We start from the raw sequence: 57,671 nt of genomic DNA on the forward strand, positions 1-57,671 counted from the left end.
TATCCAATTGAAGACACGCCCTAAAAAAGCCAGCATTAATCGCTGGCTTTTTGCTGTCATAAGCTTTTTGCTTTTATAAATTTATCATAAAGAGTCATCATAAACCGCTGCATTGTCACTGATACGAAATTATAACAACGCATGAGAAATGAGCAGCTATAAAAACAGGCATAAAAAAAGCCCACTCACAAAAAATGTGAATGGGCTTTTTGATGGTACGCTTATTAGTCTTATCAATGCTTTACAGCAAACTTGCTAACAAGTGACGCCAAATAGTGGCGTCCCCAGGGGGATTCGAACCCCCGTTACCGCCGTGAAAGGGCGGTGTCCTAGGCCTCTAGACGATGGGGACTAGTACAACGCTTCAGCTGCTTTCACCTTTATGCTGAAGTGGTGCGTATTCTAATGGCGTCTGCGTTTTCTGTCAAGCCTTTTTCTGCGTCTTTTTAAAATTAAATATCTTTTTTTGAGCGCGCGGCGTGGATGTAGGTCATTACGCTTTAAATGATGCCGAATCCATAACGACGTACAAGTGCTAATGGTTAAAGCGAGCAGCATATAACCGATGATGGTTGCCCATAACTTAAACTGTGGCTCCATAGCAAAGTCCCTTTTGTTAAGCTCAAATAATCCATAGCAGGTTATTAACTATAGATAGCACTATTATTTGCGTTTAACAATGGAGGGCGTGTGCTTTATGTTATTTGGTGTCGCTATCGGTTGCTTGTACGGTAGTGTCTGCGGTGCTATCTTCTGTCACCTCCGAGTTGCTCTGCTCAAGATGCATCGCATTCGATAGCATAGGGTAGCTGTTTAGGATATGACAAAACAGCTCAGCGGTCTTTTGGGTATCATAGAGCGCTGAATGAGCGTCTTTACCGTCAAAATCAATACCAGCAGCCTTACAGGCACGTGCTAATACTGTCTGTCCAAATGCTAAGGCAGACAGGGTCACGGTATCAAAGACTGAAAAATTGTGAAATGGATTATGGTTTTTGCTATTGGTACGCAGCACCGCCGCATTCAAAAAGCCCAAGTCAAAATGCGCATTGTGGCCGATAAGGACGCATTGGCGGCAGTCTTCAGTACGGCGCACTTCCTTTAAACCTTTAAAAATACGGCGTAGGGCAGTTTTTTCATCTTCGGCAATGGCTTTACGTAGTGGGTTTTTAGGGTCAATACCGGTAAAGGCGAGGGCGCTTGGCTCAAGGTTTGCCCCTTCAAAGGGTTCGATATGAGCATTTAAAGCCTCGCCTGGATAAAACACGCCCTGCTCATTTAGCAAAACAGGAATACAGGCAATCTCTAATAAGGCGTCGGTTTGCGCATTAAAACCGGCTGTTTCGACATCGACGACTACAGGCAAGAACTTACGAAAACGCTCTTTCAAGGTCATGGGCGCTTGTTCGTCTGTGTTGCCATCGGTCGTGTTGGTGACATTGCTAGTATTAGTGACATTGCTAGTATTGTTTGCGTTGTTTTCAGGTAGGGCGGCATCGTTTTGAATGGTCATATCAAGTTAAATCGCTTTTATCAGTCGTGCTGTGACATTGAAGTAAAAAATTAAGTTAAAGAATTGAATTAAAAATCGCTAAAAAATAAACATCCTATGATGCGAGTATTGCTTTTGCTAATGGAGTTGCCTTTTAGCAGAAGCACATTGTCTATCATAGGAGATAGCCCTAAATAAAATAAGTACAAATATTATAATACGCTACTGGTATAAATTTTCCTTGCTTGCTGTGCGCTTCGCACTCCAGAGGCTGCGCACAATTTATACCAGTAGGACGATGTTTATTTTATAGAGGATCGAATAGATAATAGAGACGCAGGCAGTTTTACGTCATCACTATTAGGCTTTAATAGACCAAGGCTAGTCTTTAATAGACCAAGGTAATATCTCGCCCGCCATTAACGGCGTTAACGACGAGCCATCAAAGTAAGGGTAGTCGGTTGGTACTTGCATCGGCGTATTTATCAAAATAATGGTGCTTTCGTGGACTGGTAAGCCATAGAATTGAGCACCAAAGCGACTCGCAAACCCTTCAAGCTTATCAATTTTACCGACACTATCAAAAGCGGTGGCATATAGCGGCAAGGCGTTGGCAGCACTATAACAACCGGCACAGCCGCAAGCAGATTCTTTTGCGTTCGTTGCATGAGGCGCAGAATCTGTGCCTAAAAAGAATTTCGGATTGCCACTGGTGGCGACATCTAACAATACTTTTTGATGGCTTTCGCGCTTCAAAATAGGCAAGCAATAAAAATGCGGTTTAATACCACCGACCAGTAAATGATTGCGGTTAAACATCAGATGTTGCGGCGTAATGGTGGCAGCAACTTGGTTACCTTGGGCTAAGACAAAATCAGCGGCATCACTGGTGGTGATATGTTCCATTACAATTTTCATGGTTGGAAATTTGACAATTATTTGTGCCAATACTTCGTCTAAAAAGCGTTTTTCGCGGTCGAAAATATCGACATGGTCGTGAGTCACTTCACCATGTAGCAGTAATGGCAGATTGTATTTTTCTAACGCTTCAAAGATATCGACGCGGGCATTGATATCAGTAACGCCATCAGCAGAGTTGGTGGTTGCGCCAGCAGGGTAGAGCTTGACCGCCTGTACGATACCTGATTTTGCCGCCATTTCGATATCATGGGCGCTGGTGTTATCCGTGAGATACAAGGTCATCCGTGGGTCAAAAGCTGCTTTGCGCTCAGCGCTCAAATTACTTGCTTCTAGCTGCTGCATGATACGCGCACGGTAAGCATGAGCATCATCGACATTTTTAACAGGTGGCACAAGGTTTGGCATGCAGATGACGCGGTTAAAGCTTTGGGCGGCATGCGGAACGGTGGTTGCTAACGCTTTATCATCGCGCAAATGAATATGCCAATCATCTGGCTGCAGGATGGTTAATTCTCTAATCGAATCAGTCATGGTGTCATCGCGCTCTATATCGTCATATACGGGAGTGAAGGGGGGGGAGTCTTGCTGTGCTGCTATCATAACAGATTTGCCTACCTGACTAAATATGCGGAAAAATATCTGTACATAAATGATAAGCGATTTTTACCGGATTAACTTTTGCCAGAGTTTTAAGAACGTTGTTAAAAACGAGGGTTGTTTAATGAGGGTTGTTTACAGCGACTGTTATTTGAAATAACCGGATTTATAGAATTAACCTCAAATATAAGGGAAAACCCAGTGCCTGATGGCAGTGCCACTTTTGCCGTTAGTAAATATGATGTACACTGAGCAGGCAATCTATCTTTTATTGATTTCATCCCATCATTCGCATTTTACGTCCCATTAAATGTATTCGACAATAAATTCTTATATTAGGAGTTCTTCATGGCTCAGCTTGATCCAAAAACTATTAATAAAATCGTCTTGGCATATTCAGGTGGTCTTGACACCTCAATTATCGCCAGATGGCTACAAGAAACCTATGATGCAGAAGTGATTACTTTCACCGCTGATATTGGTCAAGGTGAAGAAGTTGAGCCTGCGCGCGCCAAAGCTGAAGCGATGGGTATCAAGCATATCCATATCGAAGACTTACGTGAAGAATTTGCCCGTGATTATGTATTCCCAATGTTCCGCGCCAATGCCATCTATGAAGGCGAGTATCTGTTAGGGACTTCTATCGCGCGCCCATTAATTGCCAAGCGTTTGGTTGAAATTGCTAAAGAACATAACGCCGATGCTATTAGCCATGGTGCGACCGGTAAAGGTAATGACCAAGTACGTTTTGAGCTTGGCGCCGTTGCTTTGTCTCCTGATGTGGTCACCATTGCGCCATGGCGTGAGTGGGATTTATCGAGCCGTGAAAGCTTGATGAAATATGCTGAAGAACATAATATTTCTATCGATTATGCCGGCAATAAGAAAAAATCTCCGTATTCAATGGACGCCAACTTACTGCATATCTCATATGAAGGCGGCATCTTAGAAGACCCATACGCTGAAGCAGAAGACGATATGTGGCGCTGGTCAGTTAGCCCAGAAGAAGCACCTGACGAAGCACAATATCTAGAATTAGAATACAAACAAGGCGACATCGTTGCTATCGATGGTGAAGCGCTTAAGCCTTATGAAGTGATGATTAAGCTTAATGAGATTGGCGGTAAGCATGGTATCGGTCGTTTAGATATCGTCGAAAACCGTTATGTCGGTATGAAGTCACGCGGCTGCTATGAAACCCCAGCGGGTACTATTATGCTAAAAGCACACCGTGGTATCGAATCATTGACGCTTGACCGTGAAGCGGCGCATCTAAAAGATGAGCTGATGCCACGTTACGCTAAGATTATCTATAACGGTTATTGGTTCAGCCCTGAGCGCATGATGCTACAAGCCTTGATTGACAAATCACAAGAATATGTCAACGGTACAGTACGCGTTAAATTATACAAAGGTGCGGTAAGCGTCGTTGGTCGTAAGTCAGATGATTCATTATTTGATGAAAAAATCGCCACTTTTGAAGACGATGCGGGCGCTTATGATCAAAAAGACGCCGAAGGTTTCATCCGTTTAAATGGTCTACGTTTGGCGATTGAAGCCAGCCGTGGTCGTGATTTATCGAAGTAAGCCAGATTTGCGGTAGTCAATTCGAGACATAGATGATACGTTAATAGTCACGTGCGACTGTTATAAATTTTCCTTGCTTGCTGTTATCACAGAGGCTACGAAAAATTCATTCCAGTCGCACTATATCGATTTTAAAGTCAGTCTACTAGCGACACAACATAAGCAAGAAGAAATAAAAACGGCGCTATTAAGTTAGCGCCTTTTTTTATGGGTTTTTGCAGGTTTGTTCGACTATTTTTTGATGCTTAATAAGTTATGTATTAATTGCTGCCACTTATCATTGTGCTGCTTTTGCTTCTTCAGCACCATCTTCATCATCGTCTACCATGACGATAGCCACATCTTGCTGTTGACGCTCCTTAATAAGGTCTTGTTCTATGACCTCTTCTGTCGCCAGTAACACGCCATCAGATTTTTGGCTTTGATATTTAAGAGCGGCAAGCCCGCCGAGCACCCCGATAACAGCTATAATAATTAAGATAACCGGATTTTTCCAGAGGGGTATAGGCGCGTCGTATTCAATGGGCTTTTCACTGGTGGTGGTCGGCGTATTGTCGTTATTGCTACCGATTAGACCCAAACTGACCAAAGGTGGTTTTGGTGCGCTGGCAGGCTCGGAGGTAATACGTAGGCGATTACGCTGCAAGTATATTTCTGAAATTTTAGCCAATTGCAGCAACCAGCGTTGGTGCGGTAAGCTGATAGCGGTCATTTCCGCAAACATGAGCAAGTCATTATGTTTGCCTTGCTGAGCATTTGCAGATGAGCGCCCGATGACTTTTAAATAATTACCCGTCGCCAGTTGCATGTCTTGCACCGGCTCATGACGTTCAGGTTTAAATGTCGTCAATTCATGCCAGTAAGGATTAAAAACTGGCGGGGTATCAGTGAGCTGCTCTATACTTAATAAGGTACGTTCTGTATTAGAGCTATTCTCGACTTCTGCTTGTATTTCTGCTGCCGAGTCTAAAACGCCTTCTGTCGGCGCAGTTAAATTTTTATCTTCACTAGCTTCATTAGCTTCATTCGATTCGATAGAAGTTGGTTCATTGGCGGCAAAACGAGCAGCTGATAAAAACTGCGGTTGTAAGGCAAACCATTTATCCATCTCGTCGTTATCAAGTTGGCTATATTCGGCTAAAATAGCCAGCTCGCGTAAGACAATCACGCATAGAGACGTGAGCAATATCTGCACTTGCGTCGTCGTCGCGTCAATCTGTCTAGCAATGTCTTCACTGGCTTTAATCACGCGAGCATTATCATAAAATATCGCATCCGCCGCTTCATGGCGATGATATAACGTCGCATTGATGGTCGAAAAATTCATCGAGTTATATTGGCGCAGCTCTTTGACCGCGCCGCGCCCAAACAGCTTTTTGCTCACGGCTTGCCCATCATTATGCTGCTGATAAGCAAGCAAGGCACTGACAATAGCCTGCAAGCTGGCATCCATCGCCAAGCGTGCTTGCGGTAATGAAAGCTTGGCCGCATCTGCCAATAATGACACCATCGGCTTGGTATCTTGATAGAGAAAATCATACATCGACACACGTGTCGGTGAAATAGTCGTCATAATCTGCTAGCATCAAAAAGTGTGCCCCTATATTACGGTGCCAAAAGCCTTGATACAATCCCTTAATAATAGAAAAATTCACTCAACTTACTCATCACGCGGTCAATAATGACATCCATTAGGTGAATGACCGCTGGAATCCCTTTATGACGAATAACGAAAACTTTAACAAAAAATCTGATGTGCATTTAGTGATTAATATTGCTCAGCAAATGCTCACGCTCTATGAATACGATAAAGAAGTGACTCAATATACGGTATCTACTGCTAAAAATGGCATAGGCAGTCAGCAAGATAGCGGCTGTACGCCCCTTGGCAAACATTTTATCGCCAAGAAAATTGGCACAGATGAACCCATAAATGCGGTATTAATTGGCCGTATTCCTACGGGCGAGATATATAGTGCAGAGCTTGGCAAGCGCCATCCTGAGCGCGATTGGATATTAAGCCGTATTCTTTGGTTAAGTGGTTTGGAAGAGGGAATTAATAAGGGCAGCAATAGCCAAGGTGGCTGTGATACCTATCAGCGCTATATTTATATTCATGGTACGCCAGACAGCGAGCCGATGGGCGCGCCACTCTCACATGGCTGCATACGTATGCGTAATGAGGATATTATGGAATTATTCGAGCAGGTTAAAGAAGGTACAGCAGTGACGATTATCGCTAATTAACTGCTATTTATTACTCACTCAAGCTTAAGTAAAACAGAATAACTTTATAGAGTGATTGATAAAATAAACTTTATAGAGTCTAGACGTTACTTAGTATATTGATATAATAGCCTCCTTGTTAATATCAACGTGTCATGCCAAATACGGCACGTTTAACCTACATTCTATTATAGTTATCAGGATAATGATGATGTCTAAAGAAAGTCTAGTCACTTTACAACAAGCCTTTGATGAACGCCGTTCGGTATATGCTTTGGGCAATGAGCTACCAGTAGAGCCACAAGCAATTGTCAATATGGCCGAGCGTGTTTTATTGCATACGCCTTCTGCTTTTAATTCACAATCTTCGCGCTTGGTGGTATTGTTTGGTGCCGAGCATCAGCGGCTATGGGATATCGCCGAAGAGAAACTGCGTGCAGCCGTTGGTGATGGCGACTTTTCTGGCAGTAAGCAAAAGCTAGACGGCTTCCGTGCTGCTGCGGGTACTGTGCTGTTTTATGAAGATAAAAACGTGACTCAATCGCTGCAAGAGCAATTTGCGTTATATGCAGACAGATTCCCAGTTTGGGCTCAGCAAACCTCGGCCATGCATCAATATGCCATGTGGACAGAGCTACGTACCTTGAACGTTGGTGCCAACCTACAGCACTACAATCCGCTTGTTGATGAAGATGCCGCTAAGGCTTTTTCTATCCCAGATAGTTGGGAATTGGTCGCGCAAATGCCGTTCGGTAACATTGTTGAGCCTGCTGGCGAGAAAACCTATCAGCCAGTTAGCGAGCGTATGAAAGTGCTAGGTTTATAAGAGCGCTAAGTTTATAAAAAAGACAGCCCATATATAATGAGCTGTCTTTTTTATGCTAAGATTTTTATTTAAAGCTTTGTTTATTCTAAGCTTGATTCATAATGCTATGAGCATTTTTACCAAAATATTGAGCTGTCTATCACTTTAGCCAAGCGTTTTTCGCTGCGCTTATGGTCTCTTGTTAGCATGGCTGCAAACCAACCAGCGCCATATAGGGCATTGCTATCTGTCTCTGATTTCAACTGATAGCGCTGTTGATACATTATATGATTGCGATAGTGATTCAAAGCTGTTTGCGCTTTGACCAAACGTTTTAGCCAGCGCTTGGTTTTCTTTTTTGACTTTTTCTTCTCTAATAATGGCGCGGCAAATTCACTGATATAAAGTAAGCTTGTTAACTGCTGATGCAGCTTGCTCATTGCTTGCTCTGCATCCTTGTCATCTGTATCACTATTTTCTATATCGTCATTTTCTACATCAAGTTTTTTTGAGTTGATACTTTTTGAATTGACGTTTTCTAAGTCACTATCTTCTGAATCAATACTTTGTAACTCATCATTTTTTAAATCATTATTCTCTACAGTAATGCTATCTGAGTCCGTAGCCTTTTTACTCTGTAGTATTTGCGCCACTTTGCCAAGCTTTGCATACTGTTTAGATAGCGTTTTTGCCAGCTTATCGCTGACGGGTTTATCCGCTTGCGGTTCAAGGCTTGGGTCGCTCATGGTAAAGGCAATCAGCTCAAGTAAGGTCAGCTGAAAATCATTGGCACCGACGGCATCTTTTGGGGTAATCTTGAGCGTATCAATGTCAGCTGTCCAATCGACGATAGGTGCGCCGTGCTGTTGTAACTCAGGCTCTATATCGGAGGCGAGATAGGCAAGCTTTTGGTAGTCATTAATTAAAGCCGCTGTTTGTTTTATTATTGGTAGCCAGTCTGGATTGATTTCGTCAGAATAGCTGGCGAATGCTTGTAGGGCAGCTTGCAAGCGGGCAATGCCAATGTACAGTTGCAGGATATGGTCATCATCTTCGCTGCCCGCGACGATGGCACTGCTATTTGGTAGTATTTGCAACAGACAGTTATGCACTACTGCCCGTATAAATGCAGGCATGCTGCTGTCTTTGTTGATAGTCAGCTGGTCAAGGTCAGCACTGACGCCTGGGCTATGATGTTGCCCTGTAATCAGCAAGCTACCGCGCTCAGCCTTGGTCACCGTAGATAGACAAAGCTTATAGCGTTTACACCACGTTTTGGCCGTGGCAAATAAAAAGTCTATATCGCCTGATACCAGCTCAAACTCAATTTCTTGAATAGCGTCGCGCTGGCTATCATCATTACCGTGGATAATTTCTCCATAATCATATGCCATCTCGACATGGTTATTTGCTTCATCGTCACTCTCATCTACCAGCAATCGTGTGGTGCGCTCGACATCGGTCACGTATAACCGAGTAAGATTTTTGGCCAGTTTTTTTAGTTTAAATTCAGCCAAAGCAGGAGCGACAGAGGTGTTTTTATAAATGCTTAAATCGGGCATAAGCGTATTACTATCGAGCATTGCCTGTACCTGCTCATTATCCAGTGGCGCATTGTGCTCTAAACGTGCCGCAATACCGTCGCCACCCGCTTTGATGGTCTGTACCCATGCATCGCCTTCTTTACGAATACGTAAGCCAATACCCGCCTGTGCAAGCTGTTGGTCAGGGGTATCATAATAATGGGCTGCCAGTTGCGTTACTTCAGATGATTTGACTTGTGCTTGACGCAGCAAGCCTTTTAGTCGTGATTCTGGTACCAAAAACTTTAGCTCTATCTCTTGCATGATGGCTCCCGATTATTTTAATACTATGTAAATTATTATCTAAGTGATTACCATCGTATGAAAGCTATCGGTGAATAACAAGTAAAACTTTTGTTTTGGTTGACTCAAGTAATAGAAGTGCTGAGTAAATGAATGGCAGTTAATGAAACGATTGCTTAAGTAGCACTGTTATCGCAGGAGATGGGGTTATGTATAGCGCATAAAAAAGCCGCCCTACAAGGTAGGACGGCTTTTCTTAAAACTTTTACTTATAAAGTGTACTTATAAGTGGTCGGACATTAGAACTGGTTCATCGTGTTCTTGCCGCCGCCAGCTTTAAGGGCGTTTTCACCAGAGAAGATTTCTTTGTGATCATCGCCAAGGTCAGAACCGGCCATTGCTTGGTGCTTAACACAAGCGATGCCTTCACGGATTTCTTTACGTTGTACGCCAGCTGCATAAGCAAGCATACCGTCATCACCGAAATAGCCTTTAGCAAGTTCATGAACGCTAAGAGCAGTAGTGTGATAAGTAGGTAGCGTGATTAAGTGATGGAATACACCTGCTTCACGTGATGCATCACGTTGGAAGTTTCTAGCCGCTTCGTCAGCTGCTGTATCAAGTTCAGTACCATCGTAATCAGCACTCATCAAGTCATCTTTATTGTATGCAGAGATGTCTTTGCCTTCTTCTTCCCACTGAGCGATGATTTGCTTACGGAAGTTAAGCGTCCAGTTGAATGATGGGCTGTTGTTGTATACAAGCTTGGCTTTAGGCTGTTGCTCTTTGATACGGTCAACCATCATTTTGATGTGTTCTACGTCTGGAGTTGGTGTTTCGATCCATAGTAGATCAGCACCGTTTTCTAGAGCAGTGACACAGTCAAGGACAACGCGGTCGATGTTCGTTTCTTCACGGAACTGATATAGACCGTTTGGCAAGCGAACTGGACGTACTAGTTTGCCGTTGTGCTTAAGCAAGCTGTCGTTTTCTTTTGCATTTTCTAAAGTCACTTCTTCCATTTCGATGAAGTCGATGTATTTAGAAGCAAGGTCGCCTGGCTCATTTGATACTGGGATTTTTTGCGTTAGTGATGCGCCTTCAGAGTCAGTACGAGCAACGATGATGCCGTCTTCAACGCCTAGCTCTAGGAATGCATAACGAATAGCATTTAGTTTAGAGATGAAGTCTTCATGCGGTACCGTTACTTTACCAGCTTGGTGACCACATTGCTTAGCGTCAGATACTTGGTTTTCAACCTGAATAGCACAAGCACCAGCTTCGATCATTTGCTTAGTTAGCAAATAAGTCGCTTCTTCGTTACCGAAACCTGCATCGATATCAGCAATGATTGGCACAACGTGTGAATCAAAGTTTTCGATTTTTTCTAGGATAGCTGAAGTGTCTTGACCGGCTTCTTCTGCAGCGTTTAGCTCACGGAAGTAGTCGTTTAGTACTTTAGCATCAGCTTGACGTAAGAAGGTATAAATTTCTTCGATTAGCTTAGGTACAGAGGTTTTTTCATGCATAGATTGGTCAGGAAGAGGACCAAACTCAGAACGAAGGGCTGCAACCATCCAACCTGATAGGTAGATGTAAGTTTTTGACGTCGTACCAAAGTATTTTTTCTTAGCGTACATAGTTTGCTGGGCAACAAAACCATGCCATGCACCTAAAGACTGCGTGTACTGAGACGTATCATTGTCATAGTCTTCCATATCTTGACGCATGATTTTTGCAGTATATTTTGCGATATCTAAACCGGTTTTAAAACGGTTTTGTGACATCATACGTGCCGCATCAGTCTCGCTAATGTTCTGCCAGTTACCGTGCTTTTGCTTTAATTCACGTACTAAATCGATCGCTGATTTATATGCAGTTGACATCTATAGTCTCCTTGGTGGGGTGTAAAAAACGAAAATTTAATTGTCAAAACAATTAAAGATGGGGCAACTAACTTTTTATCTTACTAAAACCTAAACCTAATTCTTATCGTCACTATATCAAGCTTGTATGACATCAAATATGACAGTTTGCGTGATATAGCCAATTTAATATCGTTAAAACTAGGTTGCCGCTTAATCATCCAGCCTTACTTACCCTAAACAAACCTGCCTATTAATACAAGGCGATTACTGAACTTGTCAGTTACAAATTATTCAGTTAAAAGCTAGTGGGTAAAAATATGTGCTGACTATCAAATGATTATAGTTAAGTGACCGTAGCTAGCTGATAGTGAGTGACGATAGCTAAATGATATCGGTAGTAATTGAAAATTTTCTATGCTTAAAAAGCTTCTATATGATGTTTAAGCAATATAATGTTTAAGCAATTATGGGTTAGCAATATCATATTTGGTGATAAGAGATGTTACAATAATCGATGCTGTCTCTAAGACAGGCGATGACACGATAATTTATGATGGCTCATTGCCCATTTAATCGTATTCTGCTATCACGACTCATCTTCAAAATACTTTTATTATTAAGCGGTTAGACTCACTACATTTAACGCTCAGAGCGGATTTTTGTGGTCTTCACTGTATTTGGTCTACGGCAATCACTATAACTGCCTTACTAAGATTTATCTAATTTATGATTGTTATCTTGGGTATTTTATGTGCTTATAGTATAGATAAAACAATGGCTTATGCTGGTTAAATTGAGTTATAATAAGCATATTCTAGAAAAGTTTAATAAAAAATATAGTTATATTATGCTGTTATGACAGCTTTAGTTAAAATAACAGCGCGAAAAATGCCAAGCTTGCTCAAGCTTATTGTGGTATTTATTCTAAGGCAAAGAGAAAAATATATGAATTTGCAGCGGGTTGATTTGAATTTATTGGTGCATTTAGATGTGCTGCTTCGTGAAAAAAACGTCACACGTGCTGCTGAGCAGCTTGGCATTACCCAGCCTGCGATGAGTAATATTCTAAGGCGCTTACGCAAATTGTTTAATGATCCATTGTTGGTACGTTCATCAGAAGGCATGACGCCAACTGAGCGCGCACTTGAGCTGCAGCCGCGTATTCGTGAGATACTTGCCGATTTGACCCAAGTCCTCGAGCCGCGTACCGAGTTTCGCCCTTATAGTACCTCGCGCGTTTTCCGTATTATGACCTCAGACTATGCTGAGGCGACTTTGGTGCCAAAACTGGTCAAAGCACTGCGTTCTGAAGCGCCCAATGTCATTTTGGATTTCTTGACGCCGTCTGACGTCTCATATCGTGATATGGAGCAGGGTCGGGTTGATTTGGCGATTAACCGCTTTAATGAGATTCCACAAAGCTTCCATCAAGTTTTGGTTTGGCGCGATACCTTTAGCTGTTTATTGTCGTCAGAAAGCCCTTATGCCAACCGCTTTAATCTAAAAAATTATCTAAAAGCGCAGCATGTTTGGGTATCTAAAACGGGTATGGGTGTGGGCTTTGGCGTCAATCCAGAAAAATCTGGCGGACTTGGTTCTATCGATCAGGCGCTACAACGCTTAGGTCAAAAACGCCAAATCAGTGTTTTTACCCGCCATTACCAAATGCCCGCCATGCTTGCAGCCAATAAAGATTTGATTGCGACTTTGCCGACGCGGGTGGCAAAAATGCAAGCCAATAATGACAGTATTAAAATGGAAGAGCCGCCATTTTTTATCCCTGAGTTTGAGCTGACCATGGCGTGGTCGCCCTTATTGCAACATCATCCAGCCCATCGCTGGTTACGCCAACTTATCATGCATGTGGCCCGTCAAATCGTCGATGAAGAAGACAATCCACCGCAAGAAATACCGATTATTAATCATTTGTTTTAATACACTAATAATAAAAATAGCATTTAATAAATGAATAAAACCAGCCCATCTCTTATGTGCTGGTTTTTTTATGCCCATTAGACACTCAGGCTGTATTGATTTGGTTCAAGCTATTTATCTACAGCAAAGTTTGCATGACATTTATCAATGACACACTGTTAACATCTCATCCACACTTCTTCATAACTTGTAAAACTATGGTCAAATCCTTTTGTTATGATAGATGGACATTAAGTAAAAAGACAATTGCCACAAGCATTGTTAAGAAATATGAGCTAATCGTTAGCGCCTTCAACTACATATCTCTTAATACAGCTATCTCAATCAATACAGCTATCTCAATGTGAAGTGGCTTGTTCATCTCTCAATATTGTTATTTATCTAGCATAAAGACTTAAATAGTAGTTATATACAGTAATCATATTGAGTCATTTATTGATAAAAGGTTCTTAAAAAGAACCTTTTATCAATCATTTATTACATAATAATCAAATAAATAAGGATAATTATCATGGCAGATATTACCACTGTGAACCCAGCGACGGGTAAAGACATTAAAAACTATACTTATATGAGCAGCGATGAAGTTAATAAAATTATCGATGCCTCGCATAAAGCCTTTTCAGAATGGCGTTTGGTTAGTGCCGATGAGCGCGCTAAAGTGATTAATTCCATTGGCGAGACGCTGATGAAATATAAAGAAGAGCTTGCGAAGCTGATGACCGAGGAGCGCGGTAAGACCTTGGAGGCGAGCTTAGGTGAAGTAGATCTATGTAAAGCGATTTGTGATTTCACTGCTGGTGAAGGAATTGCCGCTCTAGCGGATGATGAGCGCGATATCGAAGGTATCAAAAAAGGTTTAATCAGCTACAATCCTATCGGTATTATCTATGGTATCCAGCCATGGAACTTTCCCGCGTATCAAGTATTCCGCTATACCATTGCTAACTTAATGGCCGGTAATAGCATCTTGCTTAAGCACGCCTCAAACGTAACAGGCTCAGGTTTGTTGATTGAAAAAATCATGCATGAGTCTGATTTGCCAAATGATTTATTCCGTACCCTCATCATTAGCCATGATCAGTCCGAAAAAGTCATTGAGCACGAAAAAGTACGTGGTGTCACCTTAACGGGTAGTGATGTCGCTGGTCGAGTGGTAGCGCAGCAAGCGGCAAAAGTGCTGAAAAAGACCGTTATGGAACTTGGTTCAAACGATGCCTTTATCGTATTAGAAGACGCCGACTTAGACTTAGCAGCCACTACTTGTGCCCATGCGCGCTTATATAACAATGGTGAGACTTGCATCGCAGCTAAGCGTTTTGTGGTCGTCGATAGCGTTTATGACAAATTCCGTGATTTGGTTATTGAGAAGTTTAAAGGCTATCAAATCGGCGATCCAATGGAAGAATCGACTGACGTAGGTCCGATGTCAAGCAGCAAGCAGCGTGATGAGTTGCATAAACAAGTGCAAGAAAGTGTCAGCAAAGGCGCAACCATTACCTTGGGCGGTGAAGTACCTGATAAGCCGGGTTCTTTTTATCCACCAACGATTCTGGAAAATATCAAGCCAGATCAACCTGCTTATAAAGATGAGTTATTTGGTCCTGTTGCCGCGCTTATTCGTGCCAAAGACCAAGATGATGCGTTCCGAATTGCCAATGACAGTCGTTATGGACTGGGCGGTGCTATCTTCTCAAAAGATGAAGAGAAGGCGATTAATTTAGCGCAGCAGCATTTTGACACGGGTATGGTTTATATCAATGGTTATAACTTAGTCAATCCAGGCTTGCCATTTGGTGGAGTTAAAGACTCAGGTTATGGTCGTGAACATGGTGGCTTTGGTATCAAAGAGTTCGTGAATATCAAAGCTGTACACGTGGTTGGTAAAAAGCCTGTTTAATTATTAGAATGTTTTAAGCTTCGTTTTTTAAATGCTTAGTTTGTTAAAATCCTAGTTTTCTAAATACCTCGTTATTCCGTAACGGGGTATTTTTTTGCTAGCAATTTGCTATAAACACCTTGTTGTTTAAGCACATAAAAAAAGCAGAACCAATTACGGATTCTGCTTTTTTAAAATATATAAATAGACTTCAAGCCTTAGTCATTTAACCATAGCTTTAAAGGTAAAGCTGGTAAGCAAGATAATTCAGCATCATCATCATGCGGATTATTTAAGTCAATAATATCGTTAGCAATGAGTAATATCGTCCACGGTAGCAGTTGATGTTCACTTTTTTGTACGCGTGCTTGCAGGCTATCAGCAGTGTCTTTTTGATTGACTTCAAGCAGCGCTTGGGTCAAAACAGCGCCGGCATCAAGCTCAGCGGTAACCACATGGATACTACAGCCATGATGGCGTTCACCCGCTTGTATGGCGCGCTGATGGGTATCTAGACCCTTATAAGCAGGCAGTAGAGCAGGGTGTAGATTAATCATGGGCGCAGGCGCATTATCGATAAATGAGCTACTTAAAACCCGCATAAATCCTGCTAAGACAATCAAATCAGGCTGCCAAGCGCTCAGCTGCGCGCTGGCATGAGTTTCAAAGGTTTTGATACCCATGCGTTTGCCGCTAGCAACGTGAGATAAGACCGCAACGGGAATAGCGGCGTCATTGGCACGTGTGATGGCATAAGCATCTTCACGGTTACTGATAACACCAACAATCTCAATCGGTAGCGCGCCAGCTTGCATGGCATGAATCAAGACTTGCAGGTTGCTACCACTACCAGATACCAAAACAGTGACGCGTAACGGCTTAGCTGATTTTTTTGCAATACTTTTTAGATTATCGTCTGGCATTAACGGTACACCACGGCGTCCGCTTCACGGCTAACCATTTCACCCAATTTCCAAGCGTTTTCGCCCGCATCATTTAACGTTTTGATAGCAGTTTCTGCTTTATCTTTAGGCACCACGATGACGAAACCAACGCCGCAGTTAAAGGTGCGGTACATCTCACTTTGCTCGATATTACCTTGGGTTTGTAACCAAGTGAATAGCTCTGAGAACTTCCAGCTGCTGGTATCGATGCTAGCAGCCAGATGGTCTGGTAATACACGCGGTAGGTTGTCGGTTAAGCCGCCACCAGTGATATGTGACATCGCATGTAAGGCTGAGCTACCAAGGGTATCTTGCAACGCTTTAATGGCTTTAACATAAATGCGAGTAGGTGCCATCAGCGCATCTTGAATAGGCTGACCGTCTAATTGCTCATCACTAGTAGTCACATCAATACCGCTGACTTCGATGACTTTACGCACCAATGAGTAGCCATTAGAATGCGCGCCACTTGAAGCAAGAGCGATTAATACATCGCCTTCAGCGACGTTTTCGCCAGTGATGACTTCCGCTTCTTCAACCACACCGACGCAGAATCCCGCTAGGTCATAATCGTCGTCTTGATACATGCCTGGCATCTCAGCCGTTTCGCCGCCGATAAGCGCGCAATTTGATAGTTTACAACCTTCGCCAATACTAGTAACAACAGTCGCTGCTACGTCTACATCAAGCTTACCAGTTGCATAATAGTCTAAGAAAAATAATGGCTCCGCACCGCACACCAATAAATCATTGACGCACATGGCGACCAAGTCGATACCGATGGTGTCATGGCGGTTTAGTTGTAATGCCAGTTTAAGCTTGGTGCCGACACCGTCAGTGCCCGAAACCAATAACGGTGAGGTGTAACCAGTCGGAATACGACAAAGCGCCCCAAAACCGCCAAGTCCGCCCACAACCTCAGGACGAGAGGTGGCTTTTGCCACTGATTTAATACGTTGTACCAACGCATCGCCAGCATCAATATCAACGCCAGCATCTTTGTAGCTTAAAGAAGGCTTGTTACTCATGGTCATCTCACAAATTTTATAGGGAATGAAGGTCTGTCAGTAGAAAAGCGGATCGGTCGTGTTAATTTTGCAGATAGTGCGCGCATTATACCCAAAAACGACCCCCTCTCGCAAAGCAACTTACCAATATTTGGCCGATATTTAACGAAGAGTGGTAATAAAGGCTAAATAGAGCGTAATAAAAATTTAAGAAACAAAAAATGACTGATTTTTTGTTGTACTCTGCGATAATAGAACGCCAAAGTTGTCGGCAAAACTTACTGTCATGACAATGATAAATACCATTATAAATATAAAGCTATCGGCTACCTAATTCAGCTAAAAAACCATCATAAGCCAGCATTTTACATTGACTTAATCGTAGGGTTACCCTTCATGATAAACCAACCAATAGACCCTTTTTTTCGACGCCTATTCATCGTCGTTGCTATTGTTGTGGCGGTATTTTTATTGTATTTGATGACGCCGGTCATCGTGCCATTTGTTGTGGCTTTTGTATTGGCTTATCTATTCAATCCGCTGGTTAAGCGCTTATCAAAATATATCAAGCGTTGGATAGCCATTATCATTGTTTATTCGACGATTACGCTTGGCATGGTGCTGCTGCTTTGGTGGTTGATACCGACCTTATGGCATCAGCTGCAAGCAGCGTGGGAGTATTTGCCCAAGGTGCTAAACTGGTATAACCAAGTGGTGCGTGAATGGTTTATTAATAACAGCCGTATTCGTCTGCCAGAACTAGAAGCCAAAGGTTTTTCTGATACCTTGGTCGATTATATGCAGACCAATTATAAGTTCGCTGATGCCAGCAGCATGATGAGCCAAATATTGACGTCTAGTATGAATTTTATCAATAACGCTGGGCTGATTGTATTGGTACCGATTTTGACCTTTTATTTTTTATTTAATTGGGATCAGCGCCTGCAAACTTGGAAGATGGCGATTCCAGCCCCTTATTGCAAAAAAGTAATCGGCATTGCTCAAGAGTGTGATCGGGCGCTGATGGCCTTTATCAAAGGTCAGCTGTTGGTAATGGTGCTACTAGGCGCTATTTATGCAGTACAGTTGCAGCTTATTGGGCTTGAGCTTGGGTTGATTATCGGTATGGTTGCTGGTGTTGCCAGCTTTGTGCCGTATTTGGGCTTTGGTATTGGCTTTATTGCGGCGATCATCGCTTGCCTATTCCAGTTTGGCTTAAACTGGACGTATTTGTCTTTAATCGTTGGTGCTTTCTTAGTCGGGCAGGCCGCTGAAGGCTATATCTTGCAGCCATTATTGTTAGGCGATAAAATTGGTCTGTCACCGTTATGGGTTATCTTTGCGGTATTGGCAGGGGCAAGCTTATTGGGCTTTGTTGGTATGCTTATTGCGCTGCCAGTGTCCGCTGTCCTTAATGTTTTATTTCGTCATCTGTACGCTTATTACCAATCGACGGACTTTTATAAAGGTCGTAAACAATTGGCCTTATTTGATAAAAAGTAAAATGATAAAGAATAGGTTAAAAAATAACTTCGCGAGAAATAAGCATTTTATGGCTCTAGTCACATCAATTGCCTAATAATTTTATAGCGCGATTAGGAGTCGGTATTCACTTATAAAGTGGATAAAGGTGGATTGATTGAGCTTAATGGGTAAAAGACTTGTCAGTCATTTTGCAAATATGTTATATATAGGCGCAGTATTAACGGTATTGACCGTTACTAGGTTGGCTTTGATAAATGTAAAAGTTAGCAAAGCCAGTTTAAAGAATATTAGTCGTTTAGCCTTTTTAGTGATTGCGCTACGCAAACCGAGTTGATGATTCATGGCAGAAGCACAGCTAAGTCTCAATCTAGACATTAAGCATGATGCGAGTCTCAGCGACTTTGCCGGTCCGGGTTGGATGTCTATTATCGATGCAGTGCGGCAGCTACATGTCGGCCTGATTGGCCAGCTGTACCTATTTGGCAGCCCCGAGACGGGCAAGTCGCACTTATTATCCGCCGTTTGTGAGTCGTTTATTGAGATGGATAAATCAGCGATTTGTCTATCATTGAATGAACTGATTCATACCGATGTCAATGTCCTATCCTCTTTAGAGAACTTTTCCCTGATTGCGATTGATGATTTAGAGGTGCTTGAACAAAGCAGCCAATGGCAAGAGGCTCTATTTCATCTGATTAATCGTAGCCGCGAAGGGCAGCGTCAGCTGTTGTTTGCTTCCAATAAACCGGCGACCGAATTGCCGTTTCAGCTAACAGACTTGCTCACCCGTTTGGCACAATCGCCAAGCTTTAAAGTGCCAAATGGTCATGATTTGGCTGACCGTCAAGCTTTGTTGCAGTCTATCCTACGTCGGCGTGGTTGGCAGTTTGATGAGCGTATTATTAATCATCTACTGACCGAAGGGCCGCATCGTATCGGCTCTATGATGGAGGTGCTGAACTACATTCAGCCGATGTTCTCCAATCTTGGCCGCAGTAATATATCCAAGGCGGTCATCAGCGATGCGCTGCGCACGATTGATGAGCAGACGCTTGCTGCAGAGCTTGCTGATATCGCGCAGGAGACGCAAGTAGATAATGAGGTCGCCAACCAAGACCAACATACTATGCCGCTTGATTTTTAACATAAACCGCTATCTTTCTATAGAAATTTTAGAAATTACCTTTACTATTCATGGAATAACTTATGAAAACAACCGCTTCTTTGCTAAAAAAACTGACGATGGGCACATTACTAATCACTGCTAGCTCAGTCTCTATGCTATCGCATGCGGCAGTGACCTTGCTGGTTGATGACCATATCAAAGTAACGGCTATTAACGGGCAGGAAATCCAGCAAAGTGCGTTTCAGCCATTAAAGAAATCCTTTACTTTAGAGCCAGGCCAGCATGCGATTACCGCTAAATATGACCGCTTATACAATTTGCCGCGTGATGAGCACGATTATTTGCGCTCGGGTAATGTGAGTGTGACGGCAGAATTGGTGGACAATCAAACCTATCGTCTTACCATGCCAAATCAGCCCGAAAAATATGCAGCGGCGAAAGAGTATGCTAAGCGTCCAACACTGGCAGTGCAGCAGAACAACACAGTAGTAGCTAGCCAGCAGAGTCTGGGCGGCAATCAAGGTGGTTTGCTATCAGGTTTAGGTAAAGCCTTAGGCGGCGTGTTTGGTGGTGCTGATGATGCCGAACTACAAAACCAACGTGCGATTGCGGCTTTAGATAAGCCTGCTGTCAGCACTCAAAGCAATGTCAGCACAGGCGCAGTTACTACCGTTAAGCAAACGACCAGCGCTGCTTCATCTACCAACACTTTAGATCAGTTTATGCAAATTTGGCTACAAGCGACTCCAGCTGAGCGTGAAAAAATGCGTCAGTGGATTCAGAAGTAAAATGATTGAGCAGTAAGTAGCGATTGGTAAAGAAGCATAAAAAAAGCACCTAATCTAATTAGGTGCTTTTTTCTTACTGACTATTTTAATAATAAACTGTTTTAGGCATAGCTAGTTTAGTGGTGAATTATTCTTCAGTACTTATTAGCCTAAAAAAGCGTTGTACATCCAAATAAGCTTTTCTTGCTGCTGTACATAATCATCTACTAAGTCTGCTGTACCTTGGTCTTCGCTTTCTACTGCCAGTGCTGAAACCTCACGCTGCTCAGCGATAAGCGATTGTAGACCAGTCACCACACCTTTCACGCAAGCATTACCATCTTTCACGTTTTTATCTTCTTGAATGCTGGTATGTTGGCTAAAGTCGCTATATGCATGTAGCGGCGTGCCACCTAAGGTTAAAATACGCTCAGCAATTTCATCAATTTCTACTTGTAAGCTGGTATATAACTCTTCAAATTTTGGATGCAATGTGAAGAAATGCTCACCTTTTACGTTCCAATGATAACCACGCACGTTAATATAAAACATATGATAGCTTGATAGTAGGCTGTTTAGCTTAGCAATCACTTCGCTCATATCTGATTTTTCTAGACCGATTTGGTTGGTCGCATTATTAGTATTACTCATAATATTATCCTTATAGTTTGAGTGTTGATTTAATAGATTGGTTATTGTTATAGACTTAGTATTCGACATACTCATCTGAGTATAGGAGCACTAAGTTAAATATAGAAGCCTAAGAGTGTAGCAAGTCATCTCCTGCATTGCTATGCTCATTATATCTCTGCTATATTTTTATCTCTTCTACACCTTGTCTGTTGATGCTTATTATAATAGCAAAGAAACCATGACAAGTTAAATTCAATTAATCGAAGTCTGTAATTGATTTACCTAAACTACGGTGTCTTTATTATTTAGTCTTTGCTATTCAGTCTATATTATACAATTCAAGCTATCCAATCTATTCTATAAGGTTAATACTTCATGCTAACCACCTAGCAGCTGATTTATACTTTTGCAGGTGGTTGCAAGTTTTCAGGATTTAAGCCCTTAGCAGGAATGACTTCTAATAAATGCTGACGTACCGTATCGATTGGAAACTTCTGTGCTTGTAAGCGCTTCGGAACGATTTGGCTGCCTTGCTGACCTTTCATCTCAAACATCATAAAGATGTAGTCATCGGTCTCATCCCAACTTTTAATCGACGTCCAAGGGATAACTGCTTGCTGAGTGCTACCGGGACGCATTTGCATGCCGCGCATCTGATTGCTATTAAACATATCAGGCTGATTGACTGGCATTGCCATCACAAGACCATGCTTTTGTACGCCCAATTTCATTTGACGCATCTCATCGGGCATTTCTTGGTCAGCAACTTGTTTTTCAAACTCTCTTTTGACATACCATTTAAAGCCAAGGGTACGAACCAATAGATAAATAACCACAGACGCTAGCATGAGCCAAAAAATGATGGTCGAGTAACCGGTCAAAAAAACCAAACCAGCAAGGGCTAAAATGACAACGACTGCCATAATAATCCACTCTTTCATCTTAATGCTCGACAGACCAAAAGACGGGCTGGCACTGGCAAATAGCTCATACTGTGCTTGGTGAAATTCAGCCTCGGTTAAGTTTAAGGCGACAGGTTGTAGCGTGTAGGGGTACAGGGCCATAAAGGTTTCTCAGATACGTATGTTAAAAGCGTGGGATGAAAAGCGCCAAAGCGAAGCTGTAATACTATGCTGGGCTGGGCTTGGCTGGAAGTAGAATAAAGATATGCGCTTATCTTACCGAAAACTGCTCTTAAATGAAACATATAAGCGGCTATGTTGACGGATAGCCCGGTTATTTCTCAGATAGCATCGTTATTTATAATAGCGTCAATGATAGAACTTGATTCATAAGAGAATTATGCGGCTCATATTATTGCTTATTTAATCCGTAAAGCTGGCGCAAAAAAACAGGCTAGATTGTGGCAAAATATAGCCAAAACATGGTCAAATCTGCTGGGTCTTGGTATGATAGTGGCTATCATTTATTCTTATGATTGACATGGCGTCATTGCGAAGCTTTATAACGATATTATAAGGCTTTGCGCGCCATTTTTTGTTTTACCCTATTACTTGGCTACTTAACATAGCTACTTATACTTAACTACTATTTTCTCTTTTCATTTCTTACTCACTTTTAGCGCTACAGGCAACTATTATGATTGACCCAAAACTCTTACGCGGTGATTTAACGGATTTACAACAGCAGCTGGCCACTCGTGGTTATACGCTTGATATGGCGTTTTGGCAAAATATTGAAAACGAACGTAAGTCTTTACAAGTCAAAACTGAAGAGCTGCAATCGCGCCGTAATGCGGGTGCTAAGCAAGTGGGTGCGCTAAAAAAATCGGGCGAAGATGCCAGCGAATTATTGGCTGAGATGCAAAGTGTCAGCGGTGAGATTAAGACCGCTGAAGACGAGCTGCGTACCTTGCAAGAGCGCATTAGCCAAGCGGCCATGCAAATCCCGAATATCCCAGCAGCAGATGTGCCCGTTGGTACGTCAGAAGATGATAACGTTGAAGTGCGCAAATGGGGTACGCCGCGCGCGTTTGATTTTGAAATTCAAGACCATACTTATATTGGCGAAACGCTGGGTATGCTCGACTTTGAAGCCGCTGCAAAATTAACAGGTAGCCGTTTTAATGTGTTAAAAGGTCAGCTTGCGCAAATGCATCGTGCTTTGATTCAGTTTATGCTCAATACCCATACCATCAAGTACGGCTATACTGAAACCTATGTGCCTTATATTGTGAACTCTGAGAGTCTAAAAGGTACGGGTCAATTGCCGAAGTTTGAAGATGATTTGTTTAAATTGACCAATCATACCAATAACGAAGGTACAGATTTTTATCTGATTCCAACGGCTGAAGTACCCATGACCAACTTGGTACGTGGTGAGCGTTTGGATATCAAAGAGTTGCCATTAAAATTCACTGCCCATACACCATGTTTCCGTAGTGAAGCGGGCTCGCACGGTCGTGATACCCGTGGTCTGATTCGTCAGCATCAGTTTGAGAAAGTTGAGATGGTTAATATCGCCACTAGCGAGCAATCAGATGACTTACTTGAGGCAATGACTGGACAAGCTGAGTATATCTTACAGCAGCTTAATCTGCCGTACCGCGTGGTCAAATTATGTACCGGTGATATGGGCTTTGCCGCACAAAAAACTTATGATATCGAAGTCTGGTTACCAAGCCAAGATACCTATCGTGAAATCTCAAGCTGCTCAAACTGCGGTGATTTCCAAGCACGCCGTATGGGCACGCGCGTTAAAGACGGCAAGCAGACGAGCCTGGCGCATACGCTAAATGGTTCAGGTTTGGCCGTTGGTCGTACCTTATTGGCAGTGATGGAAAATCACCAAAACGCCGATGGTAGCATTACCATTCCAGAAGTGTTGCGTCCGTTTATGGGCGGTGTTGAAACCATATCAGCTTAAGCAATTCAATGTTGTTATGAATGGTTATGAGCTGCGAGTGGCTATTTTTACTGGCAATTTGTGGTTAGGAATCTAATATTGTTTATCGTTTAACAAAACTGATAGGAGTGATTGCTAAATGCAAACGCTTCTGTCAGCGCATTTTTAGTTTGGCTTATGGCAAATATGTTAAAATTGTCATTTAATATTGTCGTTTAATTAGACACCTAATTCTTAAGAGCGTTTATCGCACTCTTATTCTATTGTTTCATGTCTATTGTTTCATTGTTTCATTGTTTCATTGTTTCATTGTTTCATTGATTTTTTGCTTGTCATCCATACTTCTCATTTGAATATTAGGACACTCTATGCCAGCTCCAATTAGCGAACGTAAATTAGCCAATGCCATCCGTGTGTTGTCGTTTGATGCGGTTCAAAAAGCCAACTCTGGACATCCGGGCGCGCCGATGGGCATGGCTGATATTGCTGAAGTTTTGTGGCGTAAGTTTTTAAAGCACAACCCAGCCGATCCACAGTGGCATAACCGTGACCGCTTTGTATTATCGAACGGTCATGGCTCGATGCTTATTTACTCATTGCTGCATTTAACGGGTTATGATGTCAGCGTTGACGACCTAAAAGGCTTCCGTCAGCTGCATTCAAAAACTCCAGGTCATCCTGAGCTTGGTTATACACCAGGTATTGAAACGACAACTGGTCCACTAGGTCAAGGTATCGCCAATGCGGTTGGTTTTGCGATTGCAGAAAAGACGCTTGCCGCACAGTTCAACCGTGACGGTCATAACATCGTCGACCATCATACTTATGCGTTCTTGGGTGATGGCTGCTTGATGGAAGGTATCAGCCATGAAGTTTGCTCGCTAGCGGGCACGTTAGGGTTGGGCAAGTTGGTATTCTTTTATGATGACAATGGCATCTCAATTGATGGTAATGTCGAAGGCTGGTTTACTGACGATACGCAAGCGCGTTTCGAAGCCTATGGCTGGCAGGTTATCAAAGTCGATGGTCATGATACCGATGAAATTACCCAAGCCACTGAGCAAGCGATTGCTGAGACCACTAAGCCAAGCTTAATCATCTGTAAAACCACGATTGGCGCGGGTAGCCCAAACAAGCAAGGCTTAGCAGCTAGTCATGGTGCACCACTTGGTGATGACGAAATTGTCTTAACCCGTGATGCGCTATCTTGGAAGCATGCACCATTTGAATTAGATGACGAAATCTATGAAGCGTGGGACGGTAAAGCCAAAGGCGATGTACAACAAAAGAACTGGGATGCAGACTTTGAAGCGTATAAAAAGGCTTATCCAGAGTTGGCAGCTGAGTTATTACGCCGTTTAAATGGTGAATTGCCTGCTGACTTTGATAGCCAAGCACAAGCCTATATTCAGCAAACCCAAGAGCAGGGCGGCGATGTCGCCAGTCGTAAAGCCAGTCAAAATGCCATCAATACTTTGCAGCCATTATTGCCAGAGCTGTTAGGCGGTTCAGCGGATCTAGCAGGCTCGAACCTAACGCTATTTAAAGGCGCAAAAGGCATCGAGAAAGATGCTGATGGCAACTATATCTATTATGGCGTGCGTGAGTTCGGTATGACGGCGATTGCCAATGGTATCGCGTTGCATGGCGGCTTTATCCCTTACGTGGCAACCTTCCTAATGTTTATGGAGTACGCGCGTAATGCGGTGCGTATGGGCGCATTGATGAAGCAACGTATCATCCACGTTTATACACATGACTCTATTGGTCTGGGTGAAGATGGTCCAACGCATCAGCCTGTTGAGCAATTGACCAGCCTACGCACCACGCCAAACCTACGTACATGGCGTCCGTGTGATGCGACCGAATCTGCTACTGCTTGGGTCGAAGCGATTAAGTCTGAAAATAACCCATCAGCGTTAATCTTTAGCCGTCAAAGCTTGCCACATCAAGCACGTGATGCTGAGCAAGTCGCTAACATCACTAAAGGTGGTTATGTCCTAGCCAAAGAGCAGGGCGAGCTAAAAGCAATTATCATCGCGACTGGTTCAGAAGTTGGCCTTGCTATGCAAGCGTATGAGACGTTAAGTGCAAATGGCGTTGGCGTCCGCGTCGTCTCTATGCTTTGTGCAGAAATCTTCGTTGAGCAAGATGCTAGCTATCGTGAAGCGGTATTACCAAGCAATATCCGCGCTCGCGTCGCCGTAGAAGCCGCGCATGTCGATTACTGGTATAAGTTCGTTGGCCTAGATGGTAAAGTCATCGGCATGACGACGTATGGTGAATCAGCGCCAGCAGATCAGCTCTATAAAGAGTTTGGTATTACCGCTGAAGCGGTGGTTGATGCGGTAAATAGTTTGGTCTGATTCAAACTTATTTAATAGTTATTAACTAAAAAAGCCCTAAGCTAATTAAAGTAGCTTAGGGCTTTTTTAGTGTTATACACCAAAGTTGTATGCTAATCATCCCAACCATAAGAAACTTATCAAATAGAATTAAGTAGTTTAGTTTTTCAAAAATGCATAAAGTCCACTATTATAGCCCTCTAAGTGCTGTAGCAACTTTTTTTGCTGGGTTAAAATTTGCCCTGAACAAAAAGTATCTATATAGTAATTTTCCATTTCACGGAAGTTTTTCTCTAGACCAATTTGAATGGTATTAGTTAGTACTTGCTTATTGTTGTCAACCATTTGCTTCATCATAGTATGGGTTTGTAGATTAAGTGCATTTTCTTTTTTATCTTTCATTTTGAAAAAACCATAAGCTGCACCTGCCGCGACTCCGACCGCTACCAAGGGCAAGGCAACGGCAGACAATGCCGCCCCAACAGTAACTACCGATGCGTTAGCGCCCAAAATAGCAGCATATCCTGCAAATGCCGTTCCACCAGCACCCAAAATAGTACCGCCTTTAACAGCATAATCTTTAATATGACTCATGTTGTCAATACTGCTACTCACACCACTAATTAGACTCGTAACATTATCAACAATACCATGACGCTCCATGTCCTCTTGCATTTTCTGGCTCTCGAGTAATTGAAAGCGCTGGAAGCGATTAATAATTTGACTAGCGTTTATTTCAAAAGCATTACTGACATGTTTATCGTAACTTTTTTGAATAGACATACTTATAGGGTCGTTATATCGATGTATGATAGCTAAAAGCTCACTGTCTATCGGCGTATTAGTATTTGATATATAGCCTTTAAGCTCTTGTTCAAAGGATTTATTCTTCAATAATTCATTGTATTTCTTGTCCATTTCAAGAGTTAAAGATTTATCAATACGCGCCATATCACGTCTTAAATCATCTCTATAATCATCAAAGGCTTCTATTTTTTCACGCGTTTGTCTGATGATGGATTGATGAACAATCAGCTCTCTACGGGCTAAAGCTTCGCAAGAGTCTCGCATGCTATCTTGTTTTACAGTTTTTGCTTTGTCATCCACTTTGATCTGTAGATAGTCTGTAAAAGCACTGAATAAAGCCTGATAATGGTTGTCAGTAGCAGTGCCATTACTTTCTATCGATTTAAATGCTGAAAGAGCAAAAATCTGCTGCAAATAATCTCCTGAGGTGCTGTCCAAATATTCAATAAGTTCGTCAGAGTCTTCGTCGATTTCATCTATTTTATTAATAACCGCAATAATAGGTTTGCCTAAATGGGCAATACTTATGATATCTTCAGCGATGTCTGCCTGCCCTAGGTGATTACCGTTAACGACCCACACCACCAAATCAGTCTCGAGAGCGATACTTTTTGTTAACGCTGAGTTTTGCTGAGTAATAGTCGCCAGCCCTGGCGAATCTAACAATAACAAGTTTCTAAGTTTATGCTGATGGGACTTGACGATGATTTTTTCAATTTTTTTGGCTTGTTGTAAACTTTCAGCTTCTGTTCCCACAATACTCATGACTTGTTGATGTTCAACGTTGTTGCACTCACCATCCGTAAACTGTATTACCGTTGAGTCTATAGCGTCATAACCCACTTCCCAAATAACAGACGTCGCCTCTAACATATCTGTCGGTGAGACCTTGTAACCCACAAGAGCGTTCATTAATGTTGATTTTCCAGCCTTTACCTCACCTATTAAGGCCACGCGCAAGGTTGTTAGGATGTTTTTTTGAATTTTTACTAAATCAGTCTCTACTTTTTTAATATTTTGTAGCGCATCCTGACTAATCATATTAGGAACGTGGCTCTCAGCTCTTATAGGGGACTGCTGCAAGTAATCTGTAAAGTCATTGCACCATTGTTGAAGCTTTATTTGCATTTTTTTGTCTCAATAAATATAGTGATAAAGAAGGTTTTAACTGAATAATTTCATCAGGCATTTTTTGATTATTTTTATAAGGCAGGTTTAATTCTTCTTGCAGTTGTGTTGACAATCGCCTGACATGCTTGAAGTTATTTGGTGTAGGTTCAAAGTGTAGTTGGCTGAATATCTGAAAAAGCGATTCTTTTATTTCACTTTCTGCATTATCTAGTAATTTTTGAAAAACACTGTCTATTTGTTCTGATAATGGCGCTAAGATATTTTCTATCAAGTGGTTTGTCAGTTTTGATTTTGCCGCATTGATTTTGCGCCCTTTTGAAAATCCAAACAACACATCTGCAGCTCCTGCTAATAAACCAATAGGACCTAATAAAATCATTCCTGCCACTGCCAAACCGCCACCTATCAACATTGAGGTCTCATCTTCGCCAGAAAAGTTAATGTCGGAAGCATTCATGATAAGAGCACTGGATTTCTTATCATGCCCCTCTATAGCCATAGGATAGAGCGTTTCACTGAGGTGTTTAAATCGTTTGAATTTTTTATTATTTGATTTTTTTTGCCCAGTGATAAAGTTAGAAACATACTGCTGGTTATTATTTAATAAACGATTGAGTTCCTGTTGCATCTCATCCATTTTGAAAATACGTTCATTTAAAAACGTATCGCGCTCGCTATCCTCAACAATGTCTAAATAACTTGCGGCATAGTTATCGATATTAGCTTTAACTTCTGTTTTATAGGCATCTAAAAAATTAATCTTGGCATTATCTAAGTCTGTCTGCAATTCTTGCAGTGACTCTTGTAATAAGCGATAGCTGGTATTTAGCAATGTCTCATCTACTGCTAAACGCTCAACATATGGGCTCAAATCTCTAGCATATCGATACATTAAGTTTTTATTCAATCGGTCTGATTTTTGCAATATTCTATTGGTACTTTCCTTTGAGAAAACATGGTTAACACCTTCAAAAATCTCATCATAACCACTACGATATAGTTTGTTCTCATCGCTATGTATGATCGCATCAAATGCGTCTTTGGCAGAAAACGGAATGATTTTTGTAAAAAAACTACCTAAGAGTCTTTGTGCTGCTTGTTCTGCTCTTTTTACGCCCTCATCGCCTGTAGCGCTGCGTATTAAGTCAATTCTATTGAGGACGGCGATTTTATTGGTTGTTGTAATGCCGTCGCTAGTCTCTTCAAAATCCCTAAGTAGCGCCTCTGGTGTTGCTGCGGCTAGGGTGGTGGCATCAAGTACCCATATCATGCCATCTGCTTGACTAAATGCCGTAACATCCTCTCCCACATAATTGATGGTATCTTTGCCTGAATGGTTTTGTCCAACCCCAGGAGTATCTATGATTGAAAATTTATTTAAAATAGAATGACTATTATTATTAATGTCTATAGCCCATTCTATTTGTCTGATATTAGAACGATATAAATAAAGGTCATTTAGATTGCGAGTAATACCTTCTTTTTCTTCTAGGGTTAGGTTTGGATAAAGACGATAATGCTCGCGTCTCTTTGCTAAGATATCCTTTTCACTATCTTTGCGTTTTTTTTCTTCCGCTTGTACTATGTTTTGACCATCTATTTGGTTGGTTATATTGATCGGAGTACCGTCCTTATAATGGATAATTGCTTGTTTAGTGTCTGCATCAAAAAACCTATCCACCTTCCATGTTTTTGGTAGCACACCAACCGTAGCGACATCTTGTCCTACCAATGCATTAATCAGTGTGGATTTCCCAGCTTTACCCGCGCCAATAACATATAATGAAAAAGGCTGTAACATGTCATTCTTGGTGGCTAGTATTTCACTACTTAAGCTTTTAGAGTCATTTATAAACTTATCAAACTCAGATTTTTCACTGTTGGTATTGTTAGTATAACCCTGTAATTTATCAATAATATCAGAGGCGTGATTGTGTTTTTCTTGTAGAAAACTCAAAAAATCTAGCTTAATTTCTTGTAAGCGCTCATCATTCTTGTTCATTTGTTTTCGATAGTCTTTCTTTAAAGATACATCAAAGCCATTCTCCAATGTAGGATAACTTCTTAATAGATTATCTAGTGAGTGCCGATAAGTATCAAGCAGAGACTGCTCGGTTAGTGATTGCTCTGATATTTTATTAGACATGACTAATTACCTTATGACAATAGAATAGATAAGAAATGCCAAGGGTAGTGCAATACAAATAATAACGGCAATAGCTGCATACAAGACAGTACGCGCAACGCTATCTATTTTATTGTTTAATGCGTGATTGAGCTCGCTGGAGATTTTATGATTATTTATTTTTAATTCAGACACTTCTGCGTTGTTAATCTTAAATTTGGTTTCCATAAATTGTGTTATTTTTGCGAACTCAGTGTTTAATTGTTGTTTATAGGTAATTAAATGATTAACTAACTCATTATTTATAGTGTCAGAAATTTCGTTATGATGCTGGAATAAGTGCTTTTCGATAGACTGTAGTGCCAAACCTTGACTGTCTAACTGAGAAGGAATATTTTCATTCAGGCTGGTTATACCCTTATTGATAGCGAATAGATGGTTTTTGCTAACTTCGTTTAAAATATCAGCATGTTTTTGACTTACCTCGTCCAACATAGTAGCGTGTGACGCCAAGTTTTTAGCGATTTCACTGCTAACTTTAATTATTTTTTTATTCGTATCCAGTAAATGTTTATCGCTTACCTGCTGGGATAAGCTCATTACCAATTCGTTGAACTCTTTTTGTAAGGCTTGCTGTTGTGCTAAGTCATCAGTGTCCATAATTTTTCCACTTAAAAATTAAATATTATAATTTATCTCCTCTTAAGATAATAGCAATATATAATCGACTTTTTATAAAAATTTATTATTATAAAATTTTTAGTGAACATGATGTGGGTTACTCTTTGTCGTCATTCTCTATGAGTATTAGACAAGTCTAACGCCACTCTATTTAATAATAAAAAATATTTCAAATCTATATTAATTCTTTACTCTTTCGGGAACGAATAAATAACGGAGCACTGCTTTTTCCGAGCTCAATAAATAACTTTTGCTGAGGGAGCAGATGGGTATGAATTATTTAAAAATTTTCACCCATACCTCGCGTATTTCCCTACTTTTAAAGCACTTATATCTAGAGGCTAATCTCTTTATCTCTTGGCTCCCTGTGATTTTCAAATAAATTAAACTTTTCATAGTTGCCGATGCTCTGCTTTTAAAAGCGTTTCGAAATAATTGATATTAGCTAATACTCGGTTCTAACCAAGCTTAATGTAATGTTCTATATTGGACCGTTATTAGTGTTATATCTAGTTTGCTAATCTAAAGGGTGTTCAAGGACGTGTACCTGTTTTGTACTGGCACATTGATTAGACATGAGGATTGACTTACCATCAAGTATCTAAGTGTTTTATATAATATGATTCAGGAGAGTTATCATGTCGAATAAATCTGTTAAAAAACAAGCGAAAGATGAGATTACGTTAAGCAAAAAGGTTCAAAAAAAGCTAAGTAAGCTGAATCTGCAGCGTCAAAAAGAGCAAGATAAAATAGACAAGGTACGTCAAAAAGAGCTTGCCAAGTTAGATAAGCAGCGTAAAAAAGAACAAGACAAAGTAGATAAGAAGATTCAAAGAATGATAGACGATATCAACCAAAAGGCGATGAAAAAGCAAGAAAAGATAGATACCAAAATTCAGAAAAGAAGAAATAAAATAGACAAAGCTGGCATAGCAGAAGACCAAATATGGCAGTATTAAAAACTTTAGAAAATATGGTTTTAAAATTTAATCGATTTTCGAGTGATTTTTCAGATCATAGCGTTTCTAAATAATTGGGTGTTTCTGTAAAGAGTATCTTAAAATCTATTGTGTTATCTACCCAACTTAGAACTTCTAAGTTAGGTTTTTTTGTCGCTCAATTAATTAGCAGCAATCAGCTTTCCTGATATCTCAAGCGGGATGATATTGCTAATAATTTTCGGGAAAGCCGTCACTCCATAGTTATAGCGATCTACCATGCCCGTCGCGCGAAACTTTAATGTCGGTTGTGCGGTGACAGGGTCAATCTCTACATCAGATAGAGTCACTCTTACCGTTAACGGTCTGGTTTGACCTAAAGCGGTAAAGTCGCCCGTGACACTGGCTTCTTTAGGCGTAATCATCTTGATTTTTTTTGAGACAAACGTCATCGTCGGATATTGCTGCGTATTGAGCAGCTCCTTACGGCGTAAAAAAGAGTCACGTAGCCTGCGCTCGGTATCGATACTATTGGTATGCACGGTAAAATTAATGGTCGTACTCTCAGGCTTTTTGACGTCATAATTGATCGCCCCATTTACCTTACGAAACTTACCGTCAGTGGTCGCCTTGCCTAAGTATTTGACCTCAAAATCTGCGCTGGTTTTCGGCACATCTAGCTTCCACTTTTGTGGCATCGTATTAGCGGCCAGTCCCATTACCGGTAAGGAGAATAATAAAGAGGTGCTTAACGTGATTTTAAGCCAAGAAGCGGCGCGTGTATTCATACGTATGATCCAAAGGGTAGTATTAAAGTCGTCAGTATTGAAAGTACTTTTAAAGTGGTTTTAAAGTAGTACTGAGCTTTATAGCCTAAATAATAATGCGATAGCGTACTACAACTGTGCTGTTTCAATGTATTATTAAAGTTATGGGTTATTATAAAAGTAAGCATTAGTAAGGGCGTATCGCTTAAAATAAGTAATTTATTTCTCTCTATAGTAGAAACAATCATGTCGCTAATGTCCAGCTTTAAAGGTGTTTTAGGCGAAACTGTCATCAACATTGCCATGTGGCTAAAACTTGAAAAAGACGTTTATCATCGCCTGAATAATATCACTTTGCCATTAGCCAATGGTGGCAGTACCCAAATCGACCATGTTATCGTTTCTGTGTATGGCATTTTTGTCATCGAAACCAAAAACTATAAAGGTTGGATATTCGGTAATGAGAAGCAAAGACAGTGGACGCAGGTCATCATGGGTCGTAAGTATAAATTTCAAAACCCGCTCAGGCAGAATTATCTACATATCAAGACATTAGCAGATTTGTTAGCGCTGGATTTGAATTATTTTCATTCGATGATTGCATTCATTGGCGAGTGTGAGCTTAAAACTCGCGATGAGTTACCAGAGCATGTATTAACGAGCGGCATGGCATCTTACGTTAAGAAAAAACAAGATAAGTTATTGAGCGAAGATGAAGTTAAAACTATCATTGAGCAGATTGAAAGTAATAGATTTAGTAATTCTTGGAAAACCAATAGACAGCATAAAGCCTATCTAAAAGACAAGCATAGCCCATCAAATAAGCAAGCTAGTGATAAGCCAAATGCTAAAGCAGTGACTAAACCAGCTAATCAGCCTGCGTCTGAGTTAATAGTAAAAGAGCCTCCTAAAAAAACCACTCTTCAAAGCAGAGAAGTACTGCGATGGTCTGGGCAAACGGAAGTGGCGCAGACTGCTGATATCGCTATTACGCCGTCTATCAGGACTCAGCTTATCGATGAACAGACTAACAATAAACTGCTTAATAATGATGAGTTTTTTATTACCCCGTTTGAGGTTATAGAGTCAGAGCCGATAAACCAAACAACTATTTTAGCTCAAATACCTAATTGCCCTAAGTGCAATAGCGAGATGATTTAACGCGTTGCCAAAAAAGGCGCTCGCCAAGGTCAGACCTTTTTTGGTTGTCGTCAATTTCCTAAGTGTCGCGGTGTGGTGAATGTTGATTAGCTATTAGCAGGTATAGGCCGAGTACAGTTAGTAAAGCAAACCGTCCCATGCCTCGCATATTTTCCCAATTTTAAAGCATTGGATGCTGAGGCTAATAATTTTATTTTCTTGCTTGTTTTTGTTCACTAAAACCTAGATACAAGACGACTGTCGAATCAAGTTTTATCGACGCGCTAGACGTACTCTAAAAAATAACGGCTACTTCATAATAAAAGCGACGTCAAAATCATGGGTTGGCACAAAATTACTTTCTTTTATCTCAAACGTCGTTGGTCCAATCTTTTTGATTTTACCTTTACCTTTCCAGCAGAACGAGACTAGTTCGTTAAGGTCGCGTTTGACGGTCAGTTTGAAATGAGGAATCGGTTTGGCCCAGTTTGCTCCCGTAGTTAGGATATAGCTTAAGGCGTGATAGGGACGACCACCACTCTTGTGAAATCCTCTCTGAGTTGAAGCATCTACGCAAAAATTTGGAAATTCTTCCTCGCCTAAATGAACTGAGCCACCTACTAACGGTTTATACGTGTGTTTGACCTTGGTGATAGTATTGGCTTTAAAAGTTTGCTTCCAACTATAAATCACCTGCGAATCCCAAGTCATATAAAGACTTTCTCTATCATATATGAATTTATCTAATGCCTTATTATTACAATCTAAAAGCTGTTGATTGACGTAGTCAGTATCAACTTGATACGTCCAAGGTCCCATCATATCAGCCTCGTTAAGACCACACGACTTGAATATTTCAGTCGTATCAAGAGAGATGTCTGCATAGGTTCTATCGCCATCTTTGACAACAATTGGACGCATAAAAGTACGGACATGCTGATCAGGAATGATAGGCTTACCATTGACCCAAAGTTTAAAATTATTATAAGTGGCACTAGTATCAGCGTAATCTGAGTCTGTAAAACTGGGCACAGCTGGCATAGGAAAAAGAACCGTCTCGGTAATGTCTTTATTGCTTAGGTTTTTAAACTCATAATTGACGCGCACTTCATCTTTTGAGATGTATAAATCTTCGCTATGCATGCTGATATCTTTATTTTTAATATACTCAACACCGCCTGCACCGACATAGCCGGTAGAGTCATTGGCTTGGGCAGCAGTCATCGCTATCAGCACAGCACAAGATAATGTACCGCTAAACACAAAATGTCGCTTATCCATATATTTCTTCCAAACGTAAACACGCAACCAATCGACCGTCCCACTCTCGCAGTTTTGGCTCTATTTCACTGCATTGTTGTTTGGCATAAGGACAGCGTTTGTGCAGGGCGCAGCCACTTGGCGGATTAAGCGGACTTGGCAGCTCGCCATGTAAGGTTAAGTCATTTTTATGGCCAGTTACAGTCGGTGCCGCCGCCAATAAGGCGATGGTGTAAGGATGTTTTGGCGCATTATAAATCGCTTCTTTAGACCCATGCTCGACGGCTTGACCTAAGTACATCACCATCACATCATCAGCAACATGGCGCACTACTGATAGATTGTGAGAGATAAAGACATAAGCAGTGTGATATTCGTCCTGTAAATCCATAAACAAGTTTAACACTTGCGCTTGAATCGACACATCGAGCGCTGAGGTTGGCTCATCAGCGACGACAATTTTTGGATTAAGCATCATCGCGCGGGCAAGGGCAATCCGTTGGCGCTGACCACCTGAAAACATATGTGGATAACGGCCAGCATGTTCGGGACGTAGACCGACATGTCGCATCATCTCGTTTATTTTGTCACGCTTTTCTTCTTTAGATAGCTTGGTATGAATATCTAACGGTTCAGTCAATTGATAACCAATCGTATGACGCGGGTTTAGGCTGCCATAAGGGTTTTGGAATACCATCTGAATCTCGGTACGCAAATCTTTTAATGCTTTTCTACTATAACCGGTCGTTGCCTCATCGTTGATAAACAACTCGCCGTCAGTGGGCTGTTCAATGAGGGTCAACTGGCGGGCAAGCGTCGATTTACCGCAGCCTGACTCACCAACGACCGCTAGCGTTTTGCCCGCTTCAAGCTCAAACGAGATACCATTTAGCGCCTTAACATACGCTTTAGGCTTGCCCAATCCTTGCGATACCGGGTAATGCTTGTGTAGGTTGTCTGCTTTTAAGATCACTTTATGACTCATGCTGTGACTCCAAAGTAGCAGGGTGAGGGGTGGAGGTGCGAGAAGGTAAATTAGGCAATTCAGAGTGAATACAGCGCACTTTGCCATTGGGCGTATCTAAAATGGGCGGTGGTACTTCACAAGCAGGTTCTTTATACGGACAACGGGGAGACAATAAGCAACCGCTTGGGCGATCATATTGGCTTGGTACCACACCCGGCAAACTATTGAGCCTGTCTTGACCGATTGCCAGCTCAGGGATGGCTTGTAGCAACGCTTCGGTATAAGGATGGGCAGGATGTTGAAAAATCTCCGGCACTGTACTGGTTTCAACCACTTGTCCGGCATACATGACGGCGACATCGCGTGAGTTTTGCGCGACCAAACCCAAGTCATGAGTAATTAATACCATTGCCATTTGTTTTTCGCGTTGTAAGCGCCCGAGCAAATCCATAATTTGTGCTTGCACCGTGACGTCAAGCGCCGTGGTTGGCTCATCGGCAATAAGCAGTTTTGGCTCACAAGCAATTGCCATCGCAATCATGACCCGCTGACTCATACCGCCTGATAATTGATGCGGATAAACCTTAAGTCGGTTTTTAGCATCCGGCATCTCAACCAATTCGAGCAGCTCTAAGATACGCGCCTGTATTGCTGCACCGCGCAGTCCAAGATGCTTGCGTAGTACTTCACCCAACTGCATCTCAATGGTGAAGCTTGGATTTAGGCAAGACATGGCATTTTGAAAAATCATAGAAATATCTTTGCCAATGATGCCGCGTTTTTCTTTGGCTGACATACTCAGCATGTCTTTATTATCAAACATCACCCGCTTGGCACGAACTGTCGCAGAAGGCGGCAATAGTCCCATGAGCGCCATCATAGTGACCGACTTACCTGAGCCTGATTCACCGACGACGGCGATGACTTCGCCTTGGGTGATTTTTAATGACACATCATCGACGGCGCGAAAAGCACGCGCGCCTTGACCAAAGGTGACCGAAAGATTTTCAATATCTAATAACAGTGGCGCTTCTTTTATTAACGAGCCATTCATAGAAGTATGGGTAAGCGCTGTTTTATCTAAGGTATCAGTCATCTTAGGTCACCTGCTTTAATTTGGGATCTAGCGCATCGCGTAAGCCATCACCCGTCAGGTTAATAGACAAGGCAGCTAAGAAGATGGCGACACCCGGCCAAATAGCGAGCCAAACATTACTTTGAATATATTGCCGCGCTGTACCGAGCATTGCGCCCCATTCGGCATCTGGCGGTTGCACGCCAAAGCCTAAGAAACCAATTGCGCCTGCTTCTAAAATAGCAGAGGAAAAAATCATCGTTGCTTGGACGATAAGCGGCGCCATACAATTTGGCAAAATGGTTATAAATAATAAGCGCAGCACGCCAGCCCCCATCACTTGCGAGGCAACAAAGTACTCACGTTGTAGCTCTACCATGGCAGTAGCACGTGTCAGACGAATAAAAGGCGGCGTACAAACCAATGCAATGGTAATAATTGTGTTGGTCATAGACGGCCCTAAGATAGCGGCAATAATAATCGCCAATAGCAAGCTTGGATAAGACATCAAAATATCATTGACCAGCATCACCGCTTTGCCCCAAACCTTTGGCCAAAACGCCGCGCTCAGTCCTAAAGAAATACCGACCAACATCGCAAGGGTTGTGGCACTTAGTCCAATAAATAAGGAATAGCGTGCGCCATACATTACCCGCGATAACGTATCGCGGCCAGCATCATCAGTACCCAGCCAAAACATGCTATCGCCGCCACTTAAAAACGCGGGCGGCAATTGCTCTTGACCGGTAAATAATTCATAAGGGTCATGCGGTGCAAGGGCGGGCGCAAGTATGGCGATAATCACCATCAAGGCCAATACAATAAAACCAAGTACCGCGCCTTTATTGCGGCAAAATGTCGATAAAAATAGCTGCCAAGATGACGGCGGTGTCGCTGCCATCAGCTTAAGATCAGAGGGAAGAACAGAAGGCTTCATGAGCATTTCCTACAGTGGCTAGTGCTTTGCTAATATTTAAAGTTTTAGAGTTTTAGCCTTAATAAGTATTAAGCATTTGCTAAAAAATCACTCAAAACCATGCAAACACCAATAGCCACTATTTATAATATGAGTATTTATCAATGTTAAATTAAGAAGTATGTCTGATGCGCGGATTGATCAGACCATACAAAATATCAATAAATAAACTAACCAAAATCAAGGCGGTGGCGACCAATAAGATACCGTTTTGCACAATAGGATAATCACGGGTAAAGAAGCCGTCGAGTAGCCAATTACCAACACCTGGCCAACTAAAGATAGTCTCAGTGATAATAGCGCCAGCGAGCAAGGTTGCCATCTGTAAGCCAATCACCGTCACCACAGTAATCAAGGCGTTGCGCATGACGTGTACCAATATCACGCGGCGCGGCGATAAACCTTTAGCGCGCGCAGTACGCACATAGTCTTCATCCAATACCTCCAGCATCGCCGAGCGCGTCATACGTGCAATCATCGCGAGTGGAATGGTCGATAAAGCAATAGATGGTAAGATAAAGTGTTTTACCACGTCCCAAAATGCGCCAGGTTCTCCTGAGGTCAAGGAACCTAATAACCATGAGCCATATAAAGGTTTGACGTCTAAAAACTGCGCGACAGATATCACACCGGCGACGGGTAACAGGCCGAGATAATGGGCAAATATACCGGTTAGGATAGGTCCTAATAAATAAATGGGCATAGAGTAGCCAGCCAGCGCCCCTGACATCAAGGTGTAATCAATCCATGTACCACGGCGCAGCGCGGCAAAAATACCTAAGCTCACCCCAATGATACTGGCAATGACAATGGCGCACACAGCTAGCTCTAAGGTTGGTACAAAATGGGCAAAGAAGTCTGGTAATACGGGGGTACGGGTACGAAAAGACACCCCAAAATCTCCAGTCAATATACCGGTTAAATAATCCCAATATTGGATAATAAGAGGTTTGTCTAAACCAAGTCTTTCTAAGGCACGAGCATGGAGCTCTGGATCGACCATACGCTCACCCATCATAATCTCGACGGCATCTCCAGGGACGAGCCGAATCAGGGTAAATGTCGATAGCGTTAAGCCAAGATAGACAGGAATGAGGATGGCAATACGACGCAAAATATAAAGTAGCATGGGCTGCTCAATAGTTGTGGTTCAATAGTTATGGTTTAATAATTCTAAGTCGATGACTAGAATATTGATAATGATGAGAGTGTCGGTGACAGGATGCTTAACAAAGCGCTTGCTTAACAGGGTGCCTAATTCATATAAATACGGCTGGAGCAGAGTATCTGACCCAGCCGAATAGCAATTAAACAATCATGCATGTTTTACCGGACTTCATCAGTTAAGATTATTCAGTCTTTACACCATCGAAGCGTATTGAGCCAAGTGGACTGATTTTATAGTCGACGACGTTTGGTGCGGTGAATACCGTTACCACCGAATGCGCCATCGTGGTCCATGGCAGTTGCTCTTTAAATATTTGCTGAGCTTTTACATAGTCATTGACGCGATCATCTTGATTGGTAATCTGACGGGCATTGGTTACTAAACTGTCAAAGTCTTTATTACACCAGCGTGAGTAGTTATTGCCACCGACCGCATCACAAGATAATAGCGAACCAAGCCAGTTATCTGGATCGCCATTGTCACCCGTCCAACCTGCTAAGATAACATCAGGCTCACCTTTAGCGGCGCGTTTTAGATACTCGCCCCACTCATAAGTGACCAGCTTGGTATTAACACCAATCTTCGCCCAATCTGCTTGCAACATTTCAGCCATGAGCTTGGCATTTGGATTGTACGGGCGCTGAACTGGCATATACCAGAGGTTGATGGCAAGTTTGTCAGCTCCTGCTTCTTTCATAAGCGCTTTGGCTTTTTCGACGTCATAAGGGGCATCTTTAATCGATTTATCGTAACCCCATTGCGTGGGTGGCATAGGATTGGTGGCTTTAAGCCCTTCGCTTTGATAAACGGCGTTGATAATAGCGTCTTTGTTGATGGCCATATCTAATGCTTGGCGAACTTTAAGGTCGCTAAGCTTCGGCTTTTCAACGTTGTAGCCGACATAACCGATGTTGAAGCCGGGCTGGTCAAGCACGGTGGCCTTACCAGATTTTTTAACAGACTCAATTTCGGCAGGTTTTGGATAAGCGGACACATGACATTCGCCAGCTTGCACTTTTTGCGCACGAACCGCCGAGTCTTTAGTGATAACAAATACAAGATTGTCGATATGAATATCGTCTTTGTTCCAATAATCTGGATTTTTGGTATAACGAATTTGCGCGTCTTTTTGGTAGGAGGTAAAGACGAAAGGTCCGGTACCTACTGGTTTGGTGTTGATATCAGCAGCATTACCAGCAGCCATTAACTTGTCTGCATATTCAGCAGAATCGATGTAAGCAAAGGCCATCGCTAGGTTTTGCAGAAACGGCGCATTGGTCTCGCTGAGAGTAATTTTTACAGTATTTTCATCGACTTTTTCGATAGTAGAGATAAGATCAGGCAATCCCATGCCGACTGAATACGGGAACTCAGCAGGATAAGCTTTATTGAATTCAAAATCAGGATTGGTGATACGTTCTAGCGTAAAGACTACGTCGTCCGCATTAAAATCGCGGGTTGGGGTAAAGTAATCGGTTTTACCAAATTTGACACCTTTACGTAGATTAAAGGTATAGGTTTTGCCGTCTTCGCTAATAACCCAGCTTTCGGCTAAGGCTGGCTGAATCTCAGTGCCATCTCTTTTGAATTCTACCAAGCCGTTGTAAATAGGATAGGCGCTCGCATCAAAATCCGTACCTGCCGTATACTGTGCGGGATCGAAGCCAGCAGGGCTGCCTTCTGAGCAATAAAGTAGGGTTTTCGCGGCTTTGGCGTCTGAGCTGGCAGCAGTTCCGTCAGTGGTTTTGTTGTCGCCGCTACAGGCGCTGATACCTAAGATAACCGTCGCCAACAGGGTCAATTTGAAAAGTGATTTTTGCATTATTACATCCTATGTAATTATAATTAGTCGCCAAGCATCTTTATAAGTTCGTTTGCGAACCATAAATATGCTTGACGTCCTTTTAATTCCCTTTAAAGCAATTGTTTATATCGTATTGTTGATAAGCAAATAAAAAATGCATCAGGTTCTATAAACCGTCAGTCAGCTTTGCAAAAAATACTGATATAAATAAGTCGTTTAAATATACTCTGTTAAACACTGCTAATGCAAGGCATCTATAAACTAATTTTGATAGAAAACGTTTCGTTTTAATATCTTTATTGCCGAATTTATTATTTGCCATTGAGTTCAGTAAGTTAGTACATCTTATCGATTTTTTCGGTATTCTAAAAACCAAAACATAGACTGCTAATATAAAATTGCCTAAATAAGTTCTAAAGATAGCAACGAAAAAATATGAGCCACATTTTTATACCATCAGCTTATTCTCATTTTATTGAATATCAAGTTTTGAATAGATAAGCTTGTTAAAGAAAAGCAGCCACAATAAGCTGCTTATCCCATTCCACCCCATCCTAACGTATTTTATGACGCGGCTAGCTCAATATGATGATGGTTGGCTTTAATAAGATCAGCCAATTTTTCAGCAATCATAATCGTTGGTGCATTGGTATTGGCGCTAATCAAGGTCGGCATCACAGACGCATCAATAACCCGTAATCCACTGACGCCGCGTACTTTTAATTCTAAGTCGACCACTGATTTGTCATCTGAACCCATACGACAAGTACCGACAGGATGGTAAATGGTATCTGACTTATTGCGGATATAGCCGAGCATACCGTCTTTTTCGATATAAGGAGCAGGGTAGTCTTCGGTGATATATTTGGCGATGGGCGATTCTTGCATAATAGCGCGCGTACGCTCAGCGCCCGCCACCATATACTCTACGTCTTTGGGATGCGAGAGATAGTTTGGATCAATCAATACCGCAGCTGACGGGTCAGCAGAATCAAGCCTAACGGTGCCGCGGCTTTCAGGGCGCAGATAGCAGCTATGACAAGAGACGGCAAAGCCGCGTCTAAGATCACGACCATGCTCAATCACGCGCGATATGACAAAATGCAACTGAGTATTTGGCCAGTCTTTTGGGTCATCACCGACACTAAAAAACGCGCCCGCTTCAGCATAGTTGGTAGACAAGAGGCCCGTGCCATCCTTTCTCCACTGGCGAATGCTTTTGGTTAAGGTTGAAATGCTTGCCATACCAATACCGATGACATCAGTGGTATTAACCTTATAATCAAAGACGACGTCTAAATGGTCTTGCAGGTTACCGCCAACCTCGGGCGCATCGACTAAGACTTCGATATCATGTGACTGCAAATGCTCAGCAGGACCAATACCCGATAACATCAGGACTTTGGGTGAGCCAAAAGCGCCACCAGATAAAATGACTTCATGGTTTGCCATCACCGTATGCTCGACGCCATCTTTTTCATAAGCGACGCCAACGGCTTGTTTGTCTTCAAAAATAACTCGGTTGGCTTGGGCGTGGGTAATGACGGTCAGATTGGGTCGGCTTTGAACTGGATGCAAATAAGCGGCCGCCGCAGAGCAGCGTTGACCTTGTTTTTCGCCATGAAAATGGGTGACTTGATATAAGCCTGCACCGTCTTGTTTTTTGCCATTAAAGTCATCATTTTGATCTAAACCATTGGCAACGGCAGCTTCTACAAATGCTTTTGAGATATCACGCGGGCTTAATAAATAACTGACATGCAAAGGTCCGCTATCACCATGCAGATCATCTGCGCCATGGATATTGTTTTCAGCTTTGATAAAGTAGGGCAGTACATCGTCAAAACCCCAACCTTCGCAGCCTTGTTCAACCCAGCGCTCATAGTCTAAGGCACTGCCACGGGTATAAATCATGGCGTTAATAGCGGATGAGCCGCCTAAACATTGACCACGTGGTTGGAAGCCGCGCCGGTTATTCAGATGCGCTTGCGGGGTAGTATGAAAGCACCAATTGTTCAATTTTAGCGGCTTGCCTGGGACTAGGAGAATCAAACCTGCAGGGACACGAACTGCAAGGTCTTTGCCTTCACCGCCGTATTCTAATAGGCAGACACTGAGGTCTGGATTTTCTGTCAGCCGGCTGGCAAGCACGCAGCCTGCAGAACCGCCACCCACGATGACGTAATCAAACTTTGGATCAACTTCCATGTTATCTTCCTTATAGCATCCATGCTTATTAAAACGCGCTCATTAAAGCGAGCTTCTAAAATCGCTTCCGTCTTACAGTATCTATTATTTTGGTTAAATAATGCAATAAAAATGACCAAGTGGTGCTTGGCAAAGTTGTATTGCTCAAAGTGTTATGAAAAATTCAATGTCCAATAAGACATAAAATGCGCTGATATGACACTGATAGCTTATTGTGAATAAAGTCGCATTTTATAGCGCACATACTTCTGAACGGACGATAAAGCGCTTACCTTCAGGTATCTCTAATGAAAAACTGGCCCCGCGTCCATCGACCACATCGATGGTCAAATCGGTATGTTGCCAAAGTTTATGCTGCGCTTTACCCATATAAAAAGGACAGCCAGCGAGCTCGCCGATGAGCACGTCTTGGCCGCCCACTTTGAACTCGCCCAATGGATAACACATCGGTGAGCTACCATCGCAGCAGCCGCCTGATTGATGAAACATCAGCTCGCCATGTTTAGATTTGAGTAATTCGATTAATGCTTTGCAGGACTCTGTCGCTTCAAGTTTCATAATTAACTCCTTTTAATTTATAAATCGCTCATTTTTGCTGATGAGTTTTAAAGCAAAAATGCAATCTACCTAGCGATAGATTGCATTGATTCATTTATAAAATAACAAAAGACTGATTTAAAAGAAGCCCATCGCTTTAGGACTATAAGACACCAGCATGTTTTTGGTTTGCTGATAGTGATCGAGCATCATCAGATGGTTTTCGCGGCCAATACCAGATTGCTTGTAGCCACCAAACGCTGAATGCGCAGGATAGAGATGATAACAATTGGTCCAAACGCGACCAGCTTTAATGCCGCGACCGAAACGATAAGCGCGCGTACCATTACGCGTCCATACGCCAGCACCTAGACCATATAAGGTATCATTGGCAAGAGCCAGCGCTTCTTCATCGTCTTTAAAGGTGGTGACAGCTAGCACAGGACCAAAGATTTCTTCTTGGAACACGCGCATATCATTGGTGCCTTCAAAGATGGTTGGCTGTACATAATAACCGTTTGCCATGTCGCCATCGTGTTTGGCGAGTTCGCCGCCGACAAGGACTTTTGCGCCTTCTTTTTTACCAATATCAAGATAAGAGAGGATTTTTTCTAACTGATCTGAGCTGGCTTGCGCGCCTATCATGGTATCGGTATCAAGTGGGTTGCCCATTTTGATGGCTTTAACGCGGGCGATACAGCGTTTCATAAATTCATCATAGATGCTCTCATGTACCAATGCGCGTGAAGGGCAAGTACAGACCTCACCTTGGTTGAGCGCAAACATGACCAAGCCTTCAACCGCTTTATCTAAGAAGTCATCGTCTTCATCCATGATATCGGCAAAGAAGATGTTTGGACTTTTGCCACCCAACTCTAGCGTGACTGGAATGATATTTTCACTGGCGTATTGCATGATTAAGCGACCAGTGGTGGTTTCACCCGTAAACGAAACTTTATCAATACGTGGATTAGAAGCGATTGGCTTACCAGCTTCAACGCCAAAGCCATTAATGACGTTTAGTACGCCTTTCGGTAAAATGTCCGCCGCGCCTATGACGTCAAGCATGTACAAAACGGAAGCTGGCGTTTGCTCGGCAGGCTTGAGGACGATACAGTTACCAGCAGCAAGGGCTGGGGCAATTTTCCAAATCGCCATTAGAATAGGGAAGTTCCAAGGAATGATTTGACCGACGACGCCAAGCGGCTCATGGAAATGATAAGCGACCGTGTCTTCATCAATTTGGCTAATGCCGCCTTCTTGTGCACGAATAACGCCAGCGAAGTAACGCAAATGGTCGATGGCGATTGGAATATCAGCAGCGAGGGTCTCACGTACGGGTTTACCGTTTTCATAACTTTCGGCGATAGCGATTGCCTCTAAATTGGCTTCGATACCGTCGGCAAGTTTGAGCAACATATTAGAGCGTTCAGTGACACTGGTTTTGCCCCATGCGTCTTTGGCAGCATGAGCAGCATCTAGCGCCGCTTCGACATCGGCTTCTTTTGAGCGTGCGACCTGACAAAAAACTTTACCGTCGATTGGACTTGAGTTGTCAAAGTATTCGCCATCGACTGGCGCGACCCACTCACCATTGATAAAGTTGTCATATTTTTTGCGGAATTGAACGGGGCTTTTTTCAGTATTGGGATAGGCGTATAACATGAACGATTCCTTGTTGTGTACTATGGTTATATAGATAAACATACCTGGCCTTCCTGACCAAGCTATGACTCTATCGTACTGAGCTTTGGCTTTGAGCGATAATGACTTTTTATAATGATATATTTCGTATCATATAACTTTAGGTTATGTAAGCTTGACGGGTTAAAGTGGTTCGCAAAACTGGCGTAGCTGTTATAATTGTGGGCAGCTTGTCCCTCATGATTTGTTCTTAAGCTCTTTTTCTTATTACTATTAACTAAATTGGTTTAGATATATGCGTCAATCTTCTGCTCTTGATATCTTAAAAACGGGTCAAAATGTATTTTTGACGGGCTCAGCAGGTTCAGGTAAGACCTATACTCTCAACCAATATATCGATTATCTGCGCGCGCGCCGTGTTCCTGTGGCTGTGACCGCGAGTACGGGTATTGCCGCCACACACATGAACGGCACGACCATTCATAGTTGGTCGGGTATTGGTATCAAGGATGAGCTGACTGATCGCGATTTAAGCAATCTATCGCGCAAGCAATTTTTGGCAGATAGATTAAAAGATACTGCGGTATTGATTATCGATGAGATATCGATGCTGCACGCCAAGCAGATTAATTTGGTCAGCCAAGTGCTTAAGCATGTACGCAAAAATGATGCAGCGTTTGGTGGTATTCAAGTCGTCGTTGCGGGCGACTTTTTCCAGTTACCGCCGATTGGTAGCAAGGGCGAAACCAACCGTGAAAAGTTTGCCTTTATGTCTGAAGCATGGCTTGATGCTAAGTTCCATATTTGCTACTTGTCTGAGCAACATCGTCAAGTAAGCGAAGCGGCTAATGGCGGACTTGATTTGGACGATATCCTCAATCAAATTCGCCGTCAAGAAGTGACCTTTGAGGCGATTGCTGCCTTAGAGGCCACCTTTGATCAAAACGTCGATATCAAACGTACCCGTTTGTATACCCATAATCTCAACGTTAATAGCATCAATGATAAAGAACTTGCGGCGTTAGATGGCGAGATGATGCGTTTTACCGCCACCTCTACGGGTGATAGTAAACTGGTTGAGACCCTTAAAAAGACCGTCCGTACCCAAGATGATTTGGTATTAAAAGTCGGTGCTAAGCTAATGTTTATCAAAAACAATACCGAGCTTGGCGTCTCTAACGGCACCATGGGCGAGCTGATAGGCTTTGCCGCCGTAAAAATTAATGATGATAAAGACAATAATGATGATTTGATAGAAGACGATAGTGAAAACGCTGAAAATGAGAATGATAAGAATATAAAAGGCAAAGGTAAAAAGACTACAAAGGATAAAGAGAAACCAAACGTTAAAAAACCAACCACGCAAAAGATGCCCGTGGTTAGGCTGAATTCTGGTCGTGAAGTCATCGCCGAGCCGGAAGAATGGATAATTGAAGATGAGACCGGTGATGTGCTGGCAAGCTATGAGCAAGTACCCTTATGTCTGGCGTGGGCGATTACCATTCATAAATCACAAGGTATGACCCTTGATGCAGCAGAAATAGACTTATCGCGCACCTTTGAGCTAGGACAAGGTTATGTGGCATTATCACGGCTAAAGTCATTGGCAGGTTTGCAGCTGCTTGGTATGAATGACATGAGCTTGCAACTTGATCCGCTCGCACGCGGCGCGGATAAACGCTTTTTAGCATTGTCTGATGAGGCTGATGCCAATTATGCAATGCTCGATGAAGAAAGTATGACGCAAGCACATGAGAAGTTTATCTTAAAGTCAGGTGGAACGCTTAACAAATCAGTGATTGATGCTTATGCCAATTTGCAGAAAAAACGCCGCGAGCAACAGCAAGCGCAGCTCGATAAAAAACAAAAACTCGGCAATCAAGTATCTGATAAGTCGGACAGTACCTTGCTCGCCACCCGAATACTATTAGAAGAAAGCTTATCTATTGCGGAGATTTCGCAAGCGCGTCAGCTATCACAATCGACCATTATGCGTCATATTGGCGAGCTAAAATCTCAAGACCCAAGCCTTGCCTGTGATCATTTGCGCCCAGACGATGAAGTGATGACGGCAGTGGGTAACGCTTATGTGGCGATTAAAGTTGCCAACAATCCAAACGATTTTAATGATGATGGCAGTATTAAGCTGCGCCCAATCTTTGACCATCTTAAGCAAAGCATCGATTACAACACCATTCGTTTGGCTTTAATTTTTATTACGCCTTAGTAAGCCAACTGAGCCAATCAATCATGGTTAAGCCATTTGTATAAAAGCCAAAGATAAGAAGTCGGTCATAGTAGTCTGTTAGTTTTTTCATGAGAGCCTTGAGCTTGCAGCGCTCAATTTTTTATATCCTTTTATAGCGATACCTGTTTATGTCTGATGTTATGCCTGATTTCTCTAGCGCCACTTATCAATTGACGTCTGACCCAGCGGTAGTCGCATATCCTACCACTGGCGAGTACACACAGCCTCTGAGAGTCGCTATTAATGGCTTTGGCCGCATAGGGCGCAATGTACTTCGCGCCTTACTAGAGCGCTTTGAGGTATTAGGTCGTGCCATTCATGTGGTGGCGATTAATGATTTGGCACCGGCTGACATTCTGCTGCATTTGCTAAAATTTGACAGTACCCACGGTCGCTTAACCCGACTGGGTGTCAGCGCTGATATTGTAATGAATGACGTCGATGCTGGTAAAGGTGATAGCAATACGACTGTTAATACAGACACCCAGCTGTGTCTGACTAAAAACAATTTAACCTATTGTATTAAAATGCTCTCAGAGCCCGACCCAAAAAACCTACCATGGCAGGAACTGGGCGTCGATGTGGTGCTAGAGTGTACAGGGCACTTTCGCTCTTATGAGCAAGCGCAGTTGCATATAGCAGCGGGCGCGCAGCAAGTCATAATCGGTGCCGCACCCTTTGATGATGTCGATGCTTGTATCGTTATGGGCGTCAATACCGATGAGCTCACGCGTGAGCTGCCGATTATATCGAGCGTTTCTTGTACCACGCAGGCCTTGGTGCCGCTGATTGCTACCCTTGATAAAGTGTTTGGCGTTAAGTCAGCGATGATGACTGAGATACATGCCGTCACTGCCGATCAGACTGTACTCGATCAAGCGCATCGTGACCCAAGGCGGGCGCGAGCCTCTGGCCACAATATTATTCCTACGACTTCCAGCAGTATCGCGGCCACTGAGCGCGTATTGCCAGCGATGGTCGGCAAAATAAACGGCCATTCAATCAGAGTGCCCACCATCGATGTTGCCGCTATTGATGTCACTTTTGTCTTTGATACTCCAGATGTCAGTATAGAGGCGATTCGTGATGTGCTTAAAACGGCTAGCATAGGTTGCTTGCTTGATATCATGGCCTATACTGATGAGCCATTGGTATCAAGTGACTTTATTCATCAAACGGAGTCACTGATTATTGATGGGCAACAGCTTATGCACGTGGGTGATCAGTATAAAGTTTTTGCGTGGTATGATAACGAATGGGGCTATGCCAACAGGTTGCTTGATATGTGCTTACACTTAGCTTCAAGTAAATAAAATAGCTTCAAGTAAACAGTTTAAGCTAAAGAGCTGAATAAATAGTTGCGAGCAAACGGTAAGTCATTGATTTAAAACCAGCTGCAAATTAATTTCATTTTTTTAATATGAACCGCTTGCATTATCTAATGATATCTATATAATGATGCACCAATGGAGACGTGGCAGAGCGGTTGAATGCACCGGTCTTGAAAACCGACAAGGGTTCATAGCCCTTCGAGAGTTCGAATCTCTCCGTCTCCGCCAAATTCGAAAAAGCCCCAATCAGCAATTGATTGGGGCTTTTTTTATGCGATATTTTTACAAGTTTTATAAATATCGTCTTATTTTTCTAGCAATTCATCAAACTCAATTTCCTGACCATCCACTAATACCAGCTTACCTTTACTAATCTCGATGCTTATCCCTGTGTTATTTTTAATCGCCCGCATGACATTGATGTCTTCAATGCTACTTTCAATAATTATTTTGCCAGATTGCTCCGGCTCGATTGGTGGTTTGAACTGCGTTAACGGCACATTAAAGGTTTTACTTTTGGTTAACTGCTTCTCTTTCATGGTGAGCTTACCTTTAAAGCTTTTAATCGCCACCTTACCGTGGTTTGAGAGCATAAACTGTAGCTTTACTTGGTTTAAGCTATCGCTATCACTGGTCTTAACTGGCAGTAAGGCAACAGGGTAGTTTTGCGCTTTGGCAGTACCGACTTGCGGACTGGTTACAATCGGGCTTTTCTTACCAGTTGGATTGTTTGGATGTAGGCGCTCATATTCACGCTGTTGGACGAGTGCTTGCTTAATGGTGATACGAGGCATCGCCCCAGATTCATAAGCACCACTGAGCTTCATACGCAGCATATAGCGGCTTAGCAGCTGTCTATCGCCTTCAGGCAAACGCTCAAAGGTGTCGCCCAGCTTTTTTTGCCACTGGTCAGAGTTGGTCGGTATGGTCTGCTTACTGGGATCGGCGGGCGGCTGTGAGCAGCCATTAATAACAGGCAGCATCGCCAAGGTAAATGCCAATAACATGGCCTTTCTTACATAGCTTGCAGGTTTATATGAACCAATCATCTTATGCCTCCTTCTCAACCCATATAAATGGTAATAACTCTTATACTAATATAGCGCCTATGATAATTTTGTATGTTTATTTATCGCTAATAGCCATTTGACGTTATTGAATTTATCGAGGAGGGCTTGTTTTAATTGACAAGTTAAGTGACAAATTAAGTGGTAAAAAAAAGACTAAGCGCTATTAAGCAAACTTAGTCTTCTCATTTTGTATGTATTATTAGTTCATGACTGGCGTTATTTTTTATCTTTATCTTGCAGCTCAGACAGCGGATGGGTGATATTGTTATTATGAGTCACCACAATCGCCTCATCAATGATGCGTTGGCTGACGCCGCGCTTACGCAAACTTTCGATAAAAACTTCATCATGGGCTAGGGTGTAATCCTGATGATCGCGATCAAGACCTTGACGAATATAAAGGCGAATAAGTCCTTGAATGCGCTTAAAACCCAGCTCTTTTGATGTGGCTTCTAATAGCGAAATCATTTCTTCAGACAAACGAATACTGACTGGGCGCATGATTTTTTGCGGATAGTCAGAGAATTTATTTTTTACACGTACAGGTATCATAATAAACCATTACTTTTAGTGAGTAGGAGTAAAGCACTCAGACAAAAACTGACTCAGTCACTGCTAACCTTACCATACAACAAAAGTTGCTAAAAGAACACTGTCGCTGTATTAATATTGTGTGGGCTTATGCCGATGCGATTAGCAGCTAAAATCGGCGGGCATAAAAAAACCTCCATCAAATAAGTGATGAAGGTCTTTTCAAATATGGCTCTCCAACCTGGGCTCGAACCAGGGACACACGGATTAACAGTCCGTTGCTCTACCAACTGAGCTATTGGAGAATAAGTTGTTTATAACGGTTACTATCACAAGTTTTACAAAAGCTTTGGTAGGTGCGATTGCTTATCTTGTTTGCGTTATGTGGGGCACATTTTAGCCAAGTAGTTATGGGCTGTCAACCTTATTAGGCGATTAATTATAAATATAATTGCAATCCGTATGAAATTGAGCTTTTTTGCTTTTAAAGTGGCTGGATTATTGACTGTTTTAATAAGTGACCCTGATACAGTATATCGAGCCTATATATAAAACCGACTTGCAAGAAAGGTTATAAATTTCACTTTATTAGTCAGGTTAATTAGACTATCTATTTGAAAGTAAAGTAAAACCCTGCATTACTGTAAACCTTCAAATCTCTATTTCAAGCGCTGCTATAAACCTATAAAATAGCCACCCGAGCGTTTCTTTAGCGTTTTGGCTGTAATTTGCTTTACTTTAAAGTTTTTTAACTTTATGCGCGGCTATGCGACACGTTTTAACCAAGCACTTTCTAAACAATCATTTTCTAACCACTCACTTCCTAAAAACCACGCTCTAACCAATATAGGTGCCTAAAATATGAGTCCAACCATGATTGCTTACGGTTACCTTGCCATCGCTATTGTTTGTGAAGTGATTGGCACTACTTTTTTAGTCAAATCAGAGCAGTTTACACGCTTTATACCCACGCTGATTATGGCGGTGCTTTATGCGATTTCGTTCTATTTACTAACCCAAACCATAAAAACCATCCCTATCGGTATTGCTTATGCACTATGGGGCGGGCTCGGTATCGTGCTGACTTCTTTGGTAGGGCTGTTCTTCTTTAAGCAAACGCTTGATACTGCTGCTGTGATTGGTATTGCGATGATTGTTGGCGGTGTCGTGGTGATGAACTTGCTGTCTAATTCAGTGGCGCATTAAGCAGCTATTAATTATTTACCAGCAATCATGAGTTTTTAGCCATGAAGCGTTACATTGATATATTGGTAGAAGGTGCATGGCTAATATAAAGTATATTTAGAGTAAATTTAGAATAAAAAATGTCTATCGCACAACGCTAAAGATAAAACGTCAAAGATAAAAACGGTGACCATATTGACCACATTAAAATATATCGCGCATTATTCTGAGCAGATTCAAAGCCAAGCGGCGACGCTGATTAGCACGGGCAGATTGGGCGACTATTTGGATAAAAATTATCCCAATCGCCACCAAATACAAAGCGATAAAGCGCTATATCAATATATTAATGACATTAAAAATCAATATATGCGCAAAAGCAGCCCGCTGTCGCAAGTGACTTATAATAGTAAACTTGCTGTCCTCAAACAGGCGCTTGGCATTCATACCTATCAATCGCGCGTGCAAGGCAGTAAGCTGAAATCACATAATAGCATCACGGTAGCCAGCCTATTTAAGGAAGCGCCGCCTGAGTTTTTGCGTATGATTGTCGTGCATGAGTTGGCACATTTTAAGGAGCAAGAGCATAACAAGGCTTTTTATCAGCTCTGCTGCCATATGGAACCGGATTATCATCAGTATGAGCTCGATACCCGTTTATGGTTGCATTGGCGCGAACGCTAATCTATCTTGGTGCTAAGCAATAGTTAGCTGAATTTTGTTTAAGCCGATTTTTAGTAAATGTAAAACTGAACAAGGACGTTTTTATGAAAGTATTGGCCATAGGTGGTAGTGGCGGCATGGGTCGTGCTGCGGTGCGTGCTGCGATGAGCTTTGATTTTGTTAGCGAGATTATCGTCGCTGGTATTGACAGTGAGCTGGCGGAGCGTTTTGTTGCCGAGTTAAATAGCAAATCGCTAAATAGAAGAAATACAGACGCTCTTAAAAAACCTGTCCGCGCGCTTTACTTGGACGTAACAGATAACAATAGCCTACGCCAAGCGATTCGCGACGTCGATGTGGTACTAAATTCAGCAGGGCCTTTTTTTCGCTTTGGTGTACCGATTTTAACGGCGGCGATAGAGGAAGGTAAGCACTACTGTGACATTTGCGATGATTGGCAACCGACCGTCGAGATGCTTAAGTTAAATGCGCGTGCAAAACAAAATAATGTCACCGCCGTGATTGGTTTAGGCGCGAGCCCCGGTATTTCTAATTTACTGTGTGTGAAAGCGGCAACGGCGTTGGATGAAGTGGATACTATCGTGTCGGCATGGAAGCTATCGGGCGCTGTGAATGCCGATGATGGATTTAGTAAGCCGGCCAATGAGGGTCAAGTTGACGCAGCGGCAGTACATCTTATACATTGTTTATCTGAAGATATCCGCGTGTTAGCAGCTGGAAAGATGGTCGATACGAAACCATTAGCCCATTCAAAAATCGACTTCCCAAGGCTTGGTGAGCTTGATGTGTGGTCACTCGGACATCCTGAAGCGGTCACTTTAAATAGGCGCTTTCCACGGCTAAAAAACTGCTATAACGGTATGCTTGGTATCGATGATATCGTTGATAATCTGCGCCAAATTGCGTCGGCAGTAGCGGCGGGGCAAATGGCTGTTGAGGGTGCAGCACGGTTATTGACTGATAAAGATAGTCGCAAAGCACGCCAAACCCATTTAGCCGAAAGCGAGGAAAAAGAGATTCCAGGCTTAGTAGCCTATGCGCAAGGACGCAAAAATGGTCAACCTGCCAGCGCTGGCGCTTTTATTCGCAATACGCCTGCAGGTGGAATGGCAACGGTCACTGGAATCCCGCAAGCGCTATTTTTACCGCTGCTACATCGAGGTTATTTAAAGCAAAGCGGTGTCTTTGCGCCAGAAGAAATCATTGATCCCGATGTGTTCTTTGCTTTATTCGATACTTTTTGTGGACCACAAGGTTCCGGTTTAACAGTCCTTACCTCAAATTAAAATTTTCTAGAGCGCATCAACAAAGCCTAATAGGGTTAAACTTCATAAGTAAAACTAGACCTAATATAATAGCCGTTTTAACATTAAGGTAGTTTATGAGTGGGTCAACGCAGCAAGGTACGGCTAAAGGTAAAAAAGCGTGGCTCATTCCTGTGCTGTGTCTTATCGTTGGTGGTGGATTAACCGGTATTTCGACCAATTTGGCGAAATTTGCAGGCGAGGTCGGTCTGACGCCGCTGGCATTTCTGTTTTGGTCTATCACTGGTGCGGCGTTGATTTTATTCAGTTATGCGCTTTTTCGCCATGAACTGCCGCCGTTAAGCAAACCAACCCTGAGCTATTATCTAGTGGCAGCGTTAGTGAGTGTGGCAGGCTCCAATCTCATTTTCTTCTCTGCTATTCCGCATGTCGGCGCAGGTTTTGTCGCATTAATTATCTCTCTGCCGCCGCTCCTAACTTATCTGGCCGCAATCATCTTAAAAATAGAGCGCTTTACAAAGCTGCGCGCGCTTGGCGTGGTCGCTGCACTTGCCGGAGCAGGGGTGCTCGCGGCCCGTAAATTTGCTGCGCCCGATGCCAGTGTATTTTGGATTGGGCTTGCGCTTTGCGGGCCGGTGTTATTGACGATTGGCAATATTTATCGCAGCTTATACTGGCCAGATAATCTGTCTCCAAGCGCACTTGTACCCGGTATGCTGATAGCAGCCTCTGTGTTACTTGGTTTAGTCAGTCTTATGCCGCACTTTTCACTAGCGGTTCCGATGACAGAGATATTGCCGTTAGGATTGATTGCGGTGCAGGCGTTCGTTTTCGCTGGTCAGTTTTTACTGTTATTTTTACTACAAAAAACGGGCGGCCCAGTATTACTAAGCTTATTAGGTTCAGTCGGTGCGGTCGTCGGTGTGCCTGTCGCTATCTTTTTGCAGGGAGAAAGTCCGCCAGAAGGGCTGTTTTTGGGTGCGTCATTGATAGCGCTGGGTGTCGTCTTAGTCACCTATGGCGGGGTAAAAATGGCGACATCTATACCAGATAAGGGATAAGATAGTGATATATTAATTAACTTATGTTGGTATTATTAAACGCTTATAAAGGTTCTTAATATCTTAATTTCTTTATTTGCTTTCAATGCTTTTTACCTGCAAACGTAATGTTCAATAGGTGACATATGGATGTGTTTTCGTATTGGCAAGGGTTTTATAACGACCCTTGGTTTTGGCAGTTCCCCATGGCGACCCTTGCTATTAGTACGACCGCCTTTCTAGCAGTTGCCATTCCATGGACGATAGTTGCATGGCGCGATCCGGTATCCTTGCGTAAATATAAGATTCAACAAAAACCGTTTGAGATGAAACAGTTTTTATTACCGTCTATCGGCCGCATCATTATTAATAATATTATTTTAGCCGCGCTATTGGTGCTGGCTTGGCCGCTGTTAAAGCTGACCGGCGTGCATAATGGTGAGATGCCAGTTTGGTATATTATCATCGCCCAGTTGATTTTTTTCGTGCTGCTTGATGACTTTTTATACTATTGTATGCACCGTTATATGCATGAAAATAAGTGGCTGCTAAGAAATATCCACAGTGTGCACCACCGCATTCGTAATACCTGCGGTATCAATGGCAATTATATGCACTGGGTCGAGTATTCATTGACGGCGTCGCTGACGTTAGTAGGTCCAATCATTTTAGGGGCGCACATTTATGTGGTATGGATGTGGGTGATTCTACGTCAAATCGAAGGCGCGGATGGGCATATTGGCTACGATATACCGTGGAATCCTGCGCATTTATTGCCTGTGTATGAAGGCCCTGTTTATCATGATTTTCACCATGCCAAATTTAAAGGCAATTATGCGGGGTTTTTACCTTATTTGGATAAATACTTGGGTAATACCCATATTCCCGCTTATCTTAGCTATCTTAAAGCTAAGAAAAATGGTTTAACGCCGCTAGAAATTGAGCAAAGTGAACTTGCGGCTAAAAAACGCAAGAGCAGCTAAACCGTTAAGTGTTTTTAGGATTGAAAGGTTAGGTTTAAATGTCAGTAGTCTTTGCTATGCGATTGAGCATGGCTGCTAAGCGCGCGTTGTTATCGGCGATATATTGATCGCCAAGTGCTATTATGTCAGCCGCTGGTTGTACCGTTTTAGGATAGTCGACCCGCCCTTTTTGAATAGCATGGTTGCCATTTTCCACCATTTTAACGATACTTTCTTCGGTCACTTCAAAATGACACTGCCAAGCCATAACCCAAGTACCGAGCGCTTTCTGCTGCGGCGTTTGATAAAGGAAGCCTTGATTGGGCCATGCTGCTGATGTCGCTAACGGAATCGCGCCTTGTGGATATTCAAACCCATCGCCATGCCAATGAAAAACGGTAAAGGGCTGCTTTTGTAAGTCCTGTAATAAAGGATGCGCCTGAGCGTCTGTGGTCAACTGAATAGGTAGCCAACCGATTTCTTTTACGCCCGCTGGCTCTACGCTCGCCCCCAAACAATGCGCAATAAGCTGGGCACCCAAACACACCCCAATCACTGTTTTTCCGCTATCCATACTTTGCTTAATTAGACGTTTTTCCTCTTTTAACCAAGGATGGTCGTCCTCATCATGGACGCTCATCGGCCCGCCCATTATGATTAACCAATCAAAACTGGTGAGCACTGGCAAGGCGTCTTTATTATAAGATCGCGTGTAGGTAATGGTGTGCTGATGATTAACTGCCCAGTGCTTAATAAAGCTGAGGTCTTCGTAATCTGTATGAAATAAGGCATGAATGCGTAGGGTCATGTGATGGCCTCTATTAGGAAGTTATGTTTTTATGATATTAAAAGTCTACAAGGTATGAGCTATCTTAGATAGCGGAAACTATTTAGCAACGCTGGATTTTCTTAAGTGCTTCATTATAAAGCTTAAAAATAGGTATTCTCATAATAAGTCAATATTGTGATAGAAAAGGCTTGCAAAGTTTTAAAAACTTGCTAAAATGCATGACCTAAATAGGCGTATAGCTCAGTTGGTTAGAGCGCTACCTTGACATGGTAGAGGTCGCTAGTTCGAATCTAGTTACGCCTACCAGATTCGAAAGCCCCAATCTTTATGATTGGGGCTTTTTTTATGCCCGTTTTATAAGGGTCGTAGCGCAAAACTTCTATTTGATTCGTGTTGTAGCTGCTCTATTTTTATCAGTATTCTTTTTTCTTAAAAAAGCTCGGTGACCAAATGGTGACTAAAACGTGACCAACCTAAAATATCACTATCTTGTCTTCTCCGATATTTGACCTCTACTCCAAACTTTTCTTTACCACCTATTTAACTTCTTCTGATGCCTTGTTAGGGATATAAGTAAATAATTCACCCACACCCACATCTAGTGCTTCACAAATCTTATCCATGGTTTCAAAATCTATTCGCGAAGTCTGTTCATTATAGATTTTGTGCATTGTAGATTTACTAATGCCTGTCATCCTTATCAAATCAGCAACCTTCATTCTGCGCTCTGCTAATAAAACTGGCAAATTAGACACAATCATAATAAAAACCTTTATTTCATAAAAAGTACTTGTATCGAATAACAAATAACGGTATATTAAGCGTATCGAAGTACTTTGTTGTTTTATAGAAGTACATTAATGTTCGATAGACTCGTAAAGTAGCTTAATTAACTTACAAGGAATCTATTATGTCACATACTTACCTGACAACCCAAGAGCTTTCTGAGCGTATCAAATACAATCCGCGCACGATCCGTAATGAGCTTAAGGATAGCGTACTTATTGAAGGCATTCATTACATACGTCC

The 57,671-nt window shown here is 42.4% G+C and carries 46 protein-coding genes and 4 tRNA genes (1 of these 50 running past the window's edge); 22 read left to right on the forward strand and 28 right to left on the reverse strand.

All coding sequences use genetic code 11. The features are described from left to right. Positions 1–276: 276 nt before the first annotated feature. The 3 genes from B3Q63_RS08660 to pyrC all read right to left on the reverse strand — a co-directional run bounded on the left by B3Q63_RS08660 (position 277) and on the right by pyrC (position 2,944). Positions 277–352 (reverse strand) — tRNA-Glu (locus B3Q63_RS08660). A 348-nt stretch (positions 353–700) separates the two neighbouring features. Then, positions 701–1,396, reverse strand: coding sequence for a ribonuclease T (rnt, locus tag B3Q63_RS08665; RefSeq protein ID WP_414706339.1), 696 nt, complete (start codon positions 1,394–1,396; stop codon positions 701–703). A 477-nt stretch (positions 1,397–1,873) separates the two neighbouring features. Then, complete coding sequence (gene pyrC / locus B3Q63_RS08670) at positions 1,874–2,944, reverse strand: dihydroorotase (RefSeq protein WP_296175934.1); 1,071 nt, start codon at positions 2,942–2,944, stop codon at positions 1,874–1,876. Between the two features lie 414 nt (positions 2,945–3,358). On the opposite strand from pyrC, the gene B3Q63_RS08675 reads away from it, so the two are divergent. After that, positions 3,359–4,597, forward strand: coding sequence for an argininosuccinate synthase (locus B3Q63_RS08675; RefSeq protein WP_201620143.1), 1,239 nt, complete (start codon positions 3,359–3,361; stop codon positions 4,595–4,597). A gap of 277 nt (positions 4,598–4,874) precedes the next feature. Here B3Q63_RS08675 and B3Q63_RS08680 read toward each other — a convergent pair whose 3' ends face one another. Continuing rightward, entirely contained in the window at positions 4,875–6,170 is a 1,296-nt protein-coding gene (locus B3Q63_RS08680) for a hypothetical protein (protein ID WP_296175773.1), read from the reverse strand. Between the two features lie 146 nt (positions 6,171–6,316). Here B3Q63_RS08680 and B3Q63_RS08685 point away from each other — a divergent pair, with 146 nt between their 5' ends. Further along, positions 6,317–6,844: a L,D-transpeptidase gene (locus B3Q63_RS08685; RefSeq protein WP_296175774.1), complete on the forward strand. Its 528-nt coding sequence runs from the start codon at positions 6,317–6,319 to the stop codon at positions 6,842–6,844. Between the two features lie 190 nt (positions 6,845–7,034). Beyond that, entirely contained in the window at positions 7,035–7,649 is a 615-nt protein-coding gene (locus tag B3Q63_RS08690; protein ID WP_414706335.1) for a nitroreductase family protein, read from the forward strand. A gap of 116 nt (positions 7,650–7,765) precedes the next feature. Here the strand turns inward: B3Q63_RS08690 and B3Q63_RS08695 are convergent, their stop codons facing one another. Beyond that, positions 7,766–9,475: a CYTH and CHAD domain-containing protein gene (locus B3Q63_RS08695; protein ID WP_296175777.1), complete on the reverse strand. Its 1,710-nt coding sequence runs from the start codon at positions 9,473–9,475 to the stop codon at positions 7,766–7,768. Positions 9,476–9,753: 278 nt separating this feature from the next. Continuing rightward, positions 9,754–11,340, reverse strand: coding sequence for an isocitrate lyase (locus tag B3Q63_RS08700; RefSeq protein WP_201620139.1), 1,587 nt, complete (start codon positions 11,338–11,340; stop codon positions 9,754–9,756). 927 nt (positions 11,341–12,267) lie between these two features. On the opposite strand from B3Q63_RS08700, the gene B3Q63_RS08705 reads away from it, so the two are divergent. Together B3Q63_RS08705 and B3Q63_RS08710 are read left to right on the forward strand one after the other, a co-directional pair. Then, a complete protein-coding gene (locus B3Q63_RS08705; RefSeq protein WP_201563060.1) occupies positions 12,268–13,257 on the forward strand; it encodes a LysR family transcriptional regulator in 990 nt (329 codons plus the stop codon). 511 nt (positions 13,258–13,768) lie between these two features. Next, the gene (locus tag B3Q63_RS08710; RefSeq protein ID WP_201628113.1) at positions 13,769–15,157 is read left to right on the forward strand and encodes an NAD-dependent succinate-semialdehyde dehydrogenase; all 1,389 of its coding nucleotides are present in this window, start codon (positions 13,769–13,771) and stop codon (positions 15,155–15,157) included. A 197-nt stretch (positions 15,158–15,354) separates the two neighbouring features. On the opposite strand, the gene purN is transcribed toward B3Q63_RS08710, so the two are convergent. Both purN and purM read right to left on the reverse strand, forming a co-directional pair. Continuing rightward, positions 15,355–16,059, reverse strand: coding sequence for a phosphoribosylglycinamide formyltransferase (gene purN, locus B3Q63_RS08715; protein ID WP_296175781.1), 705 nt, complete (start codon positions 16,057–16,059; stop codon positions 15,355–15,357). Then, the gene (gene purM, locus B3Q63_RS08720) at positions 16,059–17,108 is read right to left on the reverse strand and encodes a phosphoribosylformylglycinamidine cyclo-ligase (RefSeq protein ID WP_296175782.1); all 1,050 of its coding nucleotides are present in this window, start codon (positions 17,106–17,108) and stop codon (positions 16,059–16,061) included. The genes purN and purM overlap by 1 nt, the downstream gene beginning before the upstream one ends. Before the next feature lie 375 nt (positions 17,109–17,483). Here purM and B3Q63_RS08725 point away from each other — a divergent pair, with 375 nt between their 5' ends. The 3 genes from B3Q63_RS08725 to B3Q63_RS08735 all read left to right on the forward strand — a co-directional run bounded on the left by B3Q63_RS08725 (position 17,484) and on the right by B3Q63_RS08735 (position 20,486). Next, the gene (locus B3Q63_RS08725; RefSeq protein WP_201625463.1) at positions 17,484–18,590 is read left to right on the forward strand and encodes an AI-2E family transporter; all 1,107 of its coding nucleotides are present in this window, start codon (positions 17,484–17,486) and stop codon (positions 18,588–18,590) included. Between the two features lie 322 nt (positions 18,591–18,912). Further along, on the forward strand, positions 18,913–19,716 hold the full coding sequence (hda, locus tag B3Q63_RS08730; protein WP_201625464.1) for a DnaA regulatory inactivator Hda: 804 nt from the start codon (positions 18,913–18,915) through the stop codon (positions 19,714–19,716). A 62-nt stretch (positions 19,717–19,778) separates the two neighbouring features. Then, positions 19,779–20,486, forward strand: coding sequence for a DUF2057 family protein (locus tag B3Q63_RS08735; protein ID WP_296175787.1), 708 nt, complete (start codon positions 19,779–19,781; stop codon positions 20,484–20,486). A gap of 144 nt (positions 20,487–20,630) precedes the next feature. On the opposite strand, the gene B3Q63_RS08740 is transcribed toward B3Q63_RS08735, so the two are convergent. Next, positions 20,631–21,116, reverse strand: coding sequence for a Dps family protein (locus B3Q63_RS08740; protein ID WP_201625465.1), 486 nt, complete (start codon positions 21,114–21,116; stop codon positions 20,631–20,633). Positions 21,117–21,496: 380 nt separating this feature from the next. Further along, complete coding sequence (locus B3Q63_RS08745) at positions 21,497–22,162, reverse strand: YcxB family protein (protein ID WP_201565228.1); 666 nt, start codon at positions 22,160–22,162, stop codon at positions 21,497–21,499. Positions 22,163–22,697: 535 nt separating this feature from the next. On the opposite strand from B3Q63_RS08745, the gene serS reads away from it, so the two are divergent. Then, complete coding sequence (gene serS / locus B3Q63_RS08750) at positions 22,698–23,984, forward strand: serine--tRNA ligase (protein ID WP_201565227.1); 1,287 nt, start codon at positions 22,698–22,700, stop codon at positions 23,982–23,984. A gap of 347 nt (positions 23,985–24,331) precedes the next feature. Then, positions 24,332–26,329 (forward strand): transketolase, encoded by a 1,998-nt coding sequence (gene tkt / locus B3Q63_RS08755; protein WP_296175790.1) that lies wholly within the window; start codon positions 24,332–24,334, stop codon positions 26,327–26,329. Between the two features lie 138 nt (positions 26,330–26,467). Here tkt and B3Q63_RS08760 read toward each other — a convergent pair whose 3' ends face one another. Genes B3Q63_RS08760 through B3Q63_RS08770 form a run of 3 tightly spaced genes read right to left on the reverse strand, consistent with a single transcriptional unit; the run spans position 26,468 to position 31,031 of the window. After that, a complete protein-coding gene (locus tag B3Q63_RS08760) occupies positions 26,468–28,243 on the reverse strand; it encodes a dynamin family protein (RefSeq protein ID WP_296175791.1) in 1,776 nt (591 codons plus the stop codon). Beyond that, a complete protein-coding gene (locus B3Q63_RS08765; RefSeq protein ID WP_296175793.1) occupies positions 28,212–30,392 on the reverse strand; it encodes a dynamin family protein in 2,181 nt (726 codons plus the stop codon). The genes B3Q63_RS08760 and B3Q63_RS08765 overlap by 32 nt, the downstream gene beginning before the upstream one ends. 6 nt (positions 30,393–30,398) lie before the next feature. Further along, a complete protein-coding gene (locus tag B3Q63_RS08770) occupies positions 30,399–31,031 on the reverse strand; it encodes a hypothetical protein (RefSeq protein WP_296175795.1) in 633 nt (210 codons plus the stop codon). A 659-nt stretch (positions 31,032–31,690) separates the two neighbouring features. Between B3Q63_RS08770 and B3Q63_RS08775 the strand changes: the two genes are divergently transcribed. Then, on the forward strand, positions 31,691–32,011 hold the full coding sequence (locus B3Q63_RS08775; protein ID WP_201625468.1) for a hypothetical protein: 321 nt from the start codon (positions 31,691–31,693) through the stop codon (positions 32,009–32,011). 161 nt (positions 32,012–32,172) lie between these two features. Here the strand turns inward: B3Q63_RS08775 and B3Q63_RS08780 are convergent, their stop codons facing one another. Further along, positions 32,173–32,778, reverse strand: coding sequence for a YceI family protein (locus B3Q63_RS08780; RefSeq protein WP_201628107.1), 606 nt, complete (start codon positions 32,776–32,778; stop codon positions 32,173–32,175). A gap of 225 nt (positions 32,779–33,003) precedes the next feature. Here B3Q63_RS08780 and B3Q63_RS08785 point away from each other — a divergent pair, with 225 nt between their 5' ends. Then, positions 33,004–33,918 (forward strand): nuclease-related domain-containing protein, encoded by a 915-nt coding sequence (locus B3Q63_RS08785; protein WP_296175801.1) that lies wholly within the window; start codon positions 33,004–33,006, stop codon positions 33,916–33,918. A gap of 288 nt (positions 33,919–34,206) precedes the next feature. Here B3Q63_RS08785 and B3Q63_RS08790 read toward each other — a convergent pair whose 3' ends face one another. From B3Q63_RS08790 to B3Q63_RS08830, 9 genes are all read right to left on the reverse strand, one after another. After that, complete coding sequence (locus tag B3Q63_RS08790; RefSeq protein WP_296175802.1) at positions 34,207–35,178, reverse strand: DUF4424 family protein; 972 nt, start codon at positions 35,176–35,178, stop codon at positions 34,207–34,209. Then, positions 35,171–36,142, reverse strand: coding sequence for a peptide ABC transporter ATP-binding protein (locus tag B3Q63_RS08795; protein WP_296175804.1), 972 nt, complete (start codon positions 36,140–36,142; stop codon positions 35,171–35,173). The genes B3Q63_RS08790 and B3Q63_RS08795 overlap by 8 nt, the downstream gene beginning before the upstream one ends. Next, positions 36,132–37,220 carry an ABC transporter ATP-binding protein gene (locus B3Q63_RS08800; RefSeq protein WP_296175806.1) on the reverse strand — a complete coding sequence of 363 codons (1,089 nt, stop codon included), beginning with the start codon at positions 37,218–37,220 and terminating at the stop codon, positions 36,132–36,134. Before B3Q63_RS08800 ends, B3Q63_RS08795 begins: the two co-directional genes overlap by 11 nt. Position 37,221: 1 nt before the next feature. Next, positions 37,222–38,136: an ABC transporter permease gene (locus tag B3Q63_RS08805; protein ID WP_296175808.1), complete on the reverse strand. Its 915-nt coding sequence runs from the start codon at positions 38,134–38,136 to the stop codon at positions 37,222–37,224. Positions 38,137–38,287: 151 nt separating this feature from the next. Next, complete coding sequence (locus B3Q63_RS08810) at positions 38,288–39,304, reverse strand: ABC transporter permease (protein ID WP_271134598.1); 1,017 nt, start codon at positions 39,302–39,304, stop codon at positions 38,288–38,290. A gap of 220 nt (positions 39,305–39,524) precedes the next feature. After that, positions 39,525–41,165: an ABC transporter substrate-binding protein gene (locus B3Q63_RS08815; protein WP_296175811.1), complete on the reverse strand. Its 1,641-nt coding sequence runs from the start codon at positions 41,163–41,165 to the stop codon at positions 39,525–39,527. Between the two features lie 546 nt (positions 41,166–41,711). After that, positions 41,712–43,355, reverse strand: a complete 1,644-nt coding sequence (locus tag B3Q63_RS08820; RefSeq protein WP_296175814.1) for a GMC family oxidoreductase — start codon at positions 43,353–43,355, stop codon at positions 41,712–41,714. 231 nt (positions 43,356–43,586) lie between these two features. Beyond that, positions 43,587–43,913, reverse strand: coding sequence for a DUF779 domain-containing protein (locus B3Q63_RS08825; protein WP_296175816.1), 327 nt, complete (start codon positions 43,911–43,913; stop codon positions 43,587–43,589). 117 nt (positions 43,914–44,030) lie between these two features. Then, the gene (locus B3Q63_RS08830; RefSeq protein WP_296175818.1) at positions 44,031–45,557 is read right to left on the reverse strand and encodes an aldehyde dehydrogenase family protein; all 1,527 of its coding nucleotides are present in this window, start codon (positions 45,555–45,557) and stop codon (positions 44,031–44,033) included. Between the two features lie 274 nt (positions 45,558–45,831). Between B3Q63_RS08830 and B3Q63_RS08835 the strand changes: the two genes are divergently transcribed. From B3Q63_RS08835 to B3Q63_RS08845, 3 genes are all read left to right on the forward strand, one after another. Next, the gene (locus tag B3Q63_RS08835) at positions 45,832–47,763 is read left to right on the forward strand and encodes an AAA family ATPase (protein ID WP_296175819.1); all 1,932 of its coding nucleotides are present in this window, start codon (positions 45,832–45,834) and stop codon (positions 47,761–47,763) included. Positions 47,764–47,924: 161 nt separating this feature from the next. Continuing rightward, positions 47,925–49,097 carry a type I glyceraldehyde-3-phosphate dehydrogenase gene (locus B3Q63_RS08840; RefSeq protein WP_296175936.1) on the forward strand — a complete coding sequence of 391 codons (1,173 nt, stop codon included), beginning with the start codon at positions 47,925–47,927 and terminating at the stop codon, positions 49,095–49,097. 155 nt (positions 49,098–49,252) lie between these two features. Further along, positions 49,253–49,343: transfer RNA gene (locus tag B3Q63_RS08845), tRNA-Ser, on the forward strand. Between the two features lie 77 nt (positions 49,344–49,420). Here B3Q63_RS08845 and B3Q63_RS08850 read toward each other — a convergent pair. The 3 genes from B3Q63_RS08850 to B3Q63_RS08860 all read right to left on the reverse strand — a co-directional run bounded on the left by B3Q63_RS08850 (position 49,421) and on the right by B3Q63_RS08860 (position 51,021). Next, positions 49,421–50,164 (reverse strand): hypothetical protein, encoded by a 744-nt coding sequence (locus B3Q63_RS08850; protein ID WP_296175821.1) that lies wholly within the window; start codon positions 50,162–50,164, stop codon positions 49,421–49,423. A 237-nt stretch (positions 50,165–50,401) separates the two neighbouring features. Continuing rightward, positions 50,402–50,737, reverse strand: coding sequence for a CopG family transcriptional regulator (locus B3Q63_RS08855; RefSeq protein WP_201565211.1), 336 nt, complete (start codon positions 50,735–50,737; stop codon positions 50,402–50,404). Positions 50,738–50,945: 208 nt separating this feature from the next. After that, a tRNA-Asn gene (locus B3Q63_RS08860) sits at positions 50,946–51,021 on the reverse strand. A 556-nt stretch (positions 51,022–51,577) separates the two neighbouring features. On the opposite strand from B3Q63_RS08860, the gene B3Q63_RS08865 reads away from it, so the two are divergent. From B3Q63_RS08865 to B3Q63_RS08885, 5 genes are all read left to right on the forward strand, one after another. Continuing rightward, a complete protein-coding gene (locus tag B3Q63_RS08865) occupies positions 51,578–51,922 on the forward strand; it encodes a DMT family transporter (protein ID WP_271134609.1) in 345 nt (114 codons plus the stop codon). A gap of 174 nt (positions 51,923–52,096) precedes the next feature. Then, positions 52,097–52,585 (forward strand): M48 family metallopeptidase, encoded by a 489-nt coding sequence (locus B3Q63_RS08870; RefSeq protein WP_296175824.1) that lies wholly within the window; start codon positions 52,097–52,099, stop codon positions 52,583–52,585. Positions 52,586–52,668: 83 nt separating this feature from the next. Further along, positions 52,669–53,871: a saccharopine dehydrogenase family protein gene (locus tag B3Q63_RS08875; RefSeq protein ID WP_296175825.1), complete on the forward strand. Its 1,203-nt coding sequence runs from the start codon at positions 52,669–52,671 to the stop codon at positions 53,869–53,871. Positions 53,872–53,966: 95 nt separating this feature from the next. Beyond that, entirely contained in the window at positions 53,967–54,911 is a 945-nt protein-coding gene (locus B3Q63_RS08880) for a DMT family transporter (protein ID WP_296175827.1), read from the forward strand. Positions 54,912–55,036: 125 nt separating this feature from the next. Beyond that, entirely contained in the window at positions 55,037–55,873 is an 837-nt protein-coding gene (locus tag B3Q63_RS08885) for a sterol desaturase family protein (RefSeq protein WP_296175829.1), read from the forward strand. Between the two features lie 34 nt (positions 55,874–55,907). Here the strand turns inward: B3Q63_RS08885 and B3Q63_RS08890 are convergent, their stop codons facing one another. Further along, entirely contained in the window at positions 55,908–56,660 is a 753-nt protein-coding gene (locus tag B3Q63_RS08890) for a type 1 glutamine amidotransferase (RefSeq protein ID WP_296175831.1), read from the reverse strand. Positions 56,661–56,871: 211 nt separating this feature from the next. Between B3Q63_RS08890 and B3Q63_RS08895 the strand changes: the two genes are divergently transcribed. After that, positions 56,872–56,948, forward strand: a tRNA-Val gene (locus B3Q63_RS08895). A 230-nt stretch (positions 56,949–57,178) separates the two neighbouring features. On the opposite strand, the gene B3Q63_RS08900 is transcribed toward B3Q63_RS08895, so the two are convergent. Next, positions 57,179–57,403 carry a helix-turn-helix domain-containing protein gene (locus tag B3Q63_RS08900; protein ID WP_041773282.1) on the reverse strand — a complete coding sequence of 75 codons (225 nt, stop codon included), beginning with the start codon at positions 57,401–57,403 and terminating at the stop codon, positions 57,179–57,181. A 149-nt stretch (positions 57,404–57,552) separates the two neighbouring features. Between B3Q63_RS08900 and B3Q63_RS08905 the strand changes: the two genes are divergently transcribed. Beyond that, positions 57,553–57,671 carry the 5' portion of a hypothetical protein gene (locus tag B3Q63_RS08905; RefSeq protein WP_011959964.1) on the forward strand. 97 nt of this gene lie beyond the right edge of the window, so the window shows 119 of its 216 coding nt (coding positions 1–119); it begins with the start codon at positions 57,553–57,555; its stop codon lies off the right edge, out of view.

Source organism: Psychrobacter sp. UBA2769 (assembly GCF_002352555.1).
GTDB classification, from domain to species: Bacteria; Pseudomonadota; Gammaproteobacteria; order Pseudomonadales; family Moraxellaceae; genus Psychrobacter; species Psychrobacter maritimus.

Coding starts and splice junctions, on each gene's coding strand:
- rnt (WP_414706339.1), bottom strand. CDS start 1,396: ATGACCTTGAAAGAGCGTTTTCGTAAGTTCTTGCCTGTAGTCGTCGAT.
- pyrC (WP_296175934.1), bottom strand. CDS start 2,944: ATGACTGATTCGATTAGAGAATTAACCATCCTGCAGCCAGATGATTGG.
- B3Q63_RS08675 (WP_201620143.1), top strand. CDS start 3,359: ATGGCTCAGCTTGATCCAAAAACTATTAATAAAATCGTCTTGGCATAT.
- B3Q63_RS08680 (WP_296175773.1), bottom strand. CDS start 6,170: ATGACGACTATTTCACCGACACGTGTGTCGATGTATGATTTTCTCTAT.
- B3Q63_RS08685 (WP_296175774.1), top strand. CDS start 6,317: ATGACGAATAACGAAAACTTTAACAAAAAATCTGATGTGCATTTAGTG.
- B3Q63_RS08690 (WP_414706335.1), top strand. CDS start 7,035: ATGTCTAAAGAAAGTCTAGTCACTTTACAACAAGCCTTTGATGAACGC.
- B3Q63_RS08695 (WP_296175777.1), bottom strand. CDS start 9,475: ATGCAAGAGATAGAGCTAAAGTTTTTGGTACCAGAATCACGACTAAAA.
- B3Q63_RS08700 (WP_201620139.1), bottom strand. CDS start 11,340: ATGTCAACTGCATATAAATCAGCGATCGATTTAGTACGTGAATTAAAG.
- B3Q63_RS08705 (WP_201563060.1), top strand. CDS start 12,268: ATGAATTTGCAGCGGGTTGATTTGAATTTATTGGTGCATTTAGATGTG.
- B3Q63_RS08710 (WP_201628113.1), top strand. CDS start 13,769: ATGGCAGATATTACCACTGTGAACCCAGCGACGGGTAAAGACATTAAA.
- purN (WP_296175781.1), bottom strand. CDS start 16,059: ATGCCAGACGATAATCTAAAAAGTATTGCAAAAAAATCAGCTAAGCCG.
- purM (WP_296175782.1), bottom strand. CDS start 17,108: ATGAGTAACAAGCCTTCTTTAAGCTACAAAGATGCTGGCGTTGATATT.
- B3Q63_RS08725 (WP_201625463.1), top strand. CDS start 17,484: ATGATAAACCAACCAATAGACCCTTTTTTTCGACGCCTATTCATCGTC.
- hda (WP_201625464.1), top strand. CDS start 18,913: ATGGCAGAAGCACAGCTAAGTCTCAATCTAGACATTAAGCATGATGCG.
- B3Q63_RS08735 (WP_296175787.1), top strand. CDS start 19,779: ATGAAAACAACCGCTTCTTTGCTAAAAAAACTGACGATGGGCACATTA.
- B3Q63_RS08740 (WP_201625465.1), bottom strand. CDS start 21,116: ATGAGTAATACTAATAATGCGACCAACCAAATCGGTCTAGAAAAATCA.
- B3Q63_RS08745 (WP_201565228.1), bottom strand. CDS start 22,162: ATGGCCCTGTACCCCTACACGCTACAACCTGTCGCCTTAAACTTAACC.
- serS (WP_201565227.1), top strand. CDS start 22,698: ATGATTGACCCAAAACTCTTACGCGGTGATTTAACGGATTTACAACAG.
- tkt (WP_296175790.1), top strand. CDS start 24,332: ATGCCAGCTCCAATTAGCGAACGTAAATTAGCCAATGCCATCCGTGTG.
- B3Q63_RS08760 (WP_296175791.1), bottom strand. CDS start 28,243: ATGCAAATAAAGCTTCAACAATGGTGCAATGACTTTACAGATTACTTG.
- B3Q63_RS08765 (WP_296175793.1), bottom strand. CDS start 30,392: ATGTCTAATAAAATATCAGAGCAATCACTAACCGAGCAGTCTCTGCTT.
- B3Q63_RS08770 (WP_296175795.1), bottom strand. CDS start 31,031: ATGGACACTGATGACTTAGCACAACAGCAAGCCTTACAAAAAGAGTTC.
- B3Q63_RS08775 (WP_201625468.1), top strand. CDS start 31,691: ATGTCGAATAAATCTGTTAAAAAACAAGCGAAAGATGAGATTACGTTA.
- B3Q63_RS08780 (WP_201628107.1), bottom strand. CDS start 32,778: ATGAATACACGCGCCGCTTCTTGGCTTAAAATCACGTTAAGCACCTCT.
- B3Q63_RS08785 (WP_296175801.1), top strand. CDS start 33,004: ATGTCGCTAATGTCCAGCTTTAAAGGTGTTTTAGGCGAAACTGTCATC.
- B3Q63_RS08790 (WP_296175802.1), bottom strand. CDS start 35,178: ATGGATAAGCGACATTTTGTGTTTAGCGGTACATTATCTTGTGCTGTG.
- B3Q63_RS08795 (WP_296175804.1), bottom strand. CDS start 36,142: ATGAGTCATAAAGTGATCTTAAAAGCAGACAACCTACACAAGCATTAC.
- B3Q63_RS08800 (WP_296175806.1), bottom strand. CDS start 37,220: ATGACTGATACCTTAGATAAAACAGCGCTTACCCATACTTCTATGAAT.
- B3Q63_RS08805 (WP_296175808.1), bottom strand. CDS start 38,136: ATGAAGCCTTCTGTTCTTCCCTCTGATCTTAAGCTGATGGCAGCGACA.
- B3Q63_RS08810 (WP_271134598.1), bottom strand. CDS start 39,304: ATGCTACTTTATATTTTGCGTCGTATTGCCATCCTCATTCCTGTCTAT.
- B3Q63_RS08815 (WP_296175811.1), bottom strand. CDS start 41,165: ATGCAAAAATCACTTTTCAAATTGACCCTGTTGGCGACGGTTATCTTA.
- B3Q63_RS08820 (WP_296175814.1), bottom strand. CDS start 43,355: ATGGAAGTTGATCCAAAGTTTGATTACGTCATCGTGGGTGGCGGTTCT.
- B3Q63_RS08825 (WP_296175816.1), bottom strand. CDS start 43,913: ATGAAACTTGAAGCGACAGAGTCCTGCAAAGCATTAATCGAATTACTC.
- B3Q63_RS08830 (WP_296175818.1), bottom strand. CDS start 45,557: ATGTTATACGCCTATCCCAATACTGAAAAAAGCCCCGTTCAATTCCGC.
- B3Q63_RS08835 (WP_296175819.1), top strand. CDS start 45,832: ATGCGTCAATCTTCTGCTCTTGATATCTTAAAAACGGGTCAAAATGTA.
- B3Q63_RS08840 (WP_296175936.1), top strand. CDS start 47,925: ATGCCTGATTTCTCTAGCGCCACTTATCAATTGACGTCTGACCCAGCG.
- B3Q63_RS08850 (WP_296175821.1), bottom strand. CDS start 50,164: ATGATTGGTTCATATAAACCTGCAAGCTATGTAAGAAAGGCCATGTTA.
- B3Q63_RS08855 (WP_201565211.1), bottom strand. CDS start 50,737: ATGATACCTGTACGTGTAAAAAATAAATTCTCTGACTATCCGCAAAAA.
- B3Q63_RS08865 (WP_271134609.1), top strand. CDS start 51,578: ATGAGTCCAACCATGATTGCTTACGGTTACCTTGCCATCGCTATTGTT.
- B3Q63_RS08875 (WP_296175825.1), top strand. CDS start 52,669: ATGAAAGTATTGGCCATAGGTGGTAGTGGCGGCATGGGTCGTGCTGCG.
- B3Q63_RS08880 (WP_296175827.1), top strand. CDS start 53,967: ATGAGTGGGTCAACGCAGCAAGGTACGGCTAAAGGTAAAAAAGCGTGG.
- B3Q63_RS08885 (WP_296175829.1), top strand. CDS start 55,037: ATGGATGTGTTTTCGTATTGGCAAGGGTTTTATAACGACCCTTGGTTT.
- B3Q63_RS08890 (WP_296175831.1), bottom strand. CDS start 56,660: ATGACCCTACGCATTCATGCCTTATTTCATACAGATTACGAAGACCTC.
- B3Q63_RS08900 (WP_041773282.1), bottom strand. CDS start 57,403: ATGATTGTGTCTAATTTGCCAGTTTTATTAGCAGAGCGCAGAATGAAG.